This is a genomic window from Methylobacterium sp. E-065 (assembly GCF_022829605.1).
Lineage (GTDB): Bacteria > Pseudomonadota > Alphaproteobacteria > Rhizobiales > Beijerinckiaceae > Methylobacterium.
Genome location: NZ_JAKSYD010000054.1, coordinates 56,373 through 111,607 on the forward strand (window position 1 = coordinate 56,373; position 55,235 = coordinate 111,607).

The following is a 55,235-nucleotide window of genomic DNA, read 5'->3' on the forward strand; positions in this document are numbered from 1 at the left end:
GTGCGTCGAGCAGATCGAGCGGTACGCGCGTGGTCTTGCCGGCCCCCGGCGGGGCCACCAGCACGGCGGCGTTGCGTGCGGCGAGGGCTGCGCGAAGGGCGGGCAGCGCCGCCTCGATCGGCAATGCGGTCTGAAAATCGGGCATCGGTGCCGCTGATGGCGCGGAGTGATGCCGCGCGCAACAGCCCCGCCATCCGGTGACGGCAGGCGGCGTTCGATACCGATCCGGCCGCCGGACACTGGCCTCCGCGCCGGCCAACCGCGAAGCTGGGGCGAATTCAAAATCATCGGGAGTGAAACGATGCGCTTTCGCCGGACCGTCCTGGCCCTGGCCGCCCTGCCCCTCGCTGCCTTGCCCCTCGCGCTCGGCGCTGCCCGCGCGCAGGACAGGCTGCCGACGATCGCGCCGCAGGACTACACGCCCGAGCAGAAGCAGGCGGCCGAATCCTTCGCGCAGGCCCGGGGTAAGCCGCCCTTCGGCCCGTTCGAGCCGCTGATGTACTCGCCGGAGGTCATGACGCTGGCGCGCTCGATGGGCGATTACCTGCGCTTCAAGCCCAAGATCGGCACCACCCTGTCGGAGCTGGTGATCCTGATGACGGCACGGCGCTGGACCCAGGATTACGAATGGTACGTCCACGCCCCGATCGCCGAGAAGGCGGGCATCTCGCCCGAGATCATCGCGGCGATCCGCGACGGGCGCCGTCCGGCTCGGATGAGCGACGACGAGACCATCGTGTACGATTTCACCTCCGAGTTGCAGGACACCAAGCGCGTCTCCGACGCCACCTTCGCCCGAGCCGAGGCCCGCTTCGGCAAGCCGGCGCTCGTCGATCTCGCGGCGATTTCGGGCTACTACACGCTGCTGGCCATGGAGCTGAACGCGGCCCGCTATGCGATTCCCAAAGACGGGCAACCCCTGCCCCGATTGCCGGAGTGAGCCGGCTTATCCACAGTCCGCGGGGAGGTGAAACCGCGTTGTCCACAGGCTATGGCGGCCTGGAATGAGGTCGGCATGGGCGCGTTGACGAAGCGTTAACCTTTATGGCTTGTTCTCTTTCCGTTCCCAGCGCGAGGAGGAGAACACGATGCGGATTGCAGCCAATGCCGTGCGCGACGATCACGCCTGTCCCGTCGAGGCGATCAGCAGCGCCTATCTCGGCTTCGCGGGTGGCGATGCTGGGATCGCGCTGCGCTGCGCGATCGCCGATGCGTTGTCCGATCTCATGGAGGCCGAGCGGCGCACCCGGGAGCGCAGCCGCCTGATCTCCAGGGGCTATGTCCGGGAGGCGCCGGACCCGGCGCGTAATCCGGCAAGCTGAACCGTTGCTGCAAACGCAGTTCAGGCGCGATGCAGCGCGGCCGTGGCATCGTCTGCTCCATGATCCGGGATGGTTCGAACCGCCCGCTTCACTCGGAGACAGGTCATGAAACGCTTCGCTTTGCTTTCGGCCGCCGCGCTGATCGGCGTGGGCACCCTGGCCTCCTCGGCTGCGGAGGCGCGCGGCGGCGGCGCCATCGCGGCCGGCATCATCGGCGGCCTTGAGGCCGGCGCCCTGATCGGTGCCGCGACCCAGGCCCATGCGGCCCCCGCCTACGGGTATGACGGCGGCTACGGGTACGGCTACGCGCCGGCACCCGTGGTGGTCCGTCCGGCGCCGGCCTACCGCGTCTACGAGGAGGACGCCCCGGTCTACGCCACCCGCAGGACCGTCACCTACGAGCGCGTACCGGTCGGATACGACCGTCACTGGCACCAGGACTGGGACGGCGGATACCGCGGCTACGGCCATCGCGCCTATGACGGCTGGTAAGCCGATGGCTGGCACCCGGGGCGCCGCCTGAAAGCCCTCGGCGCGCCCACATGGCGACAGGGCGTGCGTGCCGACAAAGGCTTGGGGCGGTTCCCGATTGCACCATGGTCGGAAACCGCTCTCAAGCGCGCTCGGCCGACGCGTCGGGCGTGAACCGTCGGTTCAGCGCCCGCGCAGTAAGACGATTCGATGCTGGTCCACGAAGGCGCAACGCGCACCCCCGAAGCCGATCGTAAGCTCGGCCTGTCGCTCGCCGCGGTTGCCGGCGCGCTGAACACGGCGGGGTTCTACGCGGTCGGCCTCTACGCCTCGAACATGACCGGGAACGTCTCGGCGATCTCCGACCGGACGGGCACCGGCGACTTCGCCCTGGCCGGCGAGGCGCTGCTGCTCGTCCTGCTGTTCGTGCTGGGCTCGGCCACTTCGACGCTGCTGATCCGGCACCGCCGCCGCAGCTCCGTGCGGGGCTCCCACGCGTACAGCGTTTGCGCGGAAGCATTCTGCCTCGTCGTCCTCGGGCTCGTGGCGCTGCCGCTCGGCGAGCCGACCCGGGGCCACGCCCTCGTGCTCGGCCTGAGCTTCACGATGGGCCTTCAGAACGCCGCGGTGACCAAGATCTCCGAGGCGCGGGTGCGCACCACGCACGTCACCGGCATGATCACCGATATCGGCATCGAGCTCGCGCGCTGGCTCGATCGCGGCGCGCCCGATCGCGTCCCGCTGAAGCGCTACGATCCGGCGCGTCTGCAGCTCCACCTGCTGACCGTCGGATCGTTCCTCGTGGGCGGTCTGGTGGGCGTCATCGCCTACCGCGCCGTGGGTGTGGCGCTGCTGTTCGCGGCAGCCGCGATTCTGGCCGCCCTGGCGCTGCCGGCGCTCAGGCGTTGATGTCGAGGAGCTGGCCGGTCATCCGGTTTGCGGTCCGCGCCACGGCCGCGTTCAGCGCGAAGGCGGATTTGGCACCGAGCAGCTCGACCGCCGCGCCGGACAGGTCGACCCGCGCGGCGGGTTCCAGGGACGTTCCGGAGACGGGTGCTCCGGCGGATGCGATGGTTTGGGCGGCGCTGCCGAGACGGTCGGTGGCGCGGGCCATGCCAGTGAAGGCGGTCTGAAGGGCGTCGATCATGCGGTACCTCCGGTTGATGATTGTGCCGGACTCGCGCTGCGGTTGTGTTGAGACGATCACTCAAATGCGAGGGATCGTCGATTTCACGGCAGATGCTTAAGGCTGTGTTCTGGGGGAATGCTGGTGCGGACGGCGGGACTCGAACCCGCACGGCCTTGCGGCCGCAAGATTTTAAGTCTCGTGCGTCTACCGGTTCCGCCACGTCCGCATCGGACCCTCGGTAGCGGCGCCCGCGTCAGCGATCAAGCCGGGGGCGTCCAGCCGTAGAGCCAGGCGTAGCGGTCGCGCATGCCGTCGGGGCCGAGCCGGCCCATCACGGCGTTGCGGGCGAGCGCCACGAGGCCCCGCGCATGATAGGTGCGGCCGTTGGCGCGGGCCGCCTTCTGCACGCGTCGGACCCGCGGCGACCGCTCCGCCGCGTAGGCGGCGAGCGCCGCCGGCACGGTCGGGTGGGCGGCGAGCGCGTGCGTCAGCACCGCGGCATCCTCGATCGCGAGCGCCGACCCCTGCGCCAGATAGGGGAGGACCGGATGCGCCGCGTCACCGAGCAACGCGAAACGGCCGCGGGCGATCGGGCGCGCCACCGCCCGGTCTGCCAGCGACCAGACCAGCCAGGAATCCGGCACGGCGAGCAGTTCGCGCAGCGGCTCGGCGCAGGTGCGGAAGAATTTTCGCAGCACCGCGGGCTCTCCGAGCCGGCCCCAGCCTTCGTCGCCCACCGCCTCGGGCACGACCGCCACAACGTTGAGATATTGGGCATCGCGCACCGGATAATGCACGACGTGCCGATTCTGGCCGAGCCACAGGCCCGTCGCCGGCCCGCGCAAGGGGCCCGGCACCGCGTCGATCGGGACAAGGGCCCGCCACGCCGCCGCATGGCCCGGACGGAGCGGCGCCCGATCGAGCCGGTCGCGCAGGCGCGAGCGCAGCCCGTCGGCTCCGACCAGCAGATCGAAGGCCAACTCCTGCGTGCCGCCGCTGCTCTCGGCCGCGAGCCGGATCTCGGCCTCCGTCTCGGTGAGGCCCGTGGCGGTGCGCCCCATCATCAGGCGGATCGCCGGCCGACCGCGTAAGGCATCGAGCAGCAGGGTCTGCAGATCGGCCCGGTGGATCACGTGGTAGGGCGCGCCGAAGCGCGCGCGCGCCTCGGCGCCGAGGGCGACGCCGCCGAGGCTGCGGCCGCTGTCGAGGGCGCGCACCGTCACGCCGGGGGGCTCGCTCGCCGCCCGATGCAAGGCCGGCGACAGGCCGAGGCCGGCGAGCACCCGGCTGGCGTTGGGCGAGATCTGGATCCCCGCCCCGACCTCGCTGAAGCCGGTGCGGCGCTCGATCACGGTGACGGCATGGCCGGCATCGGACAGCGCCAGCGCCGTCGTCAGGCCGCCGATCCCGGCCCCGACGATTCCGATCCGCAGGGCTCGATTCTCGGATGACACGGAAGCCGCGCGCCTACTCCGCCGCGACCTTGGCGTCGTCCTGCCAGACGCAGGCCTGCGGATCCGCCTGGTCCGGCTTCAGGCCCGCGCGATAGCGGTACAGCGTCGAGCAGTACTGGCAGATGATCTCGGTGTCGGCGCCCATGTCGAGGAAGACGTGCGGGTGGTCGAACGGCGGCAGCGCGCCGATGCACATGAACTCCTTCACCCCCACGGCGATCACCGGGACGCCCGGCTCGTTGTGGAAGTGGGGTACCGCCTTGCCTGCCATCCGGCCCTCGCCTGACCCGCAACCGATCGCGCGGCGAATCTGCCCGCGCGCGCCCGGGCGCCTCGCGGTCGCTTATGCCGCCAGCCCCGCGGCCGGCGCAAGCCTCGCCCAAGTGTCCGCTGGGCGCCGCTTGGCCTGCCGCGCCGGGCACCGTACATACGTCGCACGCCCGATTGATGACGCCGCGAAAAGTCTTGAGATGCAGCAGGAACAGGCCACCGCGCAGGGGACGCGCCGCGCCCCCGAGCCCCCGATCCACGGCCCGGAGGGCTTCGAAGGCATGCGCCGCGCGGGACGCCTCACGGCCGAGGCCCTCGATCTGCTCATGGAGGCGACCCAGCCCGGCGTCACCACCGAGGCGCTCGACAAGCTCGCCTACGATTTCGCCATGGACCACGGCGCCTATCCGGCCTCGCTGCTCTATCGCGGCTATCCGAAGTCGATCTGCACCTCGATCAATCACGTGGTCTGCCACGGCATCCCCAACGACAAGCCGCTGCGCGAGGGCGACATCGTCAACCTCGACATCTGCCTGATTCTCGATGGCTGGCACGGCGATTCGAGTCGGATGGCCTATGTCGGTGAGGTGCCTCGCAAGGCGCAGCGCCTGTGCGAGATCACCTACGAGGCCCTGATGCGCGGCGTCGCGGCGGTGAAGCCCGGCGGCTCCACCAACGATATCGGCCGGGCGATCCAGGCCTATGCGGAGAGCGAGCGCTGCTCGGTGGTGCGCGATTTCTGCGGCCACGGCCTGGGGCGCACCTACCACGACGCGCCGACGATCCTGCACTACCTCGAGGCGAGCTACGACGTGCCGTTCAAGCCCGGCCAGTTCTTCACGGTCGAGCCGATGATCAACCTCGGCCGTCCGGCCGTGAAGGTGCTGGGCGACGGCTGGACCGCCGTCACCCGCGACCGGTCGCTCTCGGCGCAGTTCGAGCACACGGTGGCGGTCACCGAGACCGGCGTGGAGATCTTCACGATCTCGCCGAAGGGGCTGCACCAGCCCATCAATCCCGCCGCCTGACCGGCCATGGCGCCGTTGCCGGACGACGCCGCGGCGGGGCTGTTCGCCGACAGCGCCGAAGCGGCCGCTCTGGGCAAGGAGGCGCCGCACTATCACGGCCACCGCGACCGGCTTCGGGAGAAGTTCGCGGCGGCGGGCAGCGATGCGCTGCCGGATTACGAGCTTCTGGAGCTGGTCCTGTTCCGGGCGATCCCCCGGCGGGACGTGAAGCCGCTCGCCAAGGCCCTGGTGGCCCGGTTCGGCAGCTTCGCCGAAGCGGTGAGCGCCGAGCCGGTGCGGCTGATGGAGGTACCCGGCGTCAGCGCCGGCGTGGTGTCCGACCTCAAGGTGATCGAGGCGGCCGGGCGGCGACTCGCCCGGGGTGCGATCCGCGAGCGCGAACTGCTCGGCTCGTGGAGCGCGCTGCATGAATACCTGCGCGCCACCATGGCGTTCGCGCCGCGCGAGGAGTTCCGGATGCTGTTCCTCGACAAGCGCAACCACCTCATCGCCGACGAGGTGCAGGGGCGCGGCACCGTCGACCACACCCCGGTCTATCCCCGCGAGGTCGCCCGGCGGGCGCTGGAACTCTCGGCCACCGCCATCATCCTCGCCCACAACCACCCGTCCGGCGATCCGACGCCATCGGCGGCCGATGTGGCGATGACCCGCGAGATCATCGCCGTCCTGACGCCGCTGAAGATCGTCGTGCACGATCACGTCATCCTGGGGGGAAACGGACATGCCAGCTTGAAAGGTTTGAAGCTGATCTGATCCTTCGGCCGCCTTGAGCGTTGATGCGCACGCCTATAGCCGTGGCGGGATGGCGCGCCTCTTGCCTCAAGAGCAGGAGCGTAAGGGAGGAGTGGGATGGCGTTGACGGCCTTCGACGAGATGAACGGATTCGGCACCGGTACCGCCGATCCGGCCGCCGTCCGCGACGCCTACGGCCAGCTGAAGGCGTGGCTCGACGCGACGCCACCGGAACACTTCAACACCCGCCGCAGCCAGGCCGAGCTGCTGTTCCGCCGGATCGGCATCACCTTCGCGGTCTACGGCGATAACGAATCGACCGAACGCTTGATCCCGTTCGACATCATCCCCCGGGTGATCACCAAGCCGGAATGGTCCTTCCTCGAGCGCGGGTTGAAGCAGCGGGTGACCGCCATCAACCTGTTCCTGAAGGACATCTACGGTGCCCAGGAATGCATCAAGGCCGGCATCATTCCGGCCGACCTCGTCTATCGGAACGCCCATTACCGCATGGAGATGCGCTCGTTCCGGGTGCCACACGACCTCTACGTCCACATCGCCGGCATCGACATCGTGCGCACCGGCGAGAACGACTTCTTCGTGCTGGAGGACAATGCCCGCATTCCGTCCGGCGTGTCCTACATGCTGGAGAACCGGGAGGTGATGCTGCGCCTGTTCCCGGACCTGTTCTCCAAGCACCGGGTCGCCCCGGTGGAGAACTATCCCGATGCCTTGCTCGCCACCCTGCGCAGCCTCGCGCCGGGCACGGCCACCCGGGACCCCACCGTCGTGCTGCTGACCCCCGGCCGCTACAATTCGGCCTTCTACGAGCACTCGTTCCTGGCGGACAAGCTCGGCGTCGAGCTGGTGGAGGCGTCCGACCTCTTCACCCGGGACGACGTGGTCTACATGCGCACAACCGAGGGCCCGCGGAAGGTCGACGTGATCTACCGCCGCCTCGACGATGATTTCCTCGATCCCCTGGTCTTCCGCCCGGACTCCGTGCTCGGCGTACCCGGCCTGATGAACGCCTACGAGCGCGGCACGGTCACCTTGGCCAACGCGGTCGGGACCGGCATCTCGGACGACAAGGCGGTCTACAGCTACATGCCGGAGATCGTGAAATTCTTCACCGGCGAGGAGCCGATCCTGCACAACGTGCCGACCTACCGCTGCCGCGAGAAGGACGCCTTCGCGTACGTGATGGACAACCTGTCCGAACTCGTCGTGAAGGAGGTCAACGGCTCGGGCGGCTACGGCATGCTGGTCGGGCCGCACGCGAGCAAGCGCGAGATCGACGATTTCGCCAAGAAGCTCAGGCACGCGCCGGACGGCTTCATCGCCCAGCCGACCCTGTCACTCTCCACCTGCCCGACCTTCGTGGCCTCGGGCGTCGCGCCCCGACACGTGGATCTACGGCCGTTCGTGCTATGCGGTGCCGATCAGATCCGCATCGTGCCGGGGGGGCTGACGCGCGTGGCGCTGAAGGAAGGGTCCCTGGTGGTCAATTCCAGTCAGGGCGGTGGCACGAAGGATACCTGGGTGCTCGACGCCTGAGCCCCACGCCATCCGGACGTTCCGAGGCGCGGACATCGTGGTCCGCACGACTTGGCTGAAGACCGATGCTTTCCAGGACCGCCGACAATCTTTTCTGGCTCTCGCGCTACGTCGAGCGCGCCGATTTCGTCGCCCGCATCCTCGATGCGGCGCACCGATTCGCCTCGTTGCCGACGAGTTATGGCGGCGGCGGTACCAATGAATGGGACTCCGCGCTGGCCTCGGCCGGCGACAGGGACGCGTTCAAGGCGCATTACAGCGTGGTGAACGCCGATACGGTCTGCGACTTTCTCGCCTTCAGCCCGCACAATCCATCCTCGATCCGCTCCTGCATCGAGGCGGCACGCGAGAATGCCCGTTCGGTGCGCACGGCGCTCACCACCGAGATGTGGGACGCGATCAACGGCGCATGGCTGGAGCTGCGCAACTACTCCGGCAAGGAGCTCAACCGCGACGAGTTCGGCCGCTTCCTCGACTGGGTGAAGACGGTGTCGCTGACCTTCGACGGCTCGGCCTTCCGGACGATGCTGCGCAACGACGGGTTCTGGTTCACCCGGCTCGGCACCGCCATCGAGCGCGCCGACAACACCGCCCGCATCCTCGACGTGAAGTACAAGATCCTGCTACCCCAGGACGAGACGGTCGGCGGCAGCCTCGACTATTTCCAGTGGACCACGATCCTGCGCGAAGTCTCGGCCTTCAACGCCTACCACTGGGTGTATCGGGAGAGCGTGAAGCCGCTGCTGGTGGCGGACCTGCTGATGCTCAACAAGCAGATGCCGCGTTCCTTCGCGAACTGCTACGGCGTGATCGTCGAGTATCTCGACCTGATCGCCGACGCCTATGGCCGCCGGGGGCCGAGCCAGCGGCTCGCGGGCAACATGCTGGCCAAGCTCGAAGGCGAGGATATCGACCGGGTGTTCGCCTCGGGCCTGCACGAATTCGTCGAGGCCTTCGTTGCCGAGAACAATAATGTAGGCGAAGCCATCGCCAAGCAGTATCTGGTCGGCTGACCGAGACGGACAGGACGGCGCATGCGCATTCGCGTGGTCCACGAGACCATCTACACCTACGAGCAGCCCGCCCGCGGGCTCGTGCAGGTCCTGCGCCTCACGCCCAGGGATCATGACGGGCAGTATGTCCGGAACTGGCGGATCGACACCACGGTCGACGGGCGGCTGACCGCCCGCGAGGACGGGTTCGGCAACATCGTCCATTGGTTCACCCCAGACGAGCCGACCGACGCCCTGATCATCAAGGTGACCGGTGCGGTCGATACCGAGGATACGCAAGGGGTCGTGCGCGGTACGATCGAGCGCCTGCCGGATGCGTTCTACCTGCGCGACACGGATCTCTGCGCGACGAGCGTCGAGCTGCAGGGATTCGCCGAGCGCGTCGCGACCGATGGGGACGCGTCGCCGCTGGCCTTGCTCCACCGCCTGATGGACGCTGTCCCCGAAGCGGTCGCGTTCGAGCCGGGTCCGGCCGCGAATGCCGTCCCGGCCGGCAAGGCCTTCACGGCGGGTCGGGGCATCTGCCAGGATCTGACGCACGTCTTCATCGCGGCGGCCCGGCATATCGGCATCCCGGCGCGCTACGTGGCTGGCTATCGGGCCCGCGACGACGGCGAGGCCGAGGTTGAGGCACCGCACGGCTGGGCCGAGACATTGGTGCCGGATCTCGGCTGGGTCGCGTTCGATCCGTGCTTCGGGATGAGCCCGTCCGACAGCTACATCCGCGTTGCCACGGGACTCGACTATCTCGGTGCCGCGCCGATCCGCGGCAGCCGCACCGGCGGCGGCATCGAGACACTGGACGTGAAGCTTCACGTCGAGCAAGGCAGGGCCGCGATCCAATCCTGATTCCCGCGACACCGGCCCCGGCCGCACGAGAGCCCAAGACGATGACCTACTGCGTCGGTGTCCTAGTCGAGGACGGGCTCGTGATGGTCGCCGACACCCGCACCAATGCGGGGCTCGACGATATTTCGACCTATCGCAAGCTGCATCACTTCAACGTCCCGGGCGAGCGGGTGATGATGCTGGCCTCCGCCGGCAACCTGTCGATCACCCAGTCGGTGCTGAGCCTGCTGCAGGAGGGGGTTCCCGGCGAGGACGATGAGCCGCCTCAGCGGCTCGTCGAGGCGCCGACGATGTTCCAGGCGGCGCAGCTGATCGGGCGCGCGATCCGTCGGGTCCGCATGATCGAGAAGGACGGCTTCGAGGCGGCCAATATCCGGTTCTCGATCTCGCTCCTGTTCGGCGGCCAGATCGGCACCGGCGAGATGCGGCTGTACCTGATCTACTCGGCCGGCAATTTCATCGAGTGCAGCATGGACGCGCCGTTCCTCCAGATCGGCGAGCACAAATACGGCAAGCCGATTCTCGACCGGGCGGTGACCTACCGGACCGACCTGTACGACGCCCTGAAGGTGAGCCTCGTCTCGATGGATTCAACCATGCGTTCGAATCTCGGGGTGGGATTGCCGATCGACATCGCGGTGGCGCGCCGGAACGCCCTCAACCCGGAGGTGAACCACCGGATCGAGGCCGGCGAGGGGTATTTTCACGATCTGCGCGAGCGCTGGTCGGCGGCGCTCCGGGCGGCGCACCGGGCGATCCCGCGGCCGCCCTATGGGCCTTCGGAGAAGTAGCGAGGCGGAACGCGTCAGCCGGGCTGCAGAGCAGTTAGCAAGGTCCGCGCGGCTCCAGCCGGGTCGCTGGCGCGCATCAACCCGCCCATGATGGCGACGGCCGCCGCTCCGGCCTCCCGACACACGGCGACCGAGTCGGGTTCGATACCGCCGAGTGCCACGACCGGGAGGCCCGCACGTCGTACGGCGGCGATCCCCCCGGGACCGAGGGTCGGTCCGTAGCCCGGCTTGCTCGCAGTCGGAAAGATCGGGCTGAGCGTCACGTAATCGGCGCCGGCCGCCGCGGCCTGCGCGACTTCATACGGCGCATGAGCCGATACGCCGATCAGCGCCTCCGTTCTCAGCGCGTCCCGTGCAGCGGCGATCGCCTCCGCATCCGAGCCGCCGCCGAGATGCACTCCGTCGGCGCCGAGCGCCCGGGCCAGAGCGACATCGGCCCCGACTGTCAGGATCCCGCCCGCCGCCCTTACACGCTCGGCCACGGCCTCACCGAGCCGCAATCGGGCCTCGGGCTCCAGGTCGCGGTCACGGAACCAGATCCAGCGACCGCCGCCGGCCAGGATCGCCTGTACGGTCTCGGCGAGCGGCCGCGCGTTGCCGTGCCGGTCCGTCACCGCCAGCAGCGGCGACGGGAGCTTCCTCACGAGCCGACGAGGCCGAGTTGCGGGCTCGACGGCTCGGCCCGGCCGCGCCGCGGGATGCGTCCGGCCAGGTACGCGTCGCGCCCGGCCGCCACGGCCCGGCCCATGGCACGGGCCATGCGCACCGGGTCGTCGGCCTTGGCGACCGCGGTGTTGATCAGGCAGGCGGACGCCCCGAGCTCCATGGCGATCACCGCATCCGACGCCGTGCCGATCCCGGCATCGACCACCACGGGCACTTTGGCCCGGCGGCAGATCAGCTCGAGATTGGCCGGGTTGGCCACCCCCATCCCGGAGCCGATCAGCGAGCCCATCGGCATCACGGCGGCGCAGCCGAGATCCTCCAGGCGCTGGCAGACGATCGGGTCGTCGTTGCAATAGGGCAGGACCACGAAGCCGTCGTCCACGAGGTGGCGGCAGGCCTCCATCAACTCGACGACGTCCGGGTACAGGGTCTCACGGTCGCCGATCACCTCGACCTTGATCCAGTTGGTGTCCAACGCCTCACGGGCGAGTTCGGCGGTCATGATCGCGTCGCGGGCAGTCTCGCAGCCGGCGGTGTTCGGCAGGAAGCGCCTGCCCTTCAGCAACGTCACCGTGTCCGAGCCGTGGCCCTGAAGCGAGACCCGGCGGATCGAGGCGGTCACCACCTCGGCTCCGCTCGCCGCGACGGCGTCGCGCATGATCGCCTGTGTGGGATAACCGGCGGTGCCGATGAACAATCGGGACGACAAGCTCACCCCGGCGATGGTGAAGCTGTCGGCCTCCGGATCGGGGCGCAGCGGCGTGACGCTCTGGTCCATGGTCAACCTCCCTGCATGGCGCGGACGATCTCGACGCGGTCGCCCTCGGCGACCGGGGTCTCGCCCCAGTCCCGGCGGCGGAGCACCCGGCCGTTCAGCGCAATGGCGACGCCCTGCGGGCTCTCGATGCCGCTTTCCTCCGCCTCCTGGCGAAACAGGGCGTCCACGGTCCCGGCGTCGCGCTCGCGCGGCTCGCCGTTGATGAACAGCTTCATGCCGAGGCCCTCCAGGGCTCGGCCTGAGCGAACCGCGCCCGGGTGAAGGGACGGGCCACCTCGGGCAATGCGCCGTCCGTCACCAGTTCGGCCACGGCATCGGCGGTGACGGGGGCCAGCAGATAGCCGTTGCGATGATGGCCGGTGGCGGCGACAAGGCCGGGCGCCAGCGTGTCGATGATCGGCGCGTCGTCGTCCGAGGTCGGCCGGTAGCCGCTCCAGACGGCCTCGACGTCCATCTCCTCGATCCCCGGCAGGACCCGGCGCGCGCCTTCCAGCAGCGCGTAGAGGCCGCCCGCGGTGACGCCGGGGCGGAAGCCGCAATCCTCAACGGTGGCGCCGACGATGAGATGGCCGTCGCTCTTCGGCGCCATGTGGACCTGCTCGGTCCAGACCATCCGGCCGAGCGTGCCCGTCCGGCGCGTGGTGCGCAGGGCCAGGGACTGGCCCTTCAGGGGCCGCACCGGCAGCGACAGGGTTTCCGGCAGCAGCCCACCCTCCCCGCTCCAGGCGCCCGAGGCCAGGATCACGGTCCCGCACCGGACGGCGTGCTCGCCGACGCGGAGGCCCGCGACGCGGCCCCCCGACCAGTCGAGGGCGGTCACCGGGGCGTGCTCGATCAGGCTGACGCCGGCCCGACGGCAGGCCTCCGCCAAAGCGGCCATCACCCGGCACGGATCGACCTGATGGTCCATCGGGCAGTGAACGCCGGCGGTGATCGAAGGGCGCAGGCCGGGCTCCAGGCGCCGGACCTCGCTGCCCGGCAGCCACGTCGCGTCGAGTCCGGAGCGGCGTTGGAGATCGTAGCGGAAGCGCAGGCGCTCGACCTCGTCGCGGCCAACCGCCAGGACCAGCGTGCCGTCCGGCCTATAGTCGATCGACAGGCCCGCATCGGCCTCCAGGGCATCGCGGAAGGCCGGCCAGCGCCGGAGCGAGTCCAGGGCGAGCGGCAGCAGCGGATCGGAGCCGGGCTCGTGTTCGGCGGCCGGCGCCAGCATCCCGGTGGCCGCGAGGCTCGCGCCCGCGCCGATCGTCTCGCGCTCCAGCACGGTCACGGAACGGCCGGCGCGGGCGAGCCGCCACGCGATCGACAGGCCGATCAGCCCGCCGCCGACAATCGCGATGTCGGTGGCGTCGGGAAGATGGACCTGCTCGCGTGCGATCGCGGGGCCGCGGCGTTGTCCGATCGGTGACGGGGGGCGGTCCAGGGACACGCGTCTCTCCACAAGATTCCAACGTGGAGATCGGGCCAGGTGCTTCGGTGCGAAGCTGTGGCCTGCCTGTCGGGCGGCCGCGGTCCAATCCCTACGCCGGTATGATCCGGATCAGGTTCGAAGGATTTCCGCGCCGCAGGTCCTGACGGACGTGCCAGCGGTTTCTCAGCCCCTTGCCGGGGATCTCCCTGGAACAGGCATAGATTTGGTTGCCCGCCTGCCGCCGGTCAACCCCGCCGCCGGGGCGACGACCGGTCTTACGGCGAAAACAGCCGGGTTCCGGTCATGGTCCGGACACCACGCCGCGCGGAATCGGCACCTCACGGCGCCGGCGTCAGGTCCCGCGCACGATCCCTTCATGGGTCCGGGGTCTCATCGCCCAACGGCTGCACCCCCATCCACAGGCTGACCCGCGTGCGCACAATCCTGCTCGTCTGCACACTCGGCTTCCTGGGTGTCACGGCCGTGCAGAAGCTGCGTGAGAGCCTCCGCCCCGTGCCGGCCGCCCTACTCGTCGCGTCCCAGACGGGGCCGGCCCTCGACGCCGCCGTGACGTCGGGCGTCGCGCTTCAGGCTGGCCGCAACGGCCATTTCTTCGTCCAGGCCCTGCTGGACGGCCGTACGCTGCCGATGATGGTGGATACCGGTGCGAGCGCCTGCGCCTTCTCCGAGGAGGATGCGGCACGCATCGGGATCCGGGTCGGTCCCGCGGATTTCACCCGCGTCTGGAACACGGCGAACGGTCGGGTCCGGGTCGCACCGATCCGGATCGCGGTGGTGCAGATCGGATCGATCACGGTGCGGGACGTGGAGGCGGTGGTGATCCCGCGGGGGCTCCTCGCGACCAGCCTGCTGGGGATGTCGTTCCTCGGGCGCCTGCGTGAGTTCAGCGTTGCCGGCAGCACGATGACGCTCCGAGGTTGACCGACCAGGACGCGTCCTCACGTTGCCTTCCGCCTCGCATCAGCGCGAAGACGTGCATGGTATGTGGCTGAGAAAAACAGACCCTATCGCTGTATCTGGCTATATGATCAACTTCATAAAATCATTCTCCGCCAATCTATAAGTATAAACAATATATTAATCGTGTATCTTCGGTCGTTTTGCGCGTCCGATGCGCCATGTTATGTGCGCGGGTGATTGCGATCGACCATCGAAATCGACGTGTGGGACAGTTCGATGAAGAAAAAACCCGGGCCTACGATCTGTCTATCGATGATCGTCAAGGATGAGGCCCACGTTATCCGTCGGTGTCTGGATTCGGTCCGGCCGATTATTGATCACTGGATCATTGTGGATACCGGATCCACGGACGGGACCCAGGACATCATCCGCACGGCGATGGCCGATATGCCGGGCGCCCTCGTCGAGCGGCCCTGGGTCGATTTCGCCACGAACCGGAACGAGGCCCTGAAGCTCGCCCGGCGCCACGGGGATTACGTGCTGATCATCGACGCCGATGACACGCTGATCATCCCGGACGGCTTCACGATGCCGAAGCTGACCGAGGCCGGTTATCGGTTCGAGATCATCGACGCGCATACGCGATACTGGCGCAACCAGCTCGTCAGCAGCCGGAAGGACTGGCGCTATCGCGGTGTCCTGCACGAATTCCTCGCCTGCCCCGACGTCGATGAGATGCCGATCCTGCCCCTCGCGATGCGCCGGGGCGAGGACGGCGCGCGCCATCGCGACACGACGGCGGACGCGCGCGATATCGCCGTTCTCGGGGCGCGTTGGCGGTCGAGAGGGATCCCTTCATGATCGCGCGGTACACGATGTATCTCGGAACCACCTACGATGCGGCCGGTGAATACCGGAACGCCCTCGACTGTTTTCTGAAGCGGGTCGATCTGGGCGGCTGGAGCGAGGAAGTCTATTTCAATCTGCTGATGGCGGCCATCAACGCGGAGCGCGTGGGGGAGCCAGCCGACACGGTGCTGCGACTCTACGAGCGGGCCATGCGCGTCATCCCGGCACGGGCGGAAGCGAACCACGGGGCTAGCCGATATTGCAGGCAGAACAAGCGGTTTGCGGAGGGGTATCGCTACGCCGAGGCGGCCCTGAAGCTTGACCTTCCGAGCGAGGGCATATCGTTGAATCCGTGGGTCTACGAGTACGGATTGCTCGATGAGTTCGCTGTCAACGCCTACCACATCGCCCAATACGGCGCATGCGGATATGCCTGCCTGAAAATTCTGGGGCGCAGCAACGTCCCAAAGGACGTCTTTGCCCGCGCCAGCACGATGGCCCGGGAGGTGACGGAGAAGATGGTCGATCCGGTCTGGGGACTAAAGCCAGCCCCCTATAGTTCGGTGTTCGAACCGGAATGGGAGAGATTGAGAGCTTAGAGCGCGGCGGGAGAGGTCGCGTGGCGACATCGTCAACAAGACCTAGAATCCTCCGGGGCGGCTGTCCAATCCACCTGTCATCTAAAGTGCCGGAGCGCGGGCCCCGAAAGAGTGACCGAGATGGCCTCGCGATCCCGGGCGCTCTCCTTCAAGGCTGCTGCGCAGCACTTAAGGATGAAGGGATTGGCGGTATCGCCCGGACACAGCGCGCTGTCTGGGGTCGCGGACGCCGTCGGCAGCGCGCTCAGCTTGGCTTGCGCGGCCGCAGGAATTTCGGTCGGAACACCGCCATCGGCTCCCGGAAGCCGTCGAGCGCGTGCTCGCCCAGCGGGATCGGATCCCCCCAGAGGAAATCGACGAACGGCTTCGACATCAGCAGCGGCTCGCCCAGGATCCGGTTGAGCTGGGCCAGACGGCTCGCGAGGTTCACGTCCCGCCCGATCACCGTGAAGTCGAGACGGGAGCCGGAGCCGACATTGCCGTAGGCAGCCTCGCCGTGGTGGAGCGCGATGCCCGCCGCCACCGGCACCGGGAACTGGTGCAGGGCGTTGGCCTCGTCGAGGGCCGCGAGCGCGTGCTGGGCCGCCGTGAGCGCTCCCTTGGCGGCGCCGCCCAGATCGTCGCCGGTCTCGCGAAAAATCGCCAGCAGGCCGTCGCCCAGGTACTTCAGCACCTCGCCGCCCTCGCGCTCGATCGGCGGCACGAGGCAGTCGAAGAATACGTTGAGCAGGCCCACCACCTCCTCGGGCGTCATGTCGGCGGAGGTGCGTGTGTAGTCGCGCATGTCGGCGAACAGGATCGCCGAGCGGATTCGTGTCACCTGCCCGCGGCGGATGTCGCCAGCCAGGATCGCCCGGTGGGGCTCGTCGCCGACGTAGAGCCGCAGCACGTGATCGAGCTGCTTGTTGAGGACGCGCATCTCCATCACGGCCGCCAGCGCCGGCATGACGAAGCGCAGGATCGCGATGTCGTCGTCGCCGAACCCCTCCGGCGCCCGCGTGGCGAAGGTGATGCCGTTCTTGGTGCCGTTGGTGAAGAACAGCGGCGCCACGACGTAGGCCGTGTAGCCGCCGGCCTTCAGGTCCGGGATGATCGCGAAGGCGTCGTCCGGCGTCTCGGCGAGGTCGAGGATCAACCACTCCCCGGTCTCGTGGACCGTGTGGAACGGGCTGTTGAGATAGGCGTCGGTCGAGCGGGCGCCGTGCGGGAACAGCCGGACCGTGGTGCCGCCGTCCCGGGTCCAGATCCGGCCGACGCCGGCATATTCCGAGTGCAGGGTGTCGATCGCCGTGGAGGCCCGGTCCACCGGCACGCCGATGGCGATCAGGCGCTCGGCGAGGCCTTCCAGCATCTCCTCGGCCTTCTCCAGCCGCGCACCCTCGCCGAGCAGCCAGTCGCGGATGCCGACGGAGGGCTGGAGTGCGCCGAAGGGCACGTCGTCGGCCTCCGAGCCGTCCGCGAAGGCCGTCGGCAGACCGGGCTTTGGCGGGCGGCGTTCGAGCATGGCGCCAGTGTCATGCCGCGCCACGGCGCGGTCGAAGGTCGGGCGCCGCGGCCCGTGCCGCGGCGGGGGCTCAGTTGTCCAGGAAGCTCCTCAGCTTCCGGCTGCGTGAGGGGTGCTTCAGCTTGCGCAGGGCCTTCGCCTCGATCTGGCGGATGCGCTCGCGGGTCACCGAGAATTGCTGGCCGACCTCTTCGAGGGTGTGGTCGGTGTTCATGCCGATGCCGAAGCGCATGCGCAGCACGCGTTCTTCGCGCGGGGTCAACGATGCGAGCACGCGCGTTGTCGTCTCGCGAAGATTGCTCTGGATCGCCGCGTCGATCGGCAGGACCACGTTCTTGTCCTCGATGAAGTCGCCGAGGTGGCTGTCCTCCTCGTCGCCGATCGGCGTCTCCAAGGAGATCGGCTCCTTGGCGATCTTCAGCACCTTGCGGACCTTCTCCAGCGGCATGGCCAGCTTCTCGGCCAGCTCCTCCGGAGTCGGCTCGCGGCCGATCTCGTGCAGCATCTGGCGCGACGTCCGGACGATCTTGTTGATTGTCTCGATCATGTGCACCGGGATGCGGATCGTGCGCGCCTGATCGGCGATCGAGCGCGTGATCGCCTGCCGGATCCACCACGTGGCGTAGGTCGAGAACTTGTAGCCGCGGCGGTACTCGAACTTGTCCACGGCCTTCATCAGGCCGATATTGCCTTCCTGGATCAGGTCCAGGAACTGCAGGCCGCGGTTCGTGTACTTCTTGGCGATCGAGATCACGAGGCGAAGGTTCGCCTCGATCATCTCCTTCTTGGCCTGCCGGGCCTCGCGCTCGCCCTTCTGGACCATGTTGACGATGCGGCGGTACTCGCCGATCTCCAAACCGGTCTCGGAGGCGAGGTCGAGGATCTGCGCGCGCAGTTCCGTCACCTGCTTCGAGCCCTTCTCGACCAGGTTCTTCCAGCCCTTGCCGCCCAGGGTGCCGACGCGCTCCATCCAGTTCGGATCGAGCTCGTAGCCCTGGTAGTGGCGCAGGAACTCGTCGCGGGCGACGCCGTGGCTCTCGGCAAACCGCATCAGCCGGCCCTCGTGGCCGATCAGCTGCTTGTTGATCGAGTAGAGCTGGCCGACCAGCGCCTCGATCCGGTTGTTGTTGAGCGACAGCGACTTCACGTCGGCGACGACGATGTCCTTCAGCTCGCCCTGCTTCTGGTTCTGGGCCGGTGTGTTCTGCCCACCCGTCGCCTTGCGCTCGGTGCCCTCGGCCTGGAACTTGCGCAGCTTCCGGTAGTTCGCCGCGATCGCATCGAAGGTCTCGAGGACCCGCGGCTTGATCTCGGCCTCCATGGCGGCGAGCGAGACGTTGTTCTCGAGATCGTCCTCGTCGTCACCGCCCTCCGGGGGTACCGGCGCCTCGGCGTCCTCGGCTTCCTCACCCTCGCCCTCGGCGATCTGCGGGGCGTTCTTGCCGTCCGGACCCGCGTAGGTCGCCTCCAGATCGATGATGTCGCGCAGGAGGACCTTGCCCTCCACGAGCTCGTCCCGCCAGATGATGATCGCCTGGAAGGTCAGCGGGCTTTCGCACAAGCCGGCGATCATCGCCTCGCGGCCGGCCTCGATGCGCTTGGCGATCGCGATCTCGCCCTCGCGGGACAGAAGCTCCACCGAGCCCATCTCGCGCAGGTACATGCGCACCGGATCGTCGGTGCGGTCGGTCGGCTCCTTGGTGGTCGTGGCGACCGTGACCGCGCGCGCCGGGGCGACCTCGGCGACCTCGCCGCCCTCGGCCTCCTCCTCCTCGCCCTCGGCCGCCTTCTCGCCGGTGGCGGCCTCGTCGGTCTCCTCGGCTTCGACGACGTTGATGCCCATCTCGGAGAGCTGCGACAGCACGTCCTCGAGCTGGTCCGGATCGGACTGGCCCTCAGGCAGAACCTCGTTGACCTCTTCGTACGTGACGTAGCCGCGCTTCTTGGCGAGCTTCACCATCCGCTTGACCGAAGCATCCGTCAGGTCGAGGAGCGGCCCGTCGGTCTGCTGCTCGGGGGCAGCGTCCGTCTCGTCCCGTTCCGTTGCCTTCGTCGCCATGATCAGCCTATTGTTTCGTGGGCGGGGCGCTGCGGAGGCCCTTGAGAGGCCGGTCCACGCCAGCGACGCCGCGGTACGGGATCGGCGCCGGATCGCTCCGTCGCCTTGAGTCGTCGGTATCCGTATGCAAGCCTGAGGCTTGACCGATTGTTAACTATGACGGGCTGCCCCCTGTCGCTACCGCCAGCCCATACCGCCATGACACGGCCGTTAGGCAGCCGTCGAGTCGCTCGACTCCGGCTTGTCGGCCTCAGCCTCGGCGGCGATGACGGTCTCCAGCCTCGCCTTCACCTCGCAGAGCCATGTCCATCCGGCATCGGTCGGATCGTTCTCAAACGCCTGCCGTGCTTCGCGAAGTTCGCTATGTAGCGCTCCTGCCTGCCGGTGCAAGATCATCGCCTGTCGGAGCGCGTCTGCGCGGTGCGCAGGATCGGCATGGGGCGCAAGGGTCAAGCGGTCTCGCGAGCGCCCCAGCGTCAGGATCCGCTCGGAGGCCGCCGTAAGTCCGGCACGACTGATGCGATTTTGCAACACGGCGGGCTCCGTGTGCGGATCTTCGGCCGCGCTGGCAAGAAGCACCGACAGAAGCGCCCGCGCGTCCGGATCCTCGAAATCCAGTTCGGCGATCTCTTCGGCGAACTCGCCGAGCATCTCGGGATGCGCGAGCAGCGTCCCGACGATCACCGCCTCACGGACCGGCGCCGCACCGATGAAGCCCGCCGAGGCCGTCATGGATGCGCTCGGGCTGCCGGTGATCCGTGGCGAGACCGGCTCGCCGGGGCGGACGAAGCGGGTTCGCCCGCGGGGCGCCGGCCCGGCCGCACGCGCGCCGCGGGGCGACAGGCCGCGCAGCCGTTCCTCGATGTCGTCACGATAGTAGCGCCGCACGGTCTCGTCGCGGATCGTCGCGACGGTCGTGCGCAGGGTCTGGGTCAGGCCGGCACGCCGCTCGGGGGTGTCGATCGGACCGGCCTCGACCGCGCGACGCCAGAGAAGCTCCGAGAGCGGAAGCGCCGCGTTCAGCACCTGATCGATCGCGCCCGCCCCGCCCGAGCGCAGCAGATCGTCGGGATCCTGACCGCCGGGGAGCAGCGCGATTCGCAGCGAGCGGCCCGGTTCGAGGAGCGGCAGGGCGATGTCGAGCGCGCGGAAGGCGGCCCGCTGGCCGGCCTTGTCGCCGTCGAAGCACAGGATCGGCTCGTCGGCGTGGCGCCAGAGCAGGCCGAGTTGCTCCTCGGTCAGCGCCGTGCCGAGCGGCGCCACCGTCTCGGGGTGGCCGGCCAACGTCATGGCGATGACGTCGACATAGCCCTCGACCGCGATGATCGAGCCATGATCATGCGCGGCCTTACGGGCGCCGTGCAGGTTGTAGAGCGTCCGACCCTTGTGGAAGAGCGGCGTCTCAGGTGAGTTCAGGTACTTGGCACGCACCTCCTTGGACAGCGCTCGCCCGCCGAAGGCCACGACCCGGCCGCGCGTGTCGGTGATCGGGAACATCACCCGGTCGCGAAAATAATCGTACGGGACCGAGACGCCCTCCCCGGTCGCTAGAAGGCCCATCTCGAGCATCAAATCCTTCTCGACCCCCTGCCCGGCGAGATGATCGCGCAGGGCGTAGCGGTCGTTCGGCGCGTAGCCGAGCCGGAATTTTTGCTGGGTTTCGCGGCCAAGGGCCCGGCGTTCGAGGTAGGCGCGGGCCTCGCTGCCCTTCCCGGATTGAAGCTGGTCCTCGAACCAGCGGGCGGCCATCTCCATCACCTCGATGGCGCCGGCCCGCTTGGTCTCTGCGATACGGTTGTCCTCGGTGGGCGCGGGCAGGCTGACGCCAGCCTCCCCGGCCAGCCGCTCGACCGCCTCGGGGAAGCTGAGACCCTCCGTCTCCATCAGGAAGGTGAAGATGTCGCCGTGCTTGGACGAGGAGAAGCAGTGGTAGAACTGCTTCTGGTCGTTCACGTAGAAGGACGGGGTCTTCTCGGCGTTGAACGGCGACAGGCCGCGCCACTCGCGGCCGGCCTTCTTGAGCTGCACCCGCCGCCCGACCACGGCGGAGGCCGGCAGCCGGGCGCGGATCTCTTCCAGAATGTGGGGCGGATAGCGCACGGGGCCTAGGAGGGGTTGCGGGATCGCCGATCATAGCGCGCCGGACGTGTCGGAGTCTCAACGCCGCCGTCTTGAAAAGGTATCGCTGGGGGATTGCGTGGAGAAGTGCGCGTACCGGTCATCGCCACGCGACGGCAACCGCGGGCCGGCGCTCCGGAGGACCGCCGATGTATATACATCTGTATCGACGGTGATTCGAGTTTGGTCTAGGATACGCCGCGGGACGGGTTCACCTGGGACGAGAGCAAGCGAGCCACCAATCTCAAGAAGCGCGGTATCGATTTCCGCGACGCGATCGGCATCTTCGATGGACCGCCCCTGACAACCAAGACGATCCGGAACGATGAGGTTCGGATGGTCAGCCTCGGTCGGATCGCCGAAAGCGTCATCGCCGTCGTGTGGACCGACCGGGCAGGTATCGTGCGGATCATCTCCGCGAGAGCAGCGAGGCGAAATGAACGACAGATCTTCGCGGCGCGCGTCGGTGCCTGAGCGCCAGCCCGGTGTGACCGATCCGGCGCGGATCTCCGCGCTGAGTGACCCGGAGATCGCAACGGCGGTCGCAGACGATCCCGATGCCGCGCCGCTCGATATCGATTGGTCGCGCGCCGAGGTCGTGGTCCCGGCGCGCAAGGTCGCCGTCTCCATTCGGCTGGACGCCGACATCCTCGACTATTTCAAGGATGGCGGCGGCGGCTACCAAAGTCGGATCAACGCGGTGCTGCGGAGCTATGTCAGGGCCCGCAATGCGGGCGAGACTTGAGCGCCGTCACCCCTTCGCGGCGAGCGCGGCCTTCACCAGGCCGCTCGCCTTGCCGAAATCCATTCGGCCGGCATAGGCGCCCTTCAGGGCGGCGATCACCTTGCCCATGTCCTTCGGGCCGGCGGCGCCGGTCTCGGCGATTGCAGCCTCGATCGCCGCCGTCGTCTCGGCTTCGTCCATCTGCTTCGGCAGGAAGCTCTCGATGATCGCGATCTCGGCGCGCTCGTTGGCGGCGAGTTCCGGGCGACCGCCCTGCTCGTAGACGCTGGCCGATTCGGTGCGTTGCTTGATCATTTTCTGAAGCAGCGACAGGATCTCGTCTTCGGAGATCGGATCCTTGCCGTTGCCGCGAGCCTCTATGTCCCGGTCCTTCAGGGCCGCCTGGATCATCCGGACGGTCGCCAGCCGCTCCTTGTCGCCAGCCTTCATGGCCTCCTTCATTTCGGTGGTTAAGCGGGCGCGCAGCATCTGATGAGCCTTCCAAAGGTCGAAACGAGGGGCTGGCCTGCGATTTGCGGATCTGCCCTGTATTGAGCAGACATTGAGCCCAGCGGCGGGCGGAGCCACATTGACCCCATCGCGGGCCGCTCGCTAAGAGCGCCGCACACGATCATGCCGCAAGCCGAGAGCGCCGCAACACGGTGCTCCCCTTCGGCCGGACATAAGCGAGACTCACCCCATGCTGCAAGACGCTGCCGCGCACGCCCCAGACGCCACGGCGCCCGAGCCCTGGGCCGAGCCGGTCGCCACGGCCCTGCTGGTTTTGGCCGACGGGACCATCCTAGAGGGATTCGGCATCGGGCAGACCGGTATCGCCGACGGCGAGGTCTGCTTCAACACGGCGATGACCGGCTATCAGGAGATTCTGACCGACCCGTCCTATGCCGGGCAGATCGTCACCTTCACCTTCCCGCATATCGGCAATGTCGGCACCAACGACGAGGATTTGGAGAGCCTGGATGCGGCCCCGGCCTCCGGTGTACGCGGCACGGTGATCGCCTCGGCGGTGACGAAGCCGTCGAGCTGGCGCTCCTCTTCGCATCTGGACGGATGGCTCAAGGCCCGCGGCATCGTCGGGATCACCGGCGTCGACACCCGCGCGCTCACCGCCCGCATCCGCGACCAGGGCATGCCGAACGCCGTGATCGCCAACGACCCGGAGGGCCGGTTCGACCGGGAGGCCCTGAAGGCCCGGGCCGCCGCGCTCGCGCCGATGGAAGGGCTCGACCTCGTGCCGCCGGTGACGAGCCGGGCGCCGTCCGAATGGTCGGAGACCGTCTGGGCGCTGGGCAACGGCTACGGCAAGCGCGCCGCCGGCGAGGGCCTGAAGGTCGTGGCGATCGATTACGGCGTGAAGCGCAACATCCTGCGGTTGCTGGCCCAGGCCGGCTGCGACGTCACCGTGGTGCCGGCCACCACCCCGGCGGACGAGATCCTGGCGATGAAGCCGGATGGCGTGTTCCTGTCGAACGGTCCCGGCGACCCGGCGGCGACCGGCGCCTACGCGGTCCCGGTGATCCGCAAGCTGCTCGACGAGAAGGTGCCGACCTTCGGCATCTGCCTCGGCCACCAGCTGATGGGCCTGGCGCTCGGCGGCCGGACCGTAAAGATGGGCCAGGGCCATCACGGCGCGAACCATCCGGTGAAGGACAAGACCACCGGCAAGGTCGAGATCGTCTCGATGAACCACGGCTTCGCGGTGGATCCGACGAGCCTGCCGCAGACCGCGGTCGAGACCCACGTCTCGCTGTTCGACGGGTCGAATTGCGGCCTGACGCTCACAGACCGGCCCGCCTTCTCGGTCCAGCACCACCCGGAGGCCTCGCCCGGCCCGCGCGACAGCCACTACCTGTTCGAGCGATTCGTGACGCTGATGCGCTCCGGCGAGCCGGAGGCGGCGGCAAAGGCCTGATCGGCAGCCCGGCGGTATCCCATTCGGGCCCCGCCGGGGCCATAAAATCCGCCGAATTGACCGGCTCTAAGACGACCCATGACGGCCCTCGAACGGCAGCGCATCCGCGCCGACCGGCAGCGGCCCGTCACTGGGGAATGCCGGATGACCATCGACGAGGCGCGCGACGATTTCTCCCGCCTGCACCGCACCTTCACGTTGCATCTCGGCGTCGCCGTCGGCCTGTCCTGGCTGACCGCCCTCACCGCCGCCTTCTACGCCCCATGGGTGCGCAACATCCGCGCGCTGATCGATCCGACCGGCGGCCTCGACCGCGTCGAGAGCACGGTGTCGTACCTCTTTGTCCTGCCTGCCGTCCTCGCCCTGGCCTGGGTGTCGCTGTATTTCGGCCGTGAGGCCCTGCGCCGTGCGCAGACGCTCTCCAACGTCGCCGTCGAGTTCGCCGCCGCCGCTTTGGTGGCCTTCGGGGTGTTCTACCTCTCGATCGACCGGGCCGTGGCCGCCCTCTACGCCGGCTTCTGAGACAGGGCGGCATCTGCCGCCCCGAACGGGTTACTGCACCTTCTCGAACAGCGGCTCGAACCGTTTGGCGGCGAGCTTGCCGTGCGGGACGGCCTTGGCGGCCTCCAGGTTCTCCGGCTTGTCGCCGACCTGGATCAGGCCGACCATGCCCATGATGTCCTGCGGCGCGCATTTGAAGCCGTACAGGCCGGGCTTGTCGAAGGTCACGGCCTCCTCCTTCCCCACCACGGTTTTGAAGCCCGGCGCACCCTCGGGGGCCATGCCTTTGATGAGTTCGGCGTTGTGGCCCTTGTCGGCTGGCACGAAGCGAATTGCGTCGCCGGGCTGAATCTTCACGTAACCGGGATCGAAGACCATCATCCCGCCAGGGCCGCTGTTCAAGGTCTTCACGACGATCTCCGCGGCGCTCGCTCCCAAGATCGAGCCGATCAGCGCGGCTACGGCTCCGATGGATGCCCTGATCATTGTCAATCTCGAATGATCATGATGTCGATCGACGGGAATGACGATCGCTGAAGCCTTATGGGCCGCGTCGACCACTCGCAAGCAATCACGTTTCCGCCAATAAAGTTAGAAATACTCAAAAACAATGCGCCGACGCCAGCCTGACGCGTCTTGTGCGCGCGTGGGGTGTAAGTCCGACCCGGCCTTCCAAAGCGTGGACGGCCCGTGTTAACGCGGGGCTCAACGACATTCCCGCCACGTGCGTCCGGGAGCACGGCTGAAATCAGCCTTGCCCGATCGGGCGCGCTTGGCCTGAGAAGGCCTCCGATGCCCAAACGCACCGACATCTCCTCGATCCTGATCATTGGTGCGGGTCCGATCATCATCGGACAGGCCTGCGAGTTCGACTATTCCGGAACTCAGGCCTGCAAGGCGCTCCGTGAGGAGGGCTACCGCATCGTCCTGGTCAATTCGAACCCCGCCACGATCATGACCGATCCCGACATGGCGGACGCGACCTATGTCGAGCCGATCACGCCCGAGATCGTCGCCAAGATCATCGAGAAGGAGCGCCCCGACGCGATCCTCCCGACCATGGGCGGCCAGACGGCGCTGAACTGCGCCCTGTCGCTCCAGAAGATGGGTGTGCTCGCCAAGTACGGCGTGCAGATGATCGGCGCCACCGCCGAGGCGATCGACAAGGCCGAGGATCGGAGCCTGTTCCGCGACGCCATGACCAAGATCGGGCTCGACACCCCGAAATCGGCGCTGGCCAACGCCTCGGCGGCCAAGAAGGCCGACCGCGAAAAATACCTCGCCGAGGTCGCGCGCATCGAGGCCGTCGACGCGGATCCGGAGGCGCGCCAAGCCGCGTTGAAGGCCTTCGAGAAGAGCTGGATGGCGGGCGAGTCCGACCGGCGCAAGCGCTACGGCGAGCACGCCATCGGGCAGGCGCTGATCGCGCTGGCCGAGGTCGGCCTGCCGGCGATCATCCGCCCGTCCTTCACCATGGGCGGCACCGGCGGCGGCATCGCGTACAACCGCGAGGAGTTCCTGGACATCGTCGAGCGCGGCATCGACGCGTCGCCGACCAACGAGGTGCTGATCGAGGAGAGCGTGCTCGGGTGGAAGGAGTACGAGATGGAGGTCGTTCGCGATAAGAACGACAACTGCATCATCGTCTGCTCCATCGAGAACATCGATCCGATGGGCGTCCATACCGGGGACTCGATCACCGTCGCCCCCGCGCTGACGCTCACCGATAAGGAATACCAAGTGATGCGCGACGCATCGCTGGCGGTGCTCCGCGAGATCGGCGTCGAGACGGGCGGTTCGAACGTCCAATTCGCGATCAACCCCGAGAACGGGCGCATGATCGTGATCGAGATGAACCCGCGCGTCTCGCGCTCCTCGGCGTTGGCCTCGAAGGCAACCGGCTTCCCGATCGCCAAGGTCGCCGCCAAGCTCGCGGTCGGCTACACGCTGGACGAGATCGCCAACGACATCACCGGCGGCGCGACCCCGGCCTCGTTCGAGCCGACGATCGACTACGTCGTCACCAAGATTCCGCGCTTCGCCTTCGAGAAATTCCCTGGCGCCGAGCCGACGCTGACCACCGCCATGAAGTCGGTGGGTGAGGCCATGGCGATCGGCCGGTGCTTCGCGGAATCGCTGCAGAAAGCGCTGCGTTCCCTGGAGACCGGCCTGACCGGCCTCGACGACATCGAGATCGAGGGGCTGGGCAAGGGCGACGACCACAACGCCATCAAGGCCGCCATCGGCACCCCGACCCCGGATCGGCTGCTGAAGGTCGCCCAGGCTCTGCGGCTGGGCGTCAGCCACGAGCAGGTCTACGCCTCCTGTAAGATCGACCCGTGGTTCCTGGAGCAGCTCCAGGCGATCATCGACTTGGAGAACCGGGTGCGGGCCCACGGTCTGCCGAAGACCCCGGGCGCCTTCCGCCAGCTCAAGGCCGCCGGTTTCTCGGATGCCCGCCTCGCCGTGCTGGCCAAGACCGAGGAGGCTGCGGTCACGGCGGCCCGTCGCGCACTCGCCGTGCGCCCGGTGTTCAAGCGGATCGACACCTGCGCGGCCGAGTTCAAGTCGCCCACCGCCTACATGTACTCGACCTACGTGGCGCCCTTCGCCGGCACGGTGGCCGACGAGGCGTTCCCGAGCGACGCCAAGAAGGTCATCATCCTGGGCGGCGGCCCGAACCGGATCGGCCAGGGCATCGAGTTCGATTATTGCTGCTGCCACGCCTGCTACGCGCTGGCGGATGCGGGCTACGAGACCATCATGGTTAACTGTAACCCGGAGACGGTCTCGACCGACTACGACACCTCGGACCGGCTCTATTTCGAGCCGCTGACCGCCGAAGACGTCTTGGAGATCATCGAGACCGAGCGCCAGGCCGGCACCCTGCACGGGGTGATCGTGCAGTTCGGCGGCCAGACCCCGCTGAAGCTCGCCCGGGCGCTGGAAACCGCCGGCGTGCCGATCCTAGGCACCTCGCCCGACGCGATCGACCTCGCCGAGGACCGCGACCAGTTCAAGCGCCTCCTCGACAAGCTCGGCATGAAGCAGCCGAAGAACGGCATCGCCTACTCGGTGGAGCAGAGCCGACTGGTCGCGGCCGATCTCGGCCTGCCCTTCGTGGTGCGCCCGAGCTACGTGCTCGGCGGGCGTGCCATGGCGATCATCCGCGACGAGGCGCAGTTCGCCGACTACCTGCTCGACACGCTGCCCAGCCTGATTCCCTCCGAGGTGAAGGCCCGCTATCCGAACGACAAGACCGGCCAGATCAACACGGTGCTGGGCAAGAACCCGCTCCTGTTCGACCGCTACCTGTCGGACGCGGTCGAGATCGATGTCGACGCGGTCTGCGACGGCAAGGACGTGTTCATCGCCGGCATCATGGAGCACATCGAGGAGGCCGGCATCCATTCCGGCGACTCGGCCTGCTCGCTGCCGCCGCGCTCGCTCTCACCCGAGATCATGGACGAGCTGGAGCGGCAGACGAAGGCGATGGCGCTGGCCCTCAACGTCGTCGGCCTGATGAACGTGCAGTACGCCATCAAGGACGGCCTCATCTACGTGCTCGAGGTGAACCCCCGCGCCTCGCGCACGGTGCCGTTCGTCGCCAAGGTCATCGGCGAGCCGATCGCCAAGATCGCGTCGCGGATCATGGCGGGCGAGCCCCTGGCGAGCTTCGGGCTCAAGCCGAAAACCCTGACGCATATCGCCGTGAAGGAGGCCGTGTTCCCCTTCGCGCGCTTCCCCGGGGTCGACGTGCTGCTCGGGCCGGAGATGCGCTCCACCGGCGAGGTGATCGGGCTCGATGCAAGCTTCGGCGTCGCCTTCGCCAAGAGCCAGCTCGGCTCCGGGACCCAGGTGCCGAAGGCCGGCTCGGTGTTCGTCTCGGTGCGCGACGCCGACAAGCAGCGCATCCTGCCGACCATGCAGCTCCTGTCGGATCTCGGTTTCACGATCGTGGCGACCGGTGGCACCCAGCGCTACCTCGTGGAGAACGGCGTTCCGACCGAGCGGATCAACAAGGTGCTCGAAGGCCGGCCGCACGTGGTCGATGCCATCAAGAACGGCGGGATCCACCTCGTCTTCAACACAACCGAGGGCGCCGGCGCCTTATCGGACTCGCGCTCGCTCCGGCGTGCGGCCCTCTTGCATAAGGTGCCGTATTACACCACTCTAGCTGGCGCGATGGCTGCGGCCGAGGGGATCAAGGCCTACTTAGAAGGCGATCTCAAGGTCCGTGCCTTGCAGGAATACTTCGCGGCCTGAGCCTCAGGGTTCCGCCGACTTAATCTCGTGGCCCGGAGGGAGTGCTACACTCTCGGCCGGGCCTCTTCATTGTGGCGCGAGACGATGGCGATAGACAAAGTTCCGATCACGGTGGGCGGGCTCGCAGCCCTCGAAGAGGAGCTGAAGCACCGTCAGCAGGTGGAGCGCCAGCGCATCATCCAGGCGATTGCGGAAGCGCGGGCGCTGGGCGATCTGTCGGAAAACGCCGAGTATCATGCCGCCAAGGAGGCGCAGTCCCACAACGAGGGCCGCGTCATGGAGCTGGAGAGCATGATCGCGCGCGCCGAGGTGATCGATGTCTCGAAGCTCTCGGGCGACAAGATCAAGTTCGGCGCCACCGTGAAACTCGTCGACGAGGACACGGAGGAGGAGAAGACCTACCAGATCGTTGGCGAGCCGGAGGCCGACGTGCGCTCTGGCCGGGTCTCGATCACGTCGCCGATCGCCCGTGCGCTGATCGGCAAGGGCGTGGGCGACACCGTCGAGGTGACCACGCCCGGCGGCGGCAAGTCCTACGAGGTCGTTGCCGTCCGGTTCGGCGGCTGAGCGCATGCTTGCGCGTTCCCCGGGCTGGCTTGCCGGCCTGATCCTCTGCGCCGTCGCGGGCTCCGCGGCGGCAGACGACTTTCCGGCGACCGCCTGGTTCTCCGATATCCGCGTCGACGTCCGGCCTCTGATCGACAAGGGGGCGGGCCTGCAGGCGGAGGCGCTGTCGGCCGACCTGACCGAGGCCCTGCGCAAGACTTTTGCGGGCCGGATCGGCGGGCGCGGACCGCGGCTCATCGTGGTGCTGAGCGGCCTGTCGCTGCGGCCTTTTGCCGGCAGTGGCGGACGGCCGGGCTTGGGCGGTAATTTCCAGACCGATTATCTCGAGGGCGAGGCGCTGCTCGTCGGGCCGAAGGGGCAGATCCTCGGCCGGCACCCGCAGATGACCGCAACGCCGTCGAGCTACGGCGGCGCGTGGTATGATCCAGACTTCGACGGGCGCCGGCTGGCGGCGATCGCCGACATCTACGCCCAGTGGCTCGCACGGGATCTGCCGAAGGAGTGAGAATGCTCCGCCGACGTTTTCGCGTTGGAGACGACGCGCTGATCCGTCGGCGCGGCATGTGTTGCAGGAGGGGGTTCTATCCCCTTCATTCGTCCGGAAGTGCAGAGGCCGTCGCTATAGGCGGTGCGATCCCGCGAGCCTTCGTTCGAGCCCCGTGACGTGGGCACCTCAGGATGGGGGGATGGATGGGGCCGATGGGCCGATCGCTAAATGCGGTGTCCTGACGGTCGGGCTCGGCAGCGGAGCAGAGCGGGTTTTTCGAGCAAGGCGCATGGCAAGCACTGACGTCACGGAGGCGAAACCTGCTTCGGGCAACCGCCCGGATGCGCGGTCCGAACCGCTGCCCGAACTGGCCCGCGCCCGCGCTTGGATCGTTACGGACGGCAAGGCAGGCGACGAGAACCAGTGCGTCGGAATCGCCGAGACATTGGGCGTTGCCTTCGAGATCCGGCAGGTTCCGGCCTCCGGGCCGTTCGGCTGGATGGCGCCTTGGGGCCCTATCGATCCGCGGGAGGGCCCCCGGCGTAGGGCCGGTGCCCTCGCGGGCCCCTATCCCGACATCCTGATCGCCTCCGGGCGCAGGTCGGTGCCCTACCTGCGCGCGGTGCGGCGCGCCACAGGCGGGCGCACCTTCACGGCTTTTCTCAAGGATCCGCGCACCGGCGACGACTGCGCCGACTTCATCTGGGTCCCGGATTACGACGACCTGCGCGGCCCGAACGTCTTCACCACGCTGACGGCACCGCATCTCGTGACTGCAGCGCGCCTCGCCGTCGCCCGCGCCCGGCCCGACCCACGCCTCGCGCAGCTCGACGGGCCACGGGTGGCCGTCCTGGTCGGCGGTGACAGCCGCCACCTGAGCTACCGCAAGACCGATATGGTCCGCCTCGTCGGCGACCTGCGCTCGCTGGTCGACAAGGGGTGCCGGTTGATGGTGACGATCTCCCGCCGGACCCCCGATCCGCTGCGGAATGCCGTGAAGGCGCTGACCGCGGAGACCGGCGGCTTCCTCTGGGACGGGACCGGCGAGAATCCCTACGTCGCCATGCTGGCCCTGGCCGAGGCGATCGTGGTCACGTCCGATTCGGCCAATATGGTGAGCGAGGCCGTAGCCACCGGCGCGCCGGTTCTGCTGTTCGACCTGCCGCGTACCTATATCCGGCATCGGCGGATGTTCGCCGGGCTGGCGATCGCCGGAGCCCTGCGGCCGTTCACCGGTCAGTTGGTGGATCTGTCGTACAAGCCCATCGACGCGACGCCGGTGATCGCGCAGGCGCTTGCGACCGCCTATGCTGCGCACCGCACGGCCGACCACGCCTGAGGAGACCGAGAGATGGCCCATACCCACGCCAAGCTGGTGATCATCGGCTCGGGGCCGGCCGGCTACACGGCGGCGATCTACGCGGCGCGCGCCATGGTCGAGCCGCTGCTGATCTCGGGCTTTCAGCCGGGCGGCCAGCTCATGATCACCACGGATGTCGAGAACTATCCGGGCTTTGCCGAGGCGATCCAGGGACCGTGGCTGATGGAGCAGATGCGGCTTCAGGCCGAGCATGTCGGCACCCGGATCGTCTCCGAGTACATCACGAAGGTCGATCTGAAGCAGCGGCCGTTCCGGTTGGAGGCCGATTCGGGCGAGACCTATTCGTGCGACGCGCTGATCATCGCCACCGGCGCCCAGGCCAAATGGCTCGGGATCCCCTCCGAGGCGACCTTCCAGGGCGGCGGCGTCTCGGCCTGCGCCACCTGTGACGGCTTCTTCTTCCGCGGCAAGGAGGTCGTGGTGGTGGGCGGCGGCAACACCGCGGTCGAGGAGGCGCTCTATCTCGCCAACATCGCCAGCAAGGTCACGGTGGTCCACCGCCGCGATGCGTTCCGGGCCGAGCGGATCCTGCAGGAGCGCCTGTTCAAGCACCCGAACGTGGAGGTGCTCTGGCACCGGGAGATCGCCGAGATCTGCGGCGCGCTGAAGCCTGCGCCGGGCGTCACCCATGTCCGTTTGAAGGACCCGCGCTCCGGCGAAATCAGCGAGGTTAAGGCGGACGGGGTGTTCGTGGCGATCGGCCACCAGCCGGCGACCGCGATCTTCGAGGGGCAGCTGCCGATGCGCCACGGCGGTTACCTGACCGTCAAGCCCGGCACAACGGAGACCGACATTCCCGGCGTTTACGCGGCGGGCGATGTGACGGATGACGTCTACCGGCAGGCGATTACGGCCGCCGGCATGGGCTGCATGGCCGCGCTGGAGGCGGAAAAATTCCTGGCAAACCTCGAGATCGGCGAGAATCCTGTCCAGGCTGCGGCGGCCGAGTAGGCCAACATTCCCCAGTAACGCCACGTGCGGCTGTGATTGTGCTGCGGAAGCGCGGTCTTGCACGAGATTCCTGATCCATGCGCTTGCGCTCGACCATGCGCCGTGCGCATAGGAGTATCGACTGCGCCGGGATGCATCTCACGCATACCCGCGCGACGCCGCGCGTGTTTCTCAATCGTCGGCGCCGCGCAGCTCGCCCGGTGATCCGCCCGCTACGCCACGTGTCCGCCGCGTTCGGGCACCGAGAGCGGGCTTGCGCTGGTAGGGATTCTCGCCTTGGACTGGGACAAGATCCGGATCTTCCTGAACGTCGCCGAGGCGGGCAGCTTCACCAAGGCGGGTGACGATATCGGGCTCAGCCAGTCAGCAGTCAGCCGTCAGATCAGTGCCCTGGAGCGCGAGCTGAAGGCACCGCTGTTCCATCGCCACGCACGGGGCCTCCTCCTCACCGAGCAGGGCGACCTGCTGTTCCGGGCTGCCCGGGACATGAAGCTGCGGCTGGAGAATACCCGAGCCCGTCTCGTCGAGACCGCCGAGCGGCCGACCGGTGATCTCAAGGTGACCACGACGGTGGGCCTCGGCACCTCCTGGTTGTCCCAGCGGGTCGGTGAATTCCTTGATCTCTACCCGGACGTGCGGATCGAACTGATCCTCACCAACGAGGAGTTGGATCTCGCAATGCGCGAGGCCGACGTGGCGATTCGCATGCGCCGCCCGGCCCAGCCCGACCTGATCCAGCGGCGCTTATTCACCGTCCACTACCACGCCTTCGCGAGCCAGGATTACGTCAAGCGCTTCGGCGAGCCCAAATCGGTCGACGATCTCGACGACCATCGCCTCGTCTCGTTCGGCGGCAACGAGCCGTCCTACCTGCTCGCCGCCCATTGGCTGGCCGATGCCGGACGGGAAGGCCGCGAGAGGCGCCAGGTCCATCTGACGGTGAACAATATCGGCGCGCTGCAACGCGCGATGGAGGCCGGCGCGGGCATCGGAATCCTGCCCGACTACGCGGTGGATGGCGACCAGCAGCTCGTGCAGGTCCTGCGCGAGACCGAGATGCCGAGCCTGGAGAGCTACCTCGTTTACGCCGAGGAGATGCGGTCGGTCGCCCGGGTCCAGGCATTCCGCGACTTCCTCGTATCGAAGGCGCAGCGCTGGACCTATTGAGGTCGGACGGCTATTGCCTCCCGCGAGACGGGAGGCAATCGATGCGCAACGTGTTGTTGGCTGCGATCCCGGTAGTCCTGTGCCTGACCACGAGCGTGCGGGCGGATGACTGCCAAGAAGCTTGGTATCAGCGCAACCTGATCTACAAGCAGGCAGGCTATTGCTTCCGCACGGAGCGGACGATCCGGACCTTCGGCAATGCCGATTGCCGCTACGACGCGATGCGGGACGTGCGTCTGTCGCGCTCGGAGCAGCAGACGGTCGCCCAGCTGCAGGCCTTCGAGCGCGCCAACGCCTGTCCGCCCTGAGGCGGGAGTGCGGACGAAGCGGAAGGGGTCAGACGAACAGCCGCTCGCCCTCCAGACCCTTGTAGAGCCCAGCGACCTGCTCGCCGTAGCCGTTATAGATCAGTGTCGGCACGCGCTGGTCGGTGCCGAGTACGCGCTCGGTCGCCTGGCTCCAGCGCGGATGCGGCACGGCCGGGTTCACGTTGGCCCAGAAACCGTACTCGGACGCCTGCAGACCCTCCCAAAAGGTCTTCGGCCGATCGGCCGTGAACGACACCTTCACGATCGATTTCGCCGATTTGAAGCCGTACTTCCACGGCACCGCGATGCGGATCGGCGCGCCGAACTGGTTGGGCAGCGGCTTGCCGTAGACGCCCGTCACCACGAAGGCGAGGTCGTTCCCAGCCTCGGCCAGCGTCAGGCCTTCGGTGTAAGGCCAGGGGTAGTAGAAGGCGCGCTGGCCCGGGGCCATCGCCTTGTCCATGAAGGTCTCGAAGCGGATGTACTTCGCCCCCGACGTCGGCTTGGCCAGCGCCACCAGCTTCGCGAGCGGGAAGCCGGTCCACGGCACCGCCATCGACCACGCCTCGACGCAGCGGTGGCGGTACAGCCGCTCCTCCAGGCCGACCTTCCGGATGAGATCGTCCACGCCGATCTCGAACGGCTTCTCGACCAGCCCGTCGATCTTCAGAATCCAGGGCTGGGTCTTGAGCGCGTTCGCGGCCGGCAGCACGGTCTTGGACGTGCCGAACTCGTAGAAGTTGTTGTAGTCGCCGCTGAACCGTTCGGACGTCACCGGCCGGTCGAGGGTGTAGGCAGGGTTCTGCGGCGCCGGATAGAGCGACGGGTCGCCCGCGGCCGCCAGGGCGGTTCGGCCACCGAGGAGTGAGCCGGCGGCGAGCCCGGCCGCACCGCCGATCAGCGCGCGCCGATTGAGGAACAGGGATTCCGGGGTGACGAGATGCTCCGGGATCTCCCAGCCGCGTTTGCGCTTGATCAACATCGCCGCCTCTTCGCGTTTCGCGCGCCTACAACTCACAGATCGGCCCAGGCCGACAGGGCTGCAAGCGCCGCAGCCTCACCTTTCGGCGAGCGCGGCCGGGCGGTTACGCGTCAGGGCGTCGCGGGTCGTCATCCGGCCCCCGGCGTCTCGTCCCGCAGCACCCGCCGCAGCACCTTGCCGACGTTGGTCTTGGGCAGGGCCTCGTGGAGTACGATCTGGCGCGGGACCTTGTAGCCGGTGAGCTGCGTGCGTGCATGGGCCCGGATCGCATCGGGCGCGAGGGACGGATCCTTCAGCACCACGTGGGCCACCACCATCTCACCGGTCTCCGCATTCGGCTTGCCGACCACCGCGCATTCGAGCACGCCGGGATGGGCCGCGAGCACCTCTTCCACCTCGTTCGGATAGACGTTGAAGCCGGAGACGAGGATCATATCCTTCATCCGGTCGACGATCTTGAACTGGCCGTCCGGCAACATGATCGCGACGTCGCCGGTGCGGAAGAAACCGTCCGCCGTCATGGCACGGGCCGTCTCGTCCGCCCGGTTCCAGTAGCCGCACATCACCTGGGGGCCGCGCACGCAGATCTCCCCCGGCTGTCCGGGCGGGACCGGCTCGCCGGCCGCGTCGCGGATCGAGACTTCGGTGGAGGGCAGCGGGAAGCCGATCGTACCGGAAAATTCGCGCATCCCCCGCGGGTTGACGCAGACGACCGGAGACGTTTCCGACAGGCCGTAGCCCTCGATGATCGTGTTGCCGGTGAGCGCCTTCCAACGCTCGGCCACGGCACGCTGGACCGCCGTTCCGCCGCCGACCACGAAATCGAGGTGCGAGAAGTCCACCGTGCCGATTTTCGGGTGGTTGATCAGCACGTTGAACAGCGTGTTGACGCCCATCAGACAGGTGAAGCGATAGCGGCTCAGCGTCTTGACCATCCCGTCGCAGTCGCGCGGGTTGGGGATCAGCAGGCACGATCCGCCGCTGCGCATGAACTGGAAGAAGCACGCGGTCAGCGCGAAGATGTGGTAGAGCGGCAGCGCCGTGACGGCACAGCGCTCGATGGTCGGATCTTTCGAGTCGAACCAGAGCTGCGACTGCTCGACATTCGCCATGATGTTGCGGTGGCTCAGCATCGCCGCCTTGGCGATGCCCGTGGTGCCACCCGTGTATTGCAGGAACGCCAGGTCCTCCGGGCCGACCTTGGCCGTGGCCCGGGGCAGCGCGCGGCCCTGGCGGAGCAGTGCGGCGAAGGGCAGTGCGAGCCCCTCCGGCAGCCGGAACGGCGGCACCGCCTTGCGCACGTGCCGGCTGGCGAGGTTGATCACGCGGCCCTTCAGGCCGAGTCCATCCCCGGGTCCGACCAGGACGACGCGTTTCAGTGTGAGATCCGGCAGGGCGGACGCGACCGTGGCGCCGAAATTCTCCAGGACGATCAGGATCCGCGCGCCGGAATCGTTGAGCTGCTGCGTGAGTTCCCGGGGCGTGTAGAGGGGATTGGTGTTCACGACCGTCCCGCCCGCCAGCAGGACGCCGAAGATCGCCACCGCGTAGGCCGGCACGTTCGGCAGCATGATGGCGACGCGGTCGCCCTTGGCCAAGCCTTCCGCCTGAAGCCACGCGGCGAGGTCGCGCGCCTGCTGGCTCAGCGTGGCGTAGGTCATGGCCGAGCCGAAGCACAGCATCGCCGGGCGGTCCGAGAAGGTCGCCGCGCTGGTCTCGAACAGGTCGACCAGGGTGCCGAGTCGCGCCAGATCGATCTCGGCCGGTACGCTCGGGGGATACGACGCCAGCCAGGGCCGCGCCGCTTCGTCGCCGGCCGGTGAGTGCGGCATCATTCTGGACGGCAGCGCCTGCGCGCCGTGATCGATCACGTTCGCCTCATGCATCGTGAAGCCTCCCCCGGGCCCGGCTCTCGACGGCCGAGTCCCTCAACGCGGAACGGGCTGACTCTGCGGGAACGGCGCGCGCCTCGCAAGGCGGTGCGCTCAGGAGGCCGGACGAAGCCGTCGCAGTGTCGTCAACGCAGCGTGCGGCAAGGCGGCGACGGCCAGAAGCAGGGCCGCCAAGCCAACTTCGTCGATGCGCAGCGCCCTGAGCGGCCAGGGGCCGAGGCCGAGCGTGCTGGACAGACCGATCACGGCCGCGCCGAACCAGAGCGCCAGGAAGGCGAGTGCCCCCGCGCCGAACCGCCTGAGTCGCGGTCGCAGCGGGCGACTCGCCACGATGGCGAACAAGCCGAGAATGCCGCCGAACAGGGCCGCCGCCACGCCGGCTCCGAGCGCGTAGGCCAGCCACAGGGGCTGGTGGGTCAGGAATGCCATCCCGCCGGTGGCGAAGCCGGCGCGCAGGATCACGCCGCCGAAGGTCGGATAGAGCCCCGCCAGCAGCAGGACCGCCGCGCCCAAGAGGCCGAACGCAATGCGCCGCGGGATCGAGGCTGGCCCGGGCCCTGCGGCCACGCGGGCGAGATGGGCGAGCCCGTAGACGAGGGCGAAGACGAAGAGCGGGTAGCGCCCGGCGAAATACCCGAACACCCAGGGTTCGACCGCCTCCGGCATCGCCGAGCGTTGGCTGAGACCGGTCGCCGCGACGAGGACCAGGGCGAGCAGCATGGCCAGGATCGGCCCGAGGGCCGCCAGCCACCGCGTGCCGGTACGTCGCCCGGCAGCCGGAGCCACGCCGGCCGGATCAATCGCTGTCGGCGGCGCAGGCCTCATGCTCGGCTCCACGCCGCCGATCTGCGCCTCAAGCCTACTTCGCCTCGTAATGGTCCCGCACCAGCCGGTCGAGCAGGCGCACGCCCCAGCCGGCACCCCAGCTGCGGTTGATCTCGCTGGCATTGGACGACATCGCCACGCCCGCGATGTCGAGATGCGCCCACGGCACCTCCTCGACGTAGCGCTTGATGAACGAGGCCGCCGTCGCCGCGCCGCCGTGACGACCACCGGTGTTCTTCATGTCGGCGAACTTGGAGTCGATCGCCTTGTCGTAGGCGGGGATCAGCGGCATCCGCCAGACCTTCTCGCCCGTGGCCTCGCCCGCCGCATGAATGTTGCCCGCCAGCGTGTCGTCGTTCGAGAACATTCCGGCGATGTCCTGGCCCAGAGCCACGATGATCGCCCCGGTCAGCGTCGCGAGGTCCACCATCGCCTTCGGCTTGTAGCTGCGGACCACGTGGGTGATCACGTCGGCGAGCACGAGCCGGCCCTCGGCATCGGTGTTGATGACCTCGATGGTCTGGCCGGACATGGAGGTGATGATGTCGGACGGGCGGTAGGCGCCGCCATCCGGCATGTTCTCGACGATGCCGATGGCGCCGATCACATTGGCTCGCGCCTTCCGCGACGCGAGGGCGTGGAGCGCCCCGACCACCGCGGCCGCGCCGCCCATGTCGCCCTTCATGTCCTCCATGCCGCCGCCCGGCTTGATCGAGATGCCGCCGGAATCGAAGATCACGCCCTTGCCGATCAGGGCTACGGGTGCCTCGCCGGCGGCGCCGCCGTTCCAGCGCATGATCACGATCCGCGGCTCACGGACGGAGCCCTGCGCCACCGCGAGCAGCGCGCCCATGCCGAGCTCGCGCATCCGGGCGGGCTCCAGCACCTCGATCTCGACGCCGAGCTTGTCGAGTTCCGAGGCGCGCTTGGCGAACTCCTCGGGGAAGAGCACGTTCGGCGGCTCGTTCACGAGGTTGCGTGCCAGGATCACGCTGTCGGCGAGCGTCCGGGCGCCCTCCCCCTCGCCGGAGGCCGTGGCATGGTCGGAGAGCAGCAGGGTCAACGACGTCCCGGCCTTGTCCTCGGCATCGGGCTTCTTCTTGGTCTTGTAGCGGTCGAAGGTGTAGCTGCGCAGGCGCGCACCCAGGGCGAACTCGCCGGCCTCGCGGGCCGACACCGTCGCGCCCGGCCAGTCGAGCACCACGCGGGCGGTGCGGCCCGAGACCTTGCCGGCCGTGAAGCCGCCGAGCGCCGGCCAGTCGGTCTTGGCGCGGTCCTTGTCGGAGCCGAGTCCCACGACCACGAGGCGATCCGCCGAGACGCCCGCGGGCGCCGGCAGGCTCATCGCGCTGAGCGAGCGGCCCTTGAACTTTTCCGAGGCGGCCGCGCGGGTGACGAGATCGGCGCCGGACGCACCGATGATCTCCCGGGCCGCTGATCCGAGGGCCAAGTCTTCGCCGACGAAAACGACGAGATCGCCGGATCCACCCGGGCCCGGCCCGCTCGACTCCAGGGGACCGAAACCGATCTCGATACCGTCCGCCATACCCGCCGCCATCCCTGCCGCTACTCGTGCCGCCCCTTGGCCCGCTTGTCCGGAGCCGCACCCCGAGGCCGCGCGGTGCCCGCACAGGCCATCCGCCCTGTGTAGCCGCTGAGACGAAGAACGCAACGCGGCGCGAAAGCCCTCGAATCGCCCCTTTTGTCGGGTCATCCCGCGGTGAGGGTGCGAAGGAACGAGCGGAACTGCCGGGCCGATGAGGCAGATCGAGCGCTACATCTTCCGGATCGCCCTGGGCGCCACCTTGGCCTGCCTGATCGGGCTGACCGGCACCATCTGGCTGACGCAGGCCCTGCGCGAGCTCGACCTCGTGACCGCGAAGGGGCAGACGCTGCTCGTCTTCCTGTTCGTCACGGGATTGTCACTGCCGACGCTGATCGTCGTGATCGCCCCGGTGGCCCTGTTCATCGGCACGATCTACGCCCTCAACAAGCTCAACGGCGATTCCGAGCTGATCGTGATGTCGGCGGCCGGCATGCCGCCCCGGGCGCTCCTGCGCCCGTTCCGCAGGCTCGCGGTGATCGTCAGCTTCGTGATCGGGTTCCTGGTGGTCGTCGTGATGCCGGCGAGCTTCCAGGAGCTGCGCGACGTCATCACCCGGGTGCGCGGCGACTTCATCGCCAACGTCGTCAAGGAGGGGCAGTTCACCCAGCTCGACAACGGCATCACCTTCCATTTCCGCGAGCGCGGACCCGGGGGCACCCTCAAGGGCCTGTTCATTCAGGACCGCCGCGAGGCCGGCAAGACCAAGGTCTACCTCGCCGACCGGGGCAACGCCGTCGATATCGACGGGCAGAGCTACCTGATCCTGGAGAATGGCAGCGTCCATCAGCAACAGACGGACTCGCGCGATTCCTCGATCCTGACCTTCGAGCGCTACACGATCGACCTCGCGGCCTTCGCGCCCCCGGATGCCGACACGATCTACAAGCCGCGCGAGCGCTCGACCACGCAGCTCCTGTTCCCCGATGCGAGCGAGGGCTACTACAAGCTGCAGAAGGGCCGCTTCCGGGCCGAGCTGCACGACCGGCTCTCCGCCTGCCTGTACCCGCTGGCATTCGCCTTCATCGCGTTCGCGGCGCTCGGCGACCCCCGCACCACCCGGCAGGGGCGCGGGCTCGCCATCGCGGGGGCGATCCTCGCGGTGGTGGGGTTGCGCATCGCGGGCTTCGCGGCGGTCAGTGCTGCGGCGCGCAGCCAGGCGGCGGTGGCGGCGGTCTACGGCGTGCCGCTGCTCGCCATCGGCCTGTCCTGTCTCGTGATCTTCTTCGGGCCCCGGGTGCGGGCGTTCAACGCTGCGATGGCGCGAGGGCTGCGGGATCTGCTGCCCGGCCGCCGTCTCGCGCCGGCGACCTGACCCGGCCATGTTCATCGGCCCAACTCTGGGGCGCTACTTCGCCGCCCGCTTCGCTCGTACGGTGCTCGGCGTCTTCGTCACCGTTTTCGCGCTGGTCTACACCCTCGATTTCGTGGAGCTGTTGCGCCGCGCCGGCGAGACCCAGGGCGCCTCCACCGGGCTGATGGCGCAGCTCTCCCTCTACCGGACCCCCGCGGTGGCCGAGGGCGTGCTGCCCTTCGCGGTCCTGTTCGGCTCGATGGCGGCCCTGCTCCAACTCTCGCGCAAGCTGGAGCTGGTGGTGGCCCGGGCGGCCGGCATCTCGGCGTGGCAGTTCCTGCAGCCCGGGATCTTCGTGGCGCTGGCCCTGGGTGCGGCGGCGGTCGGGATCTACAACCCGGTCTCGGCGATGCTGAAGCAGCGCTCCACCGAGATCGAGGCGAAGATCTTCGCCAAGGCCACGAAGGCGAGTTCCGGCAAGGATCTCTGGATCCGCCAGAGGGGCGTCGACGGCGAGGCGATCCTGCGCGCCGAGACCGCGATCGAGGGCACCACGATCCTGTCGGGCGTTTCGGTCTTCGCGTTCGACGCGTCGGGCAAGTTCGTGGACCAGCTGGTGGCCGCCCACGCCACGCTCCACGACGGCTATTGGGAGCTGACCGATGTGCGCGTTCTCACACCGGACGCGCCGCCTGAGTCGTTCGACACCTACCTGATCGCCTCGAATCTCGACCCCGGGCAGGTCCGGCAGCGCTTCACACCCCCGGAATCTGTGCCTTTCTGGCAACTCCCCACAACGATCGCACGGACCGAGCGGGCCGGTTTGGATGCCACCCGATACCGCCTCCAGTACGATGTCCTGTGGGCAAGACCCATCCTCTTCGTTGCGATGGTGATCGTCGCTGCAACCGTTTCCTTACGGTTCTTCCGCTTTGGTGGTGTTGGCAAACTCGTCCTCGGAGGCGTCGCGGCCGGCTTCGCCCTCTACGTGATCCGACAGGTCATGGAGGGGCTCGGAGCGTCCGGTCTCGTCGCCGCACCGGTGGCGGCCTGGTTCCCCGCCGTGGTAGGCAGTCTTCTCGGTACGCTCACGCTTCTGTACCAGGAAGACGGCTGACGCTCGCGGTCACGCGTGGGCAGGGAGACCGGTGGTGGGGTTGGTGGCGGTTGACGTCACAGGGGTTGGGACACGCGTTGCGTAAGGTCGCCGACATCCTGCGGAAGGCGGGTCTCCTGTTCATGCTGGCGCTCGCCGCGCCGCTGGCGGGTGGCCTGTCGGCGCACGCGCAAGGCCTGCCGGAGCTCAGGACCGGCAAGCCCGGCGACAAGCTGTTGGTCGAGGCCGACGAGCTGATCTACGACAACGACCACAGCACGGTGACCGCGCGCGGCAATGCCGAGCTGCATTACGGGCCCCGGACCCTGCAGGCCAACCGGGTGCGCTACGACCGGAACACCGGCCGGGTCTTCGCCGAGGGCAACGTCCGCCTCACCGAAGCCGATGGCGGCGTGGTGACCGGCGAGCGCATGGAACTCACCGACGACTTCAAGACCGGCTTCGTCGATGCCTTCCGCGGCCAGCAGACGGTGCAGCGCAAGTTCGAGACCGTGCGCACCCGCTTCTCTGCGCCCCGGGCCGAGCGCCTGAACGGCGAGCAGACGAGCTTCGAGTCCGGCAGCTACACCGCCTGCGAGCCCTGCAAGGACCATCCCGAGACGCCGCCGCTCTGGCAGATCAAGGCGAAGAAGATCATCCACGACAACGAGACCCACACGGTCTACTTCGACGAATCGACGCTTGAACTCGCCGGCATCCCGGTCGCCTACCTGCCGTATTTCGAGGCGCCGGATCCGACGGTGAAGCGCAAGACCGGCTTCCTGACGCCGCGCTTCGTCAGCACCACGGCGCTCGGCACCGGCGTGTCGATCCCCTACTTCGTGGATCTCGCGCCGAACTACGACCTGACCCTGACGCCGACCGTGCTCAGCCGCCAGGGCCTCCTGGCGCAGGGCGAGTTCCGCCAGCGCGTCGACAACGGCTTCTACAACCTGCGCCTGTCGGGCATCTCGCAGACCACGCCCTCGGCCTTCCTGCCGAGCCCGCTCGGCGCCGGCGAGCGGGACTTCCGCGGCTCGGTCGAGTCCCAGGGCCGGTTCTACATCAACCCGCGCTGGCGCGCCGGCTGGGACCTCGTCGGCGTCACCGACAAGTGGTTCCTCGACAATTACCGGATCCGCAACCAGAACATCACCACGGATTATTTCCGCGAGGCGACCTCGACCGCCTACCTGATCGGCCAGGGCGACCGTTCGTGGTTCGAGGCGCGGGGCTACTACTTCAAGGGCCTGTCGAGCTTCGACTGGCAGAAGCAGCAGCCGATCGTCGCGCCGGTGATCGACTACGACAAGCGCATCAACGGCCCGGCCGAGATCGGCGGCGAGGTGCGCTTCCAGGCGAACATCACCAGCCTCAACCGCGAGACGACGCAGTTCCAGGGCCTGCCGCGGACGTCGAGCTACCTGTTCTCGCCGAGCGTCAACGGCGTGAGCTTCCCGCTCTACCAGACCTGCACGATCTTCCAGCGCGGCACCTGCGCGATCCAGGGGCTCGCCGGCAACAACACCCGCGCCTCCGCGGAGCTGTCCTGGCGGCGCAGCTTCATCGACGACATCGGCCAGAAGTTCACGCCCTTCGCCTATCTGCGCACCGACGCGTTCTTCAACAGCACGGACTTCTCGGGCTACCAGAACAACCTCGTCCCGCAGATCGCCCATGTCGACCAGGGGCTGTCCGGCCGGGTCATGCCGGCGATCGGCCTCGACTACCGCTACCCGTTCGTCGCCAATTTCGGCGCGCTCGGCGTCCACACCCTGGAGCCGATCGGCCAGATCATCGCCCGCCCCTCCGAGACGCGGATCGGCCATCTGCCCAATGAGGACGCGCAGAGCCTCGTCTTCGACGACACCTCGCTGTTCGAGTGGGACAAGTTCTCGGGCTACGACCGGGTCGAGGGTGGTGTGCGCACCAATCTCGGCGGCCAGTACTCGGTGGTGACGCCGTCGGGCTGGTACGCGAACGTGCTGTTCGGCGAGTCGGTCCAGCTCGCGGGCGTGAACTCGTTCCGCCGCGGCGACATCGCCGATGTCGGGCTCGATTCCGGGCTGGAGACGCGGCGGTCGGACTTCGTCGGCCGGTTCCAGGTTTCTCCGAACCAGAACATCACCTTCATCACCCGGGCCCGGTTCAACCAGTCCGACTTCCACGTCTCGCGCCTGGAGACGGGGGCGACGGCCCGGTTCGCGCCATTCCTGCCGCTGACGCTGTCGGCGTTCTACTCGTACTACGAGGCGCAGCCGCTGCTGGGCTACAGCCACTATCGCGAGGGCGTCACCGCCACCGCCACCTACAACATCACGCCGAACTGGTTCATCTCCGGCTCGCTGCTGGTCGACCTCACGCACTACCTCGACGTGCGCAACACCTATCAGGACGCGCTGGCCTCCTATCTGGTCAACCCGATCGGGACCGTGCCGAGCTACCAGAATCCGGGCCGGTTCTACATCTCCGGGGCAAGCTTCGGTGGCGGCTATCAGGACGAGTGCACCACGGTCTCGCTGAACTACATCAACTCGCCGATCGCCACCGCCACGGGCGTGCGCGAGCGCAACCAGACGGTGCTGCTGCGCGTCGAGCTGAAGACGCTGGGCGAGGCGGACCTGCGCCAGAACGTCGGCACCGCGACCACGGCGGACGGCATCGCCTCGGTGCGGTAATCGCCGCCGGACGGCCGCGACGCGGATGCGCCCGCGTCCGGCGGGCGCTATAGACCCTCCATGCCGCCCCTCGCCCTCACCCTCGGAGACCCCGCCGGAATCGGTCCGGAACTGGCGCTCAGCGCTTGGCTCGCGCGCGGCGGTGCCGATCCGCTGCCGCCCTTCTTCCTGGTGGCCGATCCGGCGTTCATCGAGCGCCTCGCGAACCGCCTGAACCGCCTTGTCCCGGTGGCCGAGGTTGATCCCGAGACCGCCGCCGAGGTGTTTCCCAGCGCCCTGCCGGTCGTCCCGCTGCCAAGCGGCGCCCTTGTCGGCGCCGAGCCCGGCGTTCCGGACACCGTCAACGCGGGCGCGACCATCGAGTCGATCACCACCGCCGTAGCCTTCGTGAAGGCCGGCCGCGCCAGCGCCGTTGTCACCAACCCGATCGCCAAGTTCGTGCTGACCCGGACCGGCTTCGCCCATCCCGGCCATACCGAGTTCCTGGCGGCCCTGTCGGTGCCCCCCGGCCGCACGCCGCCGCGGCCGGTGATGATGATCTGGAGCGCGGGGCTGTCGGTGGTCCCGGTGACGATCCACGTGCCGCTCAAGGATGTCCCTCATCTCCTCACGCAGGAACTGGTGGAGGAGACCGCCACCATCGTCGCCCGGGACCTGCAGGAGAAATTCGGCCTGCCCGAGCCGCGCCTCGTGCTCGCCGGCCTCAACCCCCATGCCGGCGAGGCCGGTACGATCGGCCACGAGGATCGCGACGTGCTCGCCCCCGCGGTGGCGCGGCTGCGCGCGGCCGGGATCGACATCCGGGGGCCGCTCCCGGCCGACACCCTGTTCCATGCCCGCGCCCGGGCAGCCTATGACGTCGCCCTCGCGCCGACCCATGACCAGGCCCTGATCCCGGTCAAGACCATCGCGTTCGACGACGGCGTGAACGTCACCCTGGGCTTGCCCTTCGTGCGCACCTCGCCGGACCACGGCACGGCCTTCGACATCGCCGGCCAGGGGATCGCGCGGCCCGACAGCCTCATGGCGGCCCTGCGCCTGGCCGCCCGGCTCGCCGCCAACTCTGCCGATCCCGCCGCAACGCCCAGCGGCGAGGACATTCCGTTCAACGTCTATGCCGGACGGCCGAGACCCGCCGGCGCCCGGCACTTCGACCCCGAGGACGAGCTATGAGCACCGGAGACGGTCTACCCCCGCTCCGCGAGGTCGTCGCGCGGCACGGGCTCGAACCCAAGAAGGCGCTCGGCCAGAACTTTTTGTATGATCTCAATCTGACGGGCCGAATCGCCCGCGCCGCGGGGCCGCTCGAGGGCGTCACGGTGGTCGAGGTCGGCCCCGGGCCGGGCGGGCTGACCCGGGCGCTGCTCGCCGAGGGCGCCGCCCGCGTCGTGGCGATCGAGCGCGACCCCCGCGCGTTGCCGGCGCTGGCCGAGATCGCCGCCCATTATCCCGGACGCCTGGAGGTGGTCGACGCCGATGCCCTCGCGTTCGATCCGCGGCCTTTGATCGGGTCCGGGCCGGCCCGGATCGTCGCCAACCTGCCCTACAATGTCGGCACGGCTCTGCTCACCGGCTGGCTCGACGGTGCGGCGTGGCCGCCCTGGTGGGATCAGGCCGTGCTGATGTTCCAGCGTGAGGTGGCCGAGCGGATCGTCGCCGGGCCGGAACAGCGGGCGGATTACGGGCGCCTCGGCGTGCTGTGCGGCTGGCGGACCGAGGCCGAGATCCTGTTCGACGTCAGCCCCACGGCCTTCGTGCCGCCGCCCAAGGTCACGTCGAGCGTGGTCCGGCTGCTGCCACGACGGGAGCCCCTGCCCTGTCGCGTCGGAGCGCTCGAGGCGGTGACCCGCGCGGCGTTCGGCCAGCGCCGCAAGATGCTGCGCCAAAGCCTGAAGGCCCTGACGCCGGAGGCCGGACGCCTTCTGGAGGCCGCGGGCCTCGCCGAGACCGCGCGGGCCGAGGAGATCCCGGTGTCGGGGTTCGTGGACCTCGCCAACCTGTGGGACGCCCAAAGAAAAACCGGCCCCGCGGAGACGGCGCCGGCTTGAGGGAAACGGCCCCGGCCCACGCCGGGGCGCGGTGCGATCAGCGGGTCTGCTGGATCGCCGACAGCACCCAGCCGCGGCCGGGCTGGCGCTGGAAGGTCCAAAGCTCGGTGGCCTCCGACGAATCGGTGCTCACGATCCGACCGCCGGCCCGCTCCACCATCACGTCCTTGAGGGCGTAGCGCATCGCCACGGTGGCGTAGTCGGTGCGATCCTCCCCCCAAGATTCCGCGAGGTCGCCCTGGAGCAGCTTCACGTCGGTGATCTTGTTCACCACGCCGCGGGCCGCGTTGTTGCGCAGCTCCTCGTCGAAGTAGCTGACCATCTCGGGCGTCGACAGGTTGCCGAGCGTGACGCGATCCTCACGGGAGTAGGCGTCCTGGATGTCGCCAAGCAGGCGCTCGAACGCCTGAAAGTCGTTCGGACCAATCTGCACGGGACGGGTCTGCGGCGGGCGCTGGCCGCCGAACATCCCGGCTCCGGGGGCACCGCCGGCTGCACCACCCATCGGGCCGGTCGGACCCTGCTGGCCGTCGAGGGACGAGCGCGTGTAGGGCGCGCCCGCGCCAGCCGGCTCGTTCCGGCGGCGGAAGAAGCGGAGCGCCAGCATCACCACGACCACGACCAGACCGACCTGGAACAGCAGGCCGATCATCGAGGCGAGGCCGCCGAGGCCACCGAAGAAGCCGCCGCCGAGCAGCGCGCCGATCAGGCCGGCGCCGAGCAGGCCCGCGAAGAAGCCGCCGCCGAACCGGCGACCCTGCGCGGGGGCCTGCATGCCGGGGCTGCCCATCCCGGGGGACGGAGACGTCTGCGAACGCTGCATCGTCATGCCACCGCCGGGTGCGGTCGGCGTGGCAGAGGGCGCGTTGAAGGTGCGCGAGCCGCGCGAGCCCATGGAGCCGCCGCCGCCCGGACGGGCCTCGACGACGGGCGCCGCGACGGTCAACGCTGTGGCCAGCGCCAGGAGGGCGGCCACACGCCGGCGGCGCGAAATCTGAGTCAACATGAACAGGCCCCTGGGGACGAGAACCGAACGGCGCGGAGCGCCAGCAACAATATGGGAACGGCTGAGCGCGGGTTTTAGTCCTGCGCTCGCGACGACGCGGTGACGTCCGCTGTCATCATCGCCAATCCAACAGAGCGCATGCCCTCTAGTGCAGCGTCCGATCCGGTGCTGCCGGGAACGAAAGGCGTACCTCCGTCCCCACGCCGCTCCGGCTGTCGAGGGTGATGGTCCCGTTCTGCCGCTTCATCAGGCCGTGGACGATCGCGAGGCCCGCGCCGCGGCCGGCCTCGCGGCTGGTCTGGAACGGGGCGAGCGCCCGGGCCAGCATCTCGGGCGACATACCTTGCCCGGTATCGGCCACGAGGATGCCGACGCTGCCCTCCCCCGGATGCTGCATCGCCCGGTCGCCGGGGTCGATCCGGAAGGTCGAGAGCGTCAAAGTGCCCCCGGACGGCATCGCCTCGCAGGCATTGGCGACGAGGTGCCGCACGGCGAACTCGATCTGGGTCGGGTTGCTGATCGCCCGCGGCAGGCCGGCGGTGGGCGTGACCGTCAGGCGGATCCCGGTAGGCAGATCGGGCCCGATGCGCGCCGCGAGATCCGCCACGATGGCATCGAGATCGACCGCCCGCACGTCCGGTGCGATGCGGCGGGAATAGGCGAGGAGCTGGCGCGTCAGGATGGCCGCCCGCTCGGTGGCGTCGGCCGAGCGGGAGATCGCCCGCTGGATGAACGGCTCCTGGCGGTCACCGAGCCGGCGCTTCAGGCCGTCGATGTAGCCGATCAGGATCTGGAGGAAGTTGTTGAACTCGTGGGCGACGCTGTTGGTCAGGAGCCCCAGCGCCTCGCGCTGCCGGGACAGGGCGAGCGCACCCTCGGCCTCGCGGCGTGTCGTGATGTCGAGGATCTGGCCGATCCGGAACGGGGTGCCGGGCAGCGGTACCGTGGTCAGACAGGCCCAGAAACTCGTCCCGTCCGCGCGCGCCGCCGAAAATTCCTGCGCGCCGTCGCGGGCGGGATCGGGCGCGGTCGCATGCAGGGCCTGCGTGTGCGGGGCCTTGATGAGGTCGAGCCCCTGCCGGATCAGCGCCTCCGCCGGCTGCGCGGTCAGGCGTTCGAGGGCGGGGTTGGCGTGGCGAACGCGGCCCTGTGCATCGAGCAGCAGGCTCGGCGTCGGCAGGGCGTCGAAGAGCGCGCGTGCCTCGGGCGACAGCGCCTCCGCGTGGGGATCCGTCCCGGGCTGCGCCATGCTGCGTTCGCGCTCAGCGGATGCGGGAGGCCCGCGACGGGCCAGCGATAACGGCGAACGCCGCCGCGGCCAAGCCGTCGGTGACGATCGCGGCCTTCGGTCGGGCCGAAGGTCTCTATTGCCGCACCCACATCACCCGCGCCATCCAGGCGACCTCGCCGAGGTTCAGGACCCGGTCCGCGTGCTCAGGGTTCAGAGAGGCAAGCTCCACGGTCCGGGCCGTGCGCCGCCTCAGTTCCTTGGCCAGCACTTCGCCCCCGTGCAGCCGCACCACGACGCGGTCGCCCTTGCGCACGCTGGCGGTCGGCGAGACGATCAGTACGTCGCCGTCGCGGAACAGGGGCATCATCGAATCGCCCTGGATCTCCAGCGCGAAGGCGCGCTCCTCGCCGAGATCCGGGAACTCGATCTCCTCCCAGCCGGCACCGCCGGTGGGCATGCCCTCATCGGTGAACAGGCGACCGGCGCCGGCCTGGGTCAGACCGATCAGCGGGACCATGGTGCGGGCCGGGATCTCCCGCGCCTCGATCAGCCGCAGGAACTCGTCCAGGCTGGAGCCGGTCGCCGCCAGAACCTTCGAGACTGATTCCGTCGAGGGCCAGCGCTTGCGCCCGTCCGCACCGACGCGCTTGGAGCGGTTGAAGCTCGTCGCATCGAGTCCGGCCCGGCGGGCAAGGCCCGAGGCCGAATAACCGTGCCGTTCGGCGAGCCGGTCGATGGCGTTCCAGATCTGCTCGTGCGACAGCATGGCGGACTCGAAGGCTTCACCGTGAGCGGGCCGGCGCCTCCATCCTGCCAGCTTGAGGCTGACCGTCGTAGGGGCACGGAGACGATATCCCGCCGGGCAGGGCCGGCACCCCGCGGTTACGCACGGAAACATCAGACTTGCCGCGGCCGAGGCCTGACACTCCGGCCCGGACGTTGCTCTATGACGCGCCGCCTAGTCGTAGGAAAGTAGAACTATAGGCGGCAGATTGCAATCGCTCCTCGAATCGCGGGGCGTCTCGGTGTTGCCGCAGGTCGGCGGCACCTCTATCCACGCCACGGTTCGGGGAGCTTCGATGGCGCTCATCTATAAGATCTGTCCGCGTGATCTGTGGCGTGAGGCCGAGGCCGCGGGGCGGTTCGAGGGTGCCCCGATCGACCGCCAGGACGGCTTCATCCACTTCTCCACCGCGGCGCAGGCGGCCGAGACGGCGGCCCGCCACTTCGCCGGGCAGGCCGATCTGCTCCTGGTCGCTGTCGACGCGGAAGCTCTTGGCGACGCCCTGCGTTACGAGCCGTCGCGGGGCGGCGATCTGTTCCCGCATCTCTACGGCCCGCTCCTCCTCGATGCCGTGAAATCGGTAGATGCGCTGCCCCGCGATGCGGAAGGCCGCCACGTCTTCCCGGCCGGGCTCCTGCCGGCATGATCGGCGCCGTCTTTCCGCTCGTCCGGCCGCTGCTCCACCGCCTCGACGCGGAGCGCGCGCACGATCTGACCCTGCGCGCCCTCGCGCTGATGCCGGACGGACGCCGGCCCGACGACGATCCGCGTCTGGCCGTCGAACTCCTCGGTCGCCGGTTTCCCAATCCGGTCGGGCTCGCCGCCGGCTTCGACAAGGGGGCGCGGGTACCGGACGCGCTGCTCGGCCTGGGCTTCGGCTTCGTGGAGGTCGGCGGCGTCGTGCCGCAGCCTCAGCCGGGCAATCCGCAGCCGCGGGTCTTCCGTCTCACCGCCGACCGCGCGGTGATCAACCGCTACGGCCTGAACAGCGAGGGGCTGGCGGTCGTGGCCGCCCGCCTGCGCGCCCGGGCCGGCCGGCCCGGCATCGTCGGCGTCAATATCGGGGCCAACAAGGAGTCGGCCGATCGCCTGGGCGATTACGCGGCGTGCACATCCACCCTGGCGCCGCTGGTCGATTTCGTCACCGTCAACGTATCCTCGCCGAACACGCCGGGCCTGCGCGATCTCCAGGGCGAGGCGTTCCTGGACGATCTGCTCGCCCGCACGGTCGAGGCCCGGGACGCGACCGGCGCATCCGCGGCGATCCTGCTGAAGATCGCCCCCGACATGGCGCCGGACGCCCTTGACGCCGTCTGCGCGACCGCCCGGCGCCGGGGCGTGCAGGCGCTGGTCGTCTCGAACACCACGGTGGCGCGCCCTTCCAGCCTCGTCGAGCAGGGGCTCGCCCGGGAGACCGGCGGGCTCTCGGGCCGGCCCCTGTTCGGGCCGGCGACGCGGATGCTCGCCCAGGCACGGCTGCGCCTCGGCACCGACCTCCCGCTGATCGGCGTCGGCGGCGTCGACTCGGCCGAGGCCGCCTGGACCAAGATCCTGGCCGGCGCGAGCCTCGTGCAGCTCTACTCGGCCCTGGTGTATGACGGGCCGGGTCTCGTCGGGCGCATCAAGGCAGGGTTGCTGGAGCGGATGAACCGGGCGGGCGTGACGCGACTCGACGCGTTGGTTGGCCGCGATGCGGAAGACCTCGCCCGGGCCGCGTAAATACCTTTGACCTTTCCTTAGAAAAACTTTGCACAACGGGCGTTTAGCCTGTGTCCCGTGCATGAGGGGCCTGCGCGCGCACGCCATTGTGAGGGCGGCGCGGACACGCTTATCTCGCGGTTGCGAGATCGCTCGCGTCATCAATTCCAGGACGGTTCATGGCCCAGTCTGAAGGGTCTTCCAAGCGCTCCTCCGCCGCCGGCGGCTGGGGTGCTCTGAAGAGCTGCGGCAAGCACCTGCTCAGCAGCCGCGCACCCCTGACGGGCGCCCGCGCCCTGCTGAAGGCGAACCAGCCCGACGGGTTCGATTGCCCCGGCTGCGCCTGGGGTGACCCGGAGCACGGCTCGTCGTTCGAGTTCTGCGAGAACGGCGTGAAGGCCGTCTCCTGGGAGGCGACCGACAAGCGCGCGCCGCCGTCCTTCTTCGCCAAGCACACCCTCACCGAGCTGCGGACCTGGAGCGACTACGCCCTCGAGGGCGAGGGTCGCCTCACGCACCCGCTGGGTTACGACGCGGCGAGCGACCGCTACCTGCCGGTGAGCTGGGACGAGGCCTTCGCGGAGATCGGCGCGGAACTCCGCGGGCTCGACCACCCGGATCAGGCCGAGTTCTACACCTCGGGCCGCGCCTCGAACGAGGCCGCCTACATCTACCAGCTGTTCGCCCGCGCCTACGGGACCAACAACTTCCCCGACTGCTCGAACATGTGCCACGAGGCCAGCGGCGTGGCCCTCGTCGATGCGATCGGCATCGGCAAGGGCACGGTGCTGCTGGAGGATTTCGAGAAGGCGGATGCGATCTTCTGCGTCGGCCAGAATCCCGGCACCAACCATCCGCGCATGCTCGGCGACCTGCGCCGGGCAGCCGAGCGCGGCGCCGAGATCGTGGTGCTGAACCCGGTGCGCGAGCGCGGGCTGGAGCGTTTTGCCGACCCGCAGAACACCGTCGAGATGCTGCGCGGTTCGAGCGGCGCGATCGCCAGTCACTACCTGCAGCCGCGCTCCGGCGGCGACATGGCGGCGTTCCGGGGCATCGCCAAGATCGTATTCGCCCGCGACGCCGAGGCGCTGGCGGCCGGCCGGCCCTCGCTCCTCGACCGGGCGTTCGTTGAGCACCACACCGCGGGGCTCGACGCCTACCGCGCCGCCGTCGAGGCGACCGCCTGGGATGCGATCCTCGACCAGTCGGGCCTCACGATGGACGAGATCGCCGCGATGGCGGATGTCTATCTCGGAGCTCAGCGGGTCATCGCGACCTGGGCCATGGGCGTGACCCAGCATCGGCACTCGGTGGCGACGATCCGCGAGATCACCAACCTCCTGCTCCTGCGCGGCCATATCGGCCGACCCGGCGCGGGGCTCTGCCCGGTGCGCGGCCATTCCAACGTGCAGGGGGATCGGACGGTCGGCATCAACGAGCGGCCGCCGGCGGACTTCCTCGATGCGCTGGAGCGGCATTTCGGGGTCGCCATGCCGCGCCGGCACGGCCACAACGTGCTGGCGGCGATCCGGGCCATGCGTGACGGAACGTCCAAGGCCTTCATCGGGCTCGGCGGCAACTTCTTGCGGGCGACACCCGATACCCCGGTGGTGGCGCAGGCGCTGGCCTCCTGCCGGCTCACCGTGCACATCGCCACGAAGCTCAACCACGGCCATCTCGTGCCGGGCGCGGTCGGCTACCTGCTGCCCTGCCTCGGCCGCACCGAGATCGACCGGAACGCGGAGGGCAAGACCCAGATCGTGACCGTCGAGGATTCGATGAGTATGGTCCACGGCTCGGGCGGCATCAACAAGCCGGCCTCGAAGGAGTTGCGCTCGGAGATCGCCATCATCGCCGGCATCGCTGCGGCGACGGTCGGTACCGCGACGATCGACTGGGCCGGGTTCGCGGCCGATTACGACCGGATCCGGGAAGCGATCGGCGCCACGATCCCAGGCTTTTCCGACTACAACAGCCGGGTCCGCAAGCCACGCGGCTTCAAGCTCCGCAATCTCGCGGCCGAGCGGGTGTTCGAGACCGCAAACGGCCGGGCCAATTTCTCCGCCGATGCCCTGCCGGCCGAGACCGAGCATCAGGCGGCGCGGAAGACGAACGACACCTTCGTGCTGCAGACCTTCCGCAGCCACGACCAGTACAACACCACGATCTACGGTCTGGATGATCGCTACCGGGGAGTCTACGGCGAGCGCCGCGTGGTGTTTGCCCATCCCGAAGACCTCGCGGAGATCCGCGACCGGCTCGGCGAGCGCGTCGACATCGTCGGGACGCACGACGACGGCATTACCCGGCGCGCGGAGGATTTCCGCCTCGTGCCGTTCGACATGCCCCGCGGTGCGCTGGCAGGTTACTATCCGGAGCTGAACGTGCTCGTGCCGCTCTCGACCTTCGGCGAGAAGAGCGACACGCCGACCTCCAAATCGGTGCTGGTGACGCTTGAGGCGCGCGCGGCGGCGTGAGCGAATCGCCCGAGGAAGCGGCGTTCGTCGCGGCCCTCGACCGGGTCGCGGCGGCCTATCCGGCGCTGAAGCCCCTGGAAACCGGCCTCCTGGCGGCGCTCGATCTGGGACTGCCGGGCGACAGCCGTGCCTTCGCGCGGACTTTCGCGGTGGAGCACGCGCTCGTGCTGCGGGCGTTGGCCGAGCTTGAGGAACTGGGCCACATCGCCGTCACGGCGCGGGACGAGCGGACGCAGCGGACGCGGTTTACGGCGGTCGGTGCGAATCAGCCGCTATAACCAGTCTGCTCCCTTCCTCCCCTACAGCGGGGGAGGCAGACCCGCGCAACCGTCCGCCCCGCTCCTCAGAACCCCTTCGCCTTGATGGCTTCCGCCCAGGTCACGGCGCGGCGGTTCACGCCGAGATGCTGGCGCTCGTAGAGCCGGCCCTCCAGCTTGATCGCGCCGCGCTTGGCGTATTCCGGCCGCTCGAATGCCTCGATCACGAGCTTGGCCCGGCGCACCTCCTCCTCGGTCGGTGCGAACGAGGTGTTGGCAGGCTCCAACTGGGTCGGGTGAATCAGGGTCTTGCCGTCGAAGCCGAGGTCTCGGGCCTGCCGGCATTCCTCCCGGCAGCCCTCGGTGTCGGCGATGTCGTTGTAGACGCCGTCGAGGATCGCCAGGCCCTCGGCCCGGGCGGCGGCCAAAGCCATCATTATCCAGGGCAGCATCGGCACGCGGCCGGGCACGATCTTGGCCCAGGTGTCCTTGGCGAGGTCGTTGGTGCCGAGCACGAGGCAGGTCAGGCGGTTGCGCGGATCGCGCTTGGCCCGGGCGATCTCCTGGATGTTGAGGATCGAAGCGGGCGTCTCGATCATCGCCCAGATCGCGAGGTCGTCCGGTGCATCGAGGGATTCCAGCCGGTCTGCGATGCTCTCCAGCACCGCCGGTGACGACACCTTCGGCATCAGGATCGCGTCGGGCTTGGCCTCGATGGCGGCATGGAGATCCGCCTCGCCCCAGGGGGTCTGTGGCGCGTTGACCCGGATCACAAGCTCCCGGCTGCCGTATTCCCCGCCTTTGACAGCCGCGCAGACCTGCGTGCGGGCGAGTTCCTTCTCCTCCGGGCCGACTGCGTCCTCGAGATCGAGGATGATGCTGTCCACCGGCAGCGTCTTCGCCTTGTCGAGCGCCCGCTGGTTCGAGCCGGGCATGTAGAGCACGCTCCGGCGCAGGCGCAGGTCGGTCGTCAGGGCCATGGGCTTCTCCCGCGTGCGGCCGCTCGCGCGGCCCGTCGTCGTTGCAGTGCACCCTAAAGCACGTCACGCAGCGCGCCACACCCCAGAAGTACGGTTTCGTGAGTTCCGCCCCGGTTTGATACGACCTCAATTGTCGGGAGTCTAAGCCGCGGTTTGGTCATGTTCAGGCGATTAAAGGCGGCCCGTATTCAAATCTCGGATTCTGGAATCTCTGATATGCGCAAAGTTCTGGCCGCCCTCGTTCTGGTCGGCGCGCTCGCCGTGCCGGAAGTGGCCGGCGCGCAGAGCCGGACGACACTCGGTGTCGGCTCCGGGGCCGTTGCGGGCGCGCTGGTCGGCGGCCCGATCGGTGCCGTGGCGGGGGCTGTGGTTGGCGGCTTCGTCGGCAATTCGACGGAACGGCGGCACCGCCGCGTGCGGCGCGGCCGCCGCGACAGCAATGCGGCTTCGCGGCGACCCCTCCAGCGCCGGGCGGAGGCCGCGGTACCGCGGGAGGCGCCTTCCGTGAAACGATCCGCAGCGGCAGACGCGCCCGCCCCCGTCGCCACCACGTGGAAGGATCCGCGCTGACAGGGCGT

At 68.7% G+C, this 55,235-nt stretch carries 54 protein-coding genes, 1 tRNA gene, 1 pseudogene and 1 riboswitch (1 of these 57 only partly in view); of the genes and pseudogenes, 34 read left to right on the plus strand and 22 right to left on the minus strand.

The window, feature by feature from the left end:
* A protein-coding gene (hrpB, locus tag MKK84_RS04900) for an ATP-dependent helicase HrpB (protein ID WP_243917049.1) crosses the window boundary here: on the minus strand, positions 1–145 show its beginning. It extends 2,309 nt beyond the left edge of the window; only the first 145 of its 2,454 coding nucleotides appear in the window; it begins with the start codon at positions 143–145; its stop codon lies beyond the left edge, outside the window.
* 156 nt (positions 146–301) lie between these two features.
* Between hrpB and MKK84_RS04905 the strand changes: the two genes are divergently transcribed.
* The 4 genes from MKK84_RS04905 to MKK84_RS04920 all read left to right on the plus strand — a co-directional run bounded on the left by MKK84_RS04905 (position 302) and on the right by MKK84_RS04920 (position 2,702).
* Complete coding sequence (locus MKK84_RS04905; protein ID WP_243917051.1) at positions 302–940, plus strand: carboxymuconolactone decarboxylase family protein; 639 nt, start codon at positions 302–304, stop codon at positions 938–940.
* A gap of 148 nt (positions 941–1,088) precedes the next feature.
* On the plus strand, positions 1,089–1,322 hold the full coding sequence (locus MKK84_RS04910) for a hypothetical protein (RefSeq protein WP_243917052.1): 234 nt from the start codon (positions 1,089–1,091) through the stop codon (positions 1,320–1,322).
* A 105-nt stretch (positions 1,323–1,427) separates the two neighbouring features.
* Complete coding sequence (locus MKK84_RS04915) at positions 1,428–1,814, plus strand: hypothetical protein (RefSeq protein ID WP_243917054.1); 387 nt, start codon at positions 1,428–1,430, stop codon at positions 1,812–1,814.
* 189 nt (positions 1,815–2,003) lie between these two features.
* Positions 2,004–2,702 carry a YoaK family protein gene (locus MKK84_RS04920; protein WP_243917056.1) on the plus strand — a complete coding sequence of 233 codons (699 nt, stop codon included), beginning with the start codon at positions 2,004–2,006 and terminating at the stop codon, positions 2,700–2,702.
* Here the strand turns inward: MKK84_RS04920 and MKK84_RS04925 are convergent.
* The 4 genes from MKK84_RS04925 to MKK84_RS04940 all read right to left on the minus strand — a co-directional run bounded on the left by MKK84_RS04925 (position 2,692) and on the right by MKK84_RS04940 (position 4,647).
* A complete protein-coding gene (locus tag MKK84_RS04925) occupies positions 2,692–2,940 on the minus strand; it encodes a flagellar protein (protein WP_243917058.1) in 249 nt (82 codons plus the stop codon). The two genes, MKK84_RS04920 and MKK84_RS04925, sit on opposite strands and share 11 nt — an antisense overlap.
* A gap of 121 nt (positions 2,941–3,061) precedes the next feature.
* A tRNA-Leu gene (locus tag MKK84_RS04930) sits at positions 3,062–3,148 on the minus strand.
* 34 nt (positions 3,149–3,182) lie between these two features.
* On the minus strand, positions 3,183–4,376 hold the full coding sequence (locus MKK84_RS04935) for an FAD-dependent monooxygenase (protein ID WP_243917060.1): 1,194 nt from the start codon (positions 4,374–4,376) through the stop codon (positions 3,183–3,185).
* A gap of 13 nt (positions 4,377–4,389) precedes the next feature.
* Positions 4,390–4,647 carry a zinc-finger domain-containing protein gene (locus MKK84_RS04940; protein ID WP_243917062.1) on the minus strand — a complete coding sequence of 86 codons (258 nt, stop codon included), beginning with the start codon at positions 4,645–4,647 and terminating at the stop codon, positions 4,390–4,392.
* A 199-nt stretch (positions 4,648–4,846) separates the two neighbouring features.
* Here MKK84_RS04940 and map point away from each other — a divergent pair, with 199 nt between their 5' ends.
* From map to MKK84_RS04970, 6 genes are all read left to right on the plus strand, one after another.
* Entirely contained in the window at positions 4,847–5,674 is an 828-nt protein-coding gene (gene map, locus MKK84_RS04945; RefSeq protein WP_243917064.1) for a type I methionyl aminopeptidase, read from the plus strand.
* A gap of 6 nt (positions 5,675–5,680) precedes the next feature.
* Entirely contained in the window at positions 5,681–6,427 is a 747-nt protein-coding gene (gene radC, locus MKK84_RS04950; RefSeq protein WP_243917066.1) for a RadC family protein, read from the plus strand.
* A 96-nt stretch (positions 6,428–6,523) separates the two neighbouring features.
* A complete protein-coding gene (locus MKK84_RS04955) occupies positions 6,524–7,963 on the plus strand; it encodes a circularly permuted type 2 ATP-grasp protein (protein WP_243917068.1) in 1,440 nt (479 codons plus the stop codon).
* Between the two features lie 65 nt (positions 7,964–8,028).
* Entirely contained in the window at positions 8,029–8,976 is a 948-nt protein-coding gene (locus MKK84_RS04960) for an alpha-E domain-containing protein (protein WP_243917070.1), read from the plus strand.
* Between the two features lie 21 nt (positions 8,977–8,997).
* Positions 8,998–9,825, plus strand: coding sequence for a transglutaminase family protein (locus MKK84_RS04965; RefSeq protein ID WP_243917072.1), 828 nt, complete (start codon positions 8,998–9,000; stop codon positions 9,823–9,825).
* Between the two features lie 41 nt (positions 9,826–9,866).
* Positions 9,867–10,616: a peptidase gene (locus tag MKK84_RS04970; RefSeq protein WP_243917074.1), complete on the plus strand. Its 750-nt coding sequence runs from the start codon at positions 9,867–9,869 to the stop codon at positions 10,614–10,616.
* A gap of 14 nt (positions 10,617–10,630) precedes the next feature.
* Here MKK84_RS04970 and MKK84_RS04975 read toward each other — a convergent pair whose 3' ends face one another.
* From MKK84_RS04975 to thiO, 4 genes are read right to left on the minus strand one after another with little or no spacing between them, the layout of a single operon-like run.
* A complete protein-coding gene (locus MKK84_RS04975) occupies positions 10,631–11,260 on the minus strand; it encodes a thiamine phosphate synthase (RefSeq protein WP_243917076.1) in 630 nt (209 codons plus the stop codon).
* On the minus strand, positions 11,257–12,060 hold the full coding sequence (locus MKK84_RS04980) for a thiazole synthase (protein ID WP_243917078.1): 804 nt from the start codon (positions 12,058–12,060) through the stop codon (positions 11,257–11,259). The genes MKK84_RS04975 and MKK84_RS04980 overlap by 4 nt, the downstream gene beginning before the upstream one ends.
* Before the next feature lie 2 nt (positions 12,061–12,062).
* Positions 12,063–12,275: a sulfur carrier protein ThiS gene (gene thiS / locus MKK84_RS04985; RefSeq protein ID WP_243917080.1), complete on the minus strand. Its 213-nt coding sequence runs from the start codon at positions 12,273–12,275 to the stop codon at positions 12,063–12,065.
* The gene (thiO, locus tag MKK84_RS04990) at positions 12,272–13,489 is read right to left on the minus strand and encodes a glycine oxidase ThiO (protein WP_243917081.1); all 1,218 of its coding nucleotides are present in this window, start codon (positions 13,487–13,489) and stop codon (positions 12,272–12,274) included. The genes thiS and thiO overlap by 4 nt, the downstream gene beginning before the upstream one ends.
* Before the next feature lie 70 nt (positions 13,490–13,559).
* A riboswitch (TPP riboswitch) is annotated at positions 13,560–13,688 on the minus strand.
* A gap of 215 nt (positions 13,689–13,903) precedes the next feature.
* On the opposite strand from thiO, the gene MKK84_RS04995 reads away from it, so the two are divergent.
* The 3 genes from MKK84_RS04995 to MKK84_RS05005 all read left to right on the plus strand — a co-directional run bounded on the left by MKK84_RS04995 (position 13,904) and on the right by MKK84_RS05005 (position 15,840).
* Positions 13,904–14,413, plus strand: coding sequence for a TIGR02281 family clan AA aspartic protease (locus MKK84_RS04995; protein ID WP_243917083.1), 510 nt, complete (start codon positions 13,904–13,906; stop codon positions 14,411–14,413).
* Between the two features lie 291 nt (positions 14,414–14,704).
* Positions 14,705–15,253, plus strand: coding sequence for a glycosyltransferase (locus MKK84_RS05000; protein WP_243917085.1), 549 nt, complete (start codon positions 14,705–14,707; stop codon positions 15,251–15,253).
* Entirely contained in the window at positions 15,250–15,840 is a 591-nt protein-coding gene (locus MKK84_RS05005; RefSeq protein ID WP_243917087.1) for a hypothetical protein, read from the plus strand. Before MKK84_RS05000 ends, MKK84_RS05005 begins: the two co-directional genes overlap by 4 nt.
* 244 nt (positions 15,841–16,084) lie before the next feature.
* On the opposite strand, the gene MKK84_RS05010 is transcribed toward MKK84_RS05005, so the two are convergent.
* From MKK84_RS05010 to dnaG, 3 genes are all read right to left on the minus strand, one after another.
* Positions 16,085–17,344 (minus strand): adenylate/guanylate cyclase domain-containing protein, encoded by a 1,260-nt coding sequence (locus tag MKK84_RS05010; RefSeq protein ID WP_243917089.1) that lies wholly within the window; start codon positions 17,342–17,344, stop codon positions 16,085–16,087.
* Positions 17,345–17,414: 70 nt separating this feature from the next.
* Entirely contained in the window at positions 17,415–19,403 is a 1,989-nt protein-coding gene (gene rpoD / locus MKK84_RS05015; RefSeq protein ID WP_243917091.1) for an RNA polymerase sigma factor RpoD, read from the minus strand.
* A gap of 210 nt (positions 19,404–19,613) precedes the next feature.
* On the minus strand, positions 19,614–21,503 hold the full coding sequence (dnaG, locus tag MKK84_RS05020; protein WP_243917093.1) for a DNA primase: 1,890 nt from the start codon (positions 21,501–21,503) through the stop codon (positions 19,614–19,616).
* 246 nt (positions 21,504–21,749) lie between these two features.
* On the opposite strand from dnaG, the pseudogene MKK84_RS05025 reads away from it, so the two are divergent.
* Both MKK84_RS05025 and MKK84_RS05030 read left to right on the plus strand, forming a co-directional pair.
* Positions 21,750–21,995: pseudogene (locus MKK84_RS05025) on the plus strand (BrnT family toxin); the annotation flags it as partial.
* Positions 21,996–22,008: 13 nt separating this feature from the next.
* Entirely contained in the window at positions 22,009–22,266 is a 258-nt protein-coding gene (locus tag MKK84_RS05030; RefSeq protein WP_243917095.1) for a BrnA antitoxin family protein, read from the plus strand.
* A 6-nt stretch (positions 22,267–22,272) separates the two neighbouring features.
* Here the strand turns inward: MKK84_RS05030 and MKK84_RS05035 are convergent, their stop codons facing one another.
* Positions 22,273–22,734 carry a GatB/YqeY domain-containing protein gene (locus MKK84_RS05035; protein WP_243917097.1) on the minus strand — a complete coding sequence of 154 codons (462 nt, stop codon included), beginning with the start codon at positions 22,732–22,734 and terminating at the stop codon, positions 22,273–22,275.
* Positions 22,735–22,945: 211 nt separating this feature from the next.
* Here MKK84_RS05035 and carA point away from each other — a divergent pair, with 211 nt between their 5' ends.
* Positions 22,946–24,178: a glutamine-hydrolyzing carbamoyl-phosphate synthase small subunit gene (gene carA / locus MKK84_RS05040; protein ID WP_243917104.1), complete on the plus strand. Its 1,233-nt coding sequence runs from the start codon at positions 22,946–22,948 to the stop codon at positions 24,176–24,178.
* A 144-nt stretch (positions 24,179–24,322) separates the two neighbouring features.
* On the plus strand, positions 24,323–24,700 hold the full coding sequence (locus MKK84_RS05045) for a hypothetical protein (protein ID WP_243917242.1): 378 nt from the start codon (positions 24,323–24,325) through the stop codon (positions 24,698–24,700).
* 30 nt (positions 24,701–24,730) lie between these two features.
* Here MKK84_RS05045 and MKK84_RS05050 read toward each other — a convergent pair whose 3' ends face one another.
* Positions 24,731–25,165 carry a pseudoazurin gene (locus MKK84_RS05050; protein ID WP_243917244.1) on the minus strand — a complete coding sequence of 145 codons (435 nt, stop codon included), beginning with the start codon at positions 25,163–25,165 and terminating at the stop codon, positions 24,731–24,733.
* Between the two features lie 306 nt (positions 25,166–25,471).
* On the opposite strand from MKK84_RS05050, the gene carB reads away from it, so the two are divergent.
* The 7 genes from carB to MKK84_RS05085 all read left to right on the plus strand — a co-directional run bounded on the left by carB (position 25,472) and on the right by MKK84_RS05085 (position 33,806).
* The gene (gene carB / locus MKK84_RS05055) at positions 25,472–28,945 is read left to right on the plus strand and encodes a carbamoyl-phosphate synthase large subunit (RefSeq protein WP_243917106.1); all 3,474 of its coding nucleotides are present in this window, start codon (positions 25,472–25,474) and stop codon (positions 28,943–28,945) included.
* 90 nt (positions 28,946–29,035) lie between these two features.
* A complete protein-coding gene (gene greA, locus MKK84_RS05060) occupies positions 29,036–29,512 on the plus strand; it encodes a transcription elongation factor GreA (protein WP_243917246.1) in 477 nt (158 codons plus the stop codon).
* A gap of 4 nt (positions 29,513–29,516) precedes the next feature.
* Entirely contained in the window at positions 29,517–30,017 is a 501-nt protein-coding gene (locus MKK84_RS05065; RefSeq protein ID WP_243917108.1) for a hypothetical protein, read from the plus strand.
* A 271-nt stretch (positions 30,018–30,288) separates the two neighbouring features.
* A complete protein-coding gene (locus tag MKK84_RS05070; protein ID WP_243917110.1) occupies positions 30,289–31,338 on the plus strand; it encodes a mitochondrial fission ELM1 family protein in 1,050 nt (349 codons plus the stop codon).
* 12 nt (positions 31,339–31,350) lie between these two features.
* Positions 31,351–32,331 (plus strand): thioredoxin-disulfide reductase, encoded by a 981-nt coding sequence (gene trxB / locus MKK84_RS05075; protein WP_243917112.1) that lies wholly within the window; start codon positions 31,351–31,353, stop codon positions 32,329–32,331.
* A 276-nt stretch (positions 32,332–32,607) separates the two neighbouring features.
* Positions 32,608–33,498, plus strand: coding sequence for a LysR family transcriptional regulator (locus MKK84_RS05080; protein WP_243917114.1), 891 nt, complete (start codon positions 32,608–32,610; stop codon positions 33,496–33,498).
* Between the two features lie 41 nt (positions 33,499–33,539).
* Positions 33,540–33,806 carry a YARHG domain-containing protein gene (locus tag MKK84_RS05085; RefSeq protein ID WP_243917116.1) on the plus strand — a complete coding sequence of 89 codons (267 nt, stop codon included), beginning with the start codon at positions 33,540–33,542 and terminating at the stop codon, positions 33,804–33,806.
* A 28-nt stretch (positions 33,807–33,834) separates the two neighbouring features.
* On the opposite strand, the gene msrP is transcribed toward MKK84_RS05085, so the two are convergent.
* The 4 genes from msrP to MKK84_RS05105 all read right to left on the minus strand — a co-directional run bounded on the left by msrP (position 33,835) and on the right by MKK84_RS05105 (position 39,051).
* The gene (gene msrP, locus MKK84_RS05090; protein WP_243917117.1) at positions 33,835–34,788 is read right to left on the minus strand and encodes a protein-methionine-sulfoxide reductase catalytic subunit MsrP; all 954 of its coding nucleotides are present in this window, start codon (positions 34,786–34,788) and stop codon (positions 33,835–33,837) included.
* A 128-nt stretch (positions 34,789–34,916) separates the two neighbouring features.
* Positions 34,917–36,674, minus strand: a complete 1,758-nt coding sequence (locus MKK84_RS05095; RefSeq protein WP_409566442.1) for an AMP-binding protein — start codon at positions 36,672–36,674, stop codon at positions 34,917–34,919.
* Positions 36,675–36,773: 99 nt separating this feature from the next.
* The gene (locus MKK84_RS05100) at positions 36,774–37,505 is read right to left on the minus strand and encodes a hypothetical protein (protein ID WP_243917119.1); all 732 of its coding nucleotides are present in this window, start codon (positions 37,503–37,505) and stop codon (positions 36,774–36,776) included.
* A 34-nt stretch (positions 37,506–37,539) separates the two neighbouring features.
* Positions 37,540–39,051 carry a leucyl aminopeptidase gene (locus MKK84_RS05105; RefSeq protein ID WP_243917126.1) on the minus strand — a complete coding sequence of 504 codons (1,512 nt, stop codon included), beginning with the start codon at positions 39,049–39,051 and terminating at the stop codon, positions 37,540–37,542.
* A gap of 211 nt (positions 39,052–39,262) precedes the next feature.
* Here MKK84_RS05105 and lptF point away from each other — a divergent pair, with 211 nt between their 5' ends.
* From lptF to rsmA, 5 genes are all read left to right on the plus strand, one after another.
* A complete protein-coding gene (lptF, locus tag MKK84_RS05110; RefSeq protein WP_243917129.1) occupies positions 39,263–40,423 on the plus strand; it encodes an LPS export ABC transporter permease LptF in 1,161 nt (386 codons plus the stop codon).
* Positions 40,424–40,430: 7 nt separating this feature from the next.
* Positions 40,431–41,519 carry an LPS export ABC transporter permease LptG gene (lptG, locus tag MKK84_RS05115; protein ID WP_243917131.1) on the plus strand — a complete coding sequence of 363 codons (1,089 nt, stop codon included), beginning with the start codon at positions 40,431–40,433 and terminating at the stop codon, positions 41,517–41,519.
* Positions 41,520–41,596: 77 nt separating this feature from the next.
* On the plus strand, positions 41,597–44,176 hold the full coding sequence (locus MKK84_RS05120; RefSeq protein ID WP_243917133.1) for an LPS-assembly protein LptD: 2,580 nt from the start codon (positions 41,597–41,599) through the stop codon (positions 44,174–44,176).
* Positions 44,177–44,236: 60 nt separating this feature from the next.
* Complete coding sequence (gene pdxA, locus MKK84_RS05125) at positions 44,237–45,349, plus strand: 4-hydroxythreonine-4-phosphate dehydrogenase PdxA (RefSeq protein ID WP_243917135.1); 1,113 nt, start codon at positions 44,237–44,239, stop codon at positions 45,347–45,349.
* Complete coding sequence (gene rsmA, locus MKK84_RS05130; protein ID WP_243917137.1) at positions 45,346–46,224, plus strand: 16S rRNA (adenine(1518)-N(6)/adenine(1519)-N(6))-dimethyltransferase RsmA; 879 nt, start codon at positions 45,346–45,348, stop codon at positions 46,222–46,224. Before pdxA ends, rsmA begins: the two co-directional genes overlap by 4 nt.
* A 37-nt stretch (positions 46,225–46,261) precedes the next feature.
* Here the strand turns inward: rsmA and MKK84_RS05135 are convergent, their stop codons facing one another.
* The 3 genes from MKK84_RS05135 to MKK84_RS05145 all read right to left on the minus strand — a co-directional run bounded on the left by MKK84_RS05135 (position 46,262) and on the right by MKK84_RS05145 (position 49,227).
* Positions 46,262–47,230, minus strand: a complete 969-nt coding sequence (locus MKK84_RS05135) for a TIM44-like domain-containing protein (protein WP_243917139.1) — start codon at positions 47,228–47,230, stop codon at positions 46,262–46,264.
* A 145-nt stretch (positions 47,231–47,375) separates the two neighbouring features.
* Entirely contained in the window at positions 47,376–48,479 is a 1,104-nt protein-coding gene (locus MKK84_RS05140) for a two-component system sensor histidine kinase NtrB (protein ID WP_243917140.1), read from the minus strand.
* Positions 48,480–48,594: 115 nt separating this feature from the next.
* Positions 48,595–49,227, minus strand: a complete 633-nt coding sequence (locus tag MKK84_RS05145; protein ID WP_243917142.1) for a helix-turn-helix transcriptional regulator — start codon at positions 49,225–49,227, stop codon at positions 48,595–48,597.
* A 313-nt stretch (positions 49,228–49,540) separates the two neighbouring features.
* Between MKK84_RS05145 and MKK84_RS05150 the strand changes: the two genes are divergently transcribed.
* The 4 genes from MKK84_RS05150 (at position 49,541) to MKK84_RS05165 (ending at position 53,698) form a co-directional block, all read left to right on the plus strand.
* Complete coding sequence (locus MKK84_RS05150; RefSeq protein ID WP_243917144.1) at positions 49,541–49,891, plus strand: DUF952 domain-containing protein; 351 nt, start codon at positions 49,541–49,543, stop codon at positions 49,889–49,891.
* Complete coding sequence (locus tag MKK84_RS05155; protein WP_243917146.1) at positions 49,888–50,964, plus strand: quinone-dependent dihydroorotate dehydrogenase; 1,077 nt, start codon at positions 49,888–49,890, stop codon at positions 50,962–50,964. The genes MKK84_RS05150 and MKK84_RS05155 overlap by 4 nt, the downstream gene beginning before the upstream one ends.
* Before the next feature lie 158 nt (positions 50,965–51,122).
* Positions 51,123–53,420 (plus strand): FdhF/YdeP family oxidoreductase, encoded by a 2,298-nt coding sequence (locus MKK84_RS05160; RefSeq protein WP_243917154.1) that lies wholly within the window; start codon positions 51,123–51,125, stop codon positions 53,418–53,420.
* Positions 53,417–53,698: a hypothetical protein gene (locus MKK84_RS05165; RefSeq protein ID WP_243917156.1), complete on the plus strand. Its 282-nt coding sequence runs from the start codon at positions 53,417–53,419 to the stop codon at positions 53,696–53,698. The genes MKK84_RS05160 and MKK84_RS05165 overlap by 4 nt, the downstream gene beginning before the upstream one ends.
* A gap of 65 nt (positions 53,699–53,763) precedes the next feature.
* On the opposite strand, the gene MKK84_RS05170 is transcribed toward MKK84_RS05165, so the two are convergent.
* Positions 53,764–54,657, minus strand: coding sequence for an HpcH/HpaI aldolase/citrate lyase family protein (locus MKK84_RS05170; RefSeq protein WP_243917158.1), 894 nt, complete (start codon positions 54,655–54,657; stop codon positions 53,764–53,766).
* A 216-nt stretch (positions 54,658–54,873) separates the two neighbouring features.
* On the opposite strand from MKK84_RS05170, the gene MKK84_RS05175 reads away from it, so the two are divergent.
* A complete protein-coding gene (locus tag MKK84_RS05175) occupies positions 54,874–55,227 on the plus strand; it encodes a hypothetical protein (protein WP_243917160.1) in 354 nt (117 codons plus the stop codon).
* The last annotated feature ends 8 nt before the right edge of the window (positions 55,228–55,235 follow it).

What these genes read in the sequence shown, in the direction of transcription:
- MKK84_RS05160 (WP_243917154.1), top strand. Translation starts at nt 51,123, where the DNA reads ATGGCCCAGTCTGAAGGGTCTTCCAAGCGCTCCTCCGCCGCCGGCGGC.
- rpoD (WP_243917091.1), bottom strand. Translation starts at nt 19,403, where the DNA reads ATGGCGACGAAGGCAACGGAACGGGACGAGACGGACGCTGCCCCCGAG.
- MKK84_RS05045 (WP_243917242.1), top strand. Translation starts at nt 24,323, where the DNA reads ATGACCATCGACGAGGCGCGCGACGATTTCTCCCGCCTGCACCGCACC.
- MKK84_RS04955 (WP_243917068.1), top strand. Translation starts at nt 6,524, where the DNA reads ATGGCGTTGACGGCCTTCGACGAGATGAACGGATTCGGCACCGGTACC.
- MKK84_RS04980 (WP_243917078.1), bottom strand. Translation starts at nt 12,060, where the DNA reads ATGGACCAGAGCGTCACGCCGCTGCGCCCCGATCCGGAGGCCGACAGC.
- MKK84_RS05010 (WP_243917089.1), bottom strand. Translation starts at nt 17,344, where the DNA reads ATGCTCGAACGCCGCCCGCCAAAGCCCGGTCTGCCGACGGCCTTCGCG.
- MKK84_RS04915 (WP_243917054.1), top strand. Translation starts at nt 1,428, where the DNA reads ATGAAACGCTTCGCTTTGCTTTCGGCCGCCGCGCTGATCGGCGTGGGC.
- radC (WP_243917066.1), top strand. Translation starts at nt 5,681, where the DNA reads ATGGCGCCGTTGCCGGACGACGCCGCGGCGGGGCTGTTCGCCGACAGC.
- MKK84_RS04925 (WP_243917058.1), bottom strand. Translation starts at nt 2,940, where the DNA reads ATGATCGACGCCCTTCAGACCGCCTTCACTGGCATGGCCCGCGCCACC.
- MKK84_RS04910 (WP_243917052.1), top strand. Translation starts at nt 1,089, where the DNA reads ATGCGGATTGCAGCCAATGCCGTGCGCGACGATCACGCCTGTCCCGTC.
- rsmA (WP_243917137.1), top strand. Translation starts at nt 45,346, where the DNA reads ATGAGCACCGGAGACGGTCTACCCCCGCTCCGCGAGGTCGTCGCGCGG.
- MKK84_RS04965 (WP_243917072.1), top strand. Translation starts at nt 8,998, where the DNA reads ATGCGCATTCGCGTGGTCCACGAGACCATCTACACCTACGAGCAGCCC.
- MKK84_RS05005 (WP_243917087.1), top strand. Translation starts at nt 15,250, where the DNA reads ATGATCGCGCGGTACACGATGTATCTCGGAACCACCTACGATGCGGCC.
- MKK84_RS05070 (WP_243917110.1), top strand. Translation starts at nt 30,289, where the DNA reads ATGGCAAGCACTGACGTCACGGAGGCGAAACCTGCTTCGGGCAACCGC.
- map (WP_243917064.1), top strand. Translation starts at nt 4,847, where the DNA reads ATGCAGCAGGAACAGGCCACCGCGCAGGGGACGCGCCGCGCCCCCGAG.
- MKK84_RS05145 (WP_243917142.1), bottom strand. Translation starts at nt 49,227, where the DNA reads ATGCTGTCGCACGAGCAGATCTGGAACGCCATCGACCGGCTCGCCGAA.
- MKK84_RS05100 (WP_243917119.1), bottom strand. Translation starts at nt 37,505, where the DNA reads ATGAGGCCTGCGCCGCCGACAGCGATTGATCCGGCCGGCGTGGCTCCG.
- MKK84_RS05150 (WP_243917144.1), top strand. Translation starts at nt 49,541, where the DNA reads ATGGCGCTCATCTATAAGATCTGTCCGCGTGATCTGTGGCGTGAGGCC.
- lptG (WP_243917131.1), top strand. Translation starts at nt 40,431, where the DNA reads ATGTTCATCGGCCCAACTCTGGGGCGCTACTTCGCCGCCCGCTTCGCT.
- MKK84_RS05050 (WP_243917244.1), bottom strand. Translation starts at nt 25,165, where the DNA reads ATGATCAGGGCATCCATCGGAGCCGTAGCCGCGCTGATCGGCTCGATC.
- thiS (WP_243917080.1), bottom strand. Translation starts at nt 12,275, where the DNA reads ATGAAGCTGTTCATCAACGGCGAGCCGCGCGAGCGCGACGCCGGGACC.
- msrP (WP_243917117.1), bottom strand. Translation starts at nt 34,788, where the DNA reads ATGTTGATCAAGCGCAAACGCGGCTGGGAGATCCCGGAGCATCTCGTC.
- MKK84_RS04920 (WP_243917056.1), top strand. Translation starts at nt 2,004, where the DNA reads ATGCTGGTCCACGAAGGCGCAACGCGCACCCCCGAAGCCGATCGTAAG.
- MKK84_RS05035 (WP_243917097.1), bottom strand. Translation starts at nt 22,734, where the DNA reads ATGCTGCGCGCCCGCTTAACCACCGAAATGAAGGAGGCCATGAAGGCT.
- MKK84_RS05085 (WP_243917116.1), top strand. Translation starts at nt 33,540, where the DNA reads ATGCGCAACGTGTTGTTGGCTGCGATCCCGGTAGTCCTGTGCCTGACC.
- MKK84_RS04905 (WP_243917051.1), top strand. Translation starts at nt 302, where the DNA reads ATGCGCTTTCGCCGGACCGTCCTGGCCCTGGCCGCCCTGCCCCTCGCT.
- MKK84_RS05065 (WP_243917108.1), top strand. Translation starts at nt 29,517, where the DNA reads ATGCTTGCGCGTTCCCCGGGCTGGCTTGCCGGCCTGATCCTCTGCGCC.
- MKK84_RS05095 (WP_409566442.1), bottom strand. Translation starts at nt 36,674, where the DNA reads ATGCATGAGGCGAACGTGATCGATCACGGCGCGCAGGCGCTGCCGTCC.
- trxB (WP_243917112.1), top strand. Translation starts at nt 31,351, where the DNA reads ATGGCCCATACCCACGCCAAGCTGGTGATCATCGGCTCGGGGCCGGCC.
- MKK84_RS04940 (WP_243917062.1), bottom strand. Translation starts at nt 4,647, where the DNA reads ATGGCAGGCAAGGCGGTACCCCACTTCCACAACGAGCCGGGCGTCCCG.
- MKK84_RS05140 (WP_243917140.1), bottom strand. Translation starts at nt 48,479, where the DNA reads ATGGCGCAGCCCGGGACGGATCCCCACGCGGAGGCGCTGTCGCCCGAG.
- MKK84_RS04960 (WP_243917070.1), top strand. Translation starts at nt 8,029, where the DNA reads ATGCTTTCCAGGACCGCCGACAATCTTTTCTGGCTCTCGCGCTACGTC.
- pdxA (WP_243917135.1), top strand. Translation starts at nt 44,237, where the DNA reads ATGCCGCCCCTCGCCCTCACCCTCGGAGACCCCGCCGGAATCGGTCCG.
- lptF (WP_243917129.1), top strand. Translation starts at nt 39,263, where the DNA reads ATGAGGCAGATCGAGCGCTACATCTTCCGGATCGCCCTGGGCGCCACC.
- MKK84_RS05105 (WP_243917126.1), bottom strand. Translation starts at nt 39,051, where the DNA reads ATGGCGGACGGTATCGAGATCGGTTTCGGTCCCCTGGAGTCGAGCGGG.
- MKK84_RS05135 (WP_243917139.1), bottom strand. Translation starts at nt 47,230, where the DNA reads ATGTTGACTCAGATTTCGCGCCGCCGGCGTGTGGCCGCCCTCCTGGCG.
- carB (WP_243917106.1), top strand. Translation starts at nt 25,472, where the DNA reads ATGCCCAAACGCACCGACATCTCCTCGATCCTGATCATTGGTGCGGGT.
- MKK84_RS05175 (WP_243917160.1), top strand. Translation starts at nt 54,874, where the DNA reads ATGCGCAAAGTTCTGGCCGCCCTCGTTCTGGTCGGCGCGCTCGCCGTG.
- MKK84_RS05155 (WP_243917146.1), top strand. Translation starts at nt 49,888, where the DNA reads ATGATCGGCGCCGTCTTTCCGCTCGTCCGGCCGCTGCTCCACCGCCTC.
- MKK84_RS05170 (WP_243917158.1), bottom strand. Translation starts at nt 54,657, where the DNA reads ATGGCCCTGACGACCGACCTGCGCCTGCGCCGGAGCGTGCTCTACATG.
- carA (WP_243917104.1), top strand. Translation starts at nt 22,946, where the DNA reads ATGCTGCAAGACGCTGCCGCGCACGCCCCAGACGCCACGGCGCCCGAG.
- MKK84_RS04970 (WP_243917074.1), top strand. Translation starts at nt 9,867, where the DNA reads ATGACCTACTGCGTCGGTGTCCTAGTCGAGGACGGGCTCGTGATGGTC.
- MKK84_RS05000 (WP_243917085.1), top strand. Translation starts at nt 14,705, where the DNA reads ATGATCGTCAAGGATGAGGCCCACGTTATCCGTCGGTGTCTGGATTCG.